We start from the raw sequence: 40523 nt of genomic DNA on the forward strand, positions 1-40523 counted from the left end.
GGAGATAGGGTGATGGGGAGTGGGGGTGATAGTAATTTATTATCAGTTTTCAATTTTCAATGATTCTCTTAACTATTCTTAATAATTTTTAGAAAAATTTAATAAAATGGTGACTATAAAGATATAAATTTGCCCGTCAAGGGAAAGTAAGAATGTCATCAAATTATTGAAAATTAAGTAAGAGGGTAAGAAAAATTGATTAAACAGATAGTGAGAGAAAAAGAAGGGTACTTTTTCATTGGGCATATATTGGCGATGTTTTTTGGTTTGGCGGGGTTGTTGTTGGTGTTACCCCATCCTGAATTTGTGGCTAGTTTACCGCCTATCGGGCAGTCGGCTTTTAGTTGGTCGATGATTGGTGGTGGTGTGGTATATATGATTTTGGGTTGGGCAACGATCGCCCTTTTCGCTTACCGTAAACTAGGACTATGGCATTGGTTAGGGTTTATGATTCCCGCCCTAGGAATTTCCTTAATAAGCGAATTACTAGGCACTAGCACAGGATTTCCTTTCGGAGATTATCACTACTTGTCTGGTTTAGGATACAAAATTTCGGGATTAGTTCCCTTTACCATTCCTTTATCTTGGTTTTATCTTGGTTTTTGTGGTTATATCATCACAAGGGTGGGTTTAGAAAAACTCTCCTTACCTAATTTTGTGAAAGATTTAGGGGCGATCGTCTTTGGTTCATTATTACTAACCTCTTGGGATTTTGTCCTCGATCCAGCCATGAGCCAAACTTCTATGCCCTTTTGGTTATGGGATCAACCCGGAGCCTTTTTTGGAATGCCCTACCAAAACTTTGTCGGTTGGTTCGGCACAGGGGTAGTATTTATGAGTGTTGCCACCATCATTTGGCGTTTTAAACCCCTAGACTTCAACAACATTCCCCTAACCATTCCCGTGGGCGTATATATAGGCAATTTCACCTTTGCCATGGTAATGAGTATTGGTGCAAACTTCTACATTCCCGTATTGTTAGGAATTGTAACAGGGATTTTACCCCTAGTAATTTTCGTCAACCTTGCCCACAAATCAGAATCAGGTAATTCCATCGCTTTACCATTTTTATCTCAATAAAATGTAAGGTCAATCGTTAATTTCAAAACATCTCCCTCTTTTGGGGGATTTTTTACGTTTTTTACGACTTTTTTTCACAAGAAAAGAATTATTGGCATTGCTGATTTTAGATATGATTTCTCGTTAAGGCAGGGAACAGGGAATGGGCAACGGTAGCAATGTATTCACGTCTCGATTTCTAATGTTATTCAACTATATTTCATACAATGATTAAGCAATGCCAGATTATTGAAAATAATTAAATCCGTTTGAAACACCCTAGATAATCAATAAAATTATTAATTGTCCATTGTTTTAAACCTTTTCTTATTCCTCTAAGTCTAAAGCCATGAGGCATTGCAATCAATCCTCAAATCAGTGTGTTACATTGATGTTAAGTTTTATGAACTTTATCCCCTCAAACAATGAAATCAGATCTAAATAATTCCCATCAAGGCTTTAGCATAAGCGGTGTAGCCATTCGCCGTCACATTGGTACGATTATGTTGACATTGGCATTAATGGTTATCGGCGTATTTTTTATTAATAATATTGCTGTGGACTTGTTACCTTCTATCACTTATCCCCGCATTGGAGTTAGGGTAAGCACCAACGGTATTGCCCCAGAAGTGGCGGTAGAAGAAATTACTCGTCCCTTGGAAGAAGCCTTATCTGCCACGGAAGGATTAGAACAAATTTATTCCCGCACTAGGGAAGATAGTGTAAGTCTTGATTTGTTTTTTCGGGTAGGGGGAAACATTGATCAAGCCCTCAATGATGCTACGGCTTCTTTTAACCGTGCAAGGGGAAGATTACCTGATAATTTAGATAATACTAGGCTATTTAAGTTTGATCCGTCTCAATTACCCGTTTATGAGTTTGCCATGACATCGAAAAATTTGGATGTTTTGGACTTGAGAATTTTGGCGGAAGATGAAATCGCCCGAGAATTAACCATTGTGCCGGGAGTGGCATCGGTGGATGTGTCTGGGGGTGTTAATGAGGAGGTAAGAATCGACATTGATTTAAATCGTCTTCAGGCTTTAGGAGTAAATTTGAACACGGTTTTAAGTGAGTTGGATTCTGCCAACCAAGATATTACGGGGGGAAGATTGTTGGGGGAAAATAATGAGCCTTTAACTAGGGTTGCGGGAAAGTTTTCCTCAGCGGACATTTTAGATGATCTTTCTTTTAGTAGTGGAGAAAATGGGCGACGGGTTTATTTACGGGAGTTTGCTCAAGTGGTGGATGGTAGCGAGGAACAACGAGTTTTTGTTACCCTTAATGGTGTTCCTGCGGTGAAAGTGAGTGTACAAAAACAGCCTGATGCTAATACTATTGAGGTGATTGAAAATGTTAAACAACGCCTTGAGGATTTGCAAAGGGGAACGGTTTTACCTGATGGTATTGAGTTTTTGCCTACCCTCGATGAGTCGATTTTTATTGAAAATGCCATTGATAATGTGATTATGGCAGGTTTGACGGGTTCAGGGTTAGCGGCGATCGCCGTTTTACTCTTTTTAGGCTCTCTGCGTCAAACTTTTATTATCGTAGTCTCCATTCCCCTAGCTACCCTAGCAGCCATCATCATGATGCGTCTATCAGGCTTTTCCCTTAATGTCTTCAGCCTTGGAGGTTTAGCCCTGGGGGTGGGTATCGTCGTAGATAACTCCATTGTCATGCTCGAAACCCTTGTGGGAGGTACAGAGGAAATAACCAAAGTACCTGCCAATAAACGAATTAAAAAATCAAGTTTTTGGCGTAATCAAATTATAGATAAATCTATTCAAAGTGCTTCTAGTGTAGAATCTGCCCTCATCGCCTCCACTAGCACCAACTTAGTGGCGGTATTACCGTTTCTTTTAATAGGCGGATTACTGTCTTTATTATTCAGTGAGTTAGTATTAACCATCAGCTTTGCGATCGCAGCTTCCATCGTAGTCGCCCTAACCATCGTACCCATGCTCACCTCCCGACTCCTTGCAGTGCCATGGAGTAGCAACATTCGTAAATTTTTTATCATCTATTGGTTTAACAAAACCTTTGACAAAATCAATCAACGTTACCAATCAACCCTTGGCTTTCTTGTCAATATCCGTTGGATATTCGTTATAGTTATATTCCTAAGTTTAGGGGGAATTAGCTTCAACCTTGCCCAACAACTACCCCAAGAAATTTTACCTTCCATCAACACAGGGCAAGTTAACGTTAGAGTCGGTTTCCCCACCGAAACCACCCTAGCCACCAACCGCAGGGTTATGGGTTTAGTAGATGAAATCATCCAAGCCCAACCAGAAACAGAATATGTTTTCACCACTGCAGGGGGAGGCTTATTTGCAGGAAATACCAGCGAAAATGTTTTAAGGGGTTCTAGTGATATTACCCTCAAACCTGGTACTGATGTAGAAGAATTTGCAGGGAGAATTAACCGTGAATTTGCCCAGATGAATCTAGTTGACATTCGTATTCGAGCTTTCCCAGGTAGGGTAAGGGGTTTAAACCTGAATAATTCCCCCGTCAGAGCCGATGTGGATGTGGTTTTACAAGGAAATGATCAAAATATTCTCGAAACCGCTGGGGCAAGAATCGTGGAAGTGTTGGATCAAGAAGCTAATTTATCTGACTTTACCCCCGACAGTGACCCCCGTCAACCTGAAGTAATTATTCGCCCCAATTTAGCAAGATTGGCAGACTTCGATTTAACTATCCAAGACTTTACCGACTCCTTACGCACTTCCGTTAGTGGTGTGATACCCACGCAACTACAGAGAGGAACTAGGTTAGTGGATATAAATGTACAATTAGATTCAGATCAAGTCAATAGTGCCGATGATTTGCAAGACATTCCCATCTTTACGGGTGATAATCGTCTGATTCGTTTAGGAGAGGTAGCCACCATCGAAACAGGCTCGGCCCCCAGTGAAATTAGACGTATTAACCAAAGACAGGTATATATTATCACGGGTGATTTGGCCGAAGGTGCTAATTTAGGACCGGCCTTAGATGAAATTGATACCATTGTCGATAATATTGATTTACCCCAAGGAATTAGAATTTTACCTAGTTATGCCAGACAAAGTAATGATGAGCTACAGTCTTCTTTACCAATTTTAGCTGGTTTGGCTGGTTTCCTCGTCTTTGTGGTGATGGCAGTGCAATATAATTCTTTAATTGATCCTTTAGTTATTATGTTTACCTTACCCTTAGCTTTATCGGGAGGTATTTATGGATTATATTTCACTCAAACCCCTGTAGGTGCAACGGTGATTGTCGGTGCTGTGTTATTGGTGGGTATTGTGGTTAATAATGCCATTGTCATGGTAGAGTTGGCAAATCAACTATATGAAGAACAAAAAGCCGATCCTGCCATTTCCCAACCCAGTCGCCGTGACTGTATGATTCAGGCCGCCTCGCAACGGTTACGCCCAATTATGATGACTACCATCACCACCGTATTAGGGATGTATCCTTTGGCTTTAGGGGCAGGGGATGGGGGGGAATTTTTACAACCCTTGGGTATTGTGGTTTTTTGGGGTTTATCTTTGGCAACTTTGTTAACTTTATTCTTGATTCCCTGTTTATATATGTTGTTACATGAACCCCTTAACTTCTCTTTTGTGGGTTCTAAATCGCAATCTACACCGCAGGAGGAAGAGTCTAGGGCTTCTGAAGAAACTGTTTTAACTTAACCTGAGTTGGGAATTTGTCCGTATGGTGGGGCGTAGTATGCTATGTCCCTGTATGTTATAGGTTAAAGGTTTAATATCAAGTTCGGATAATTAGTTATAAATAACCTCAGTTCAGGATAATTAAATAATTGTCAATTATCCATTGTTAATTGTCCATTGCTTAGGGCGATCATATTTTGCCCGAACATAATTCCTTGTTGGGGTATATTGCGAAAAGTGCTGAGGGTTTTTAAAGGTTCATTGAGAGGGTTTACAGTGCCTGTTGTTTGATTTGTGGTGGTTATTTTACAACGGCTACAGGGTTTTACTATCTTAAATTTTATCTCACCAAGGGTAATGTTTTCCCATGTGTCTTCGATGAATGGGGTATCGGTTTCCATGACAATATTAGGGCGAAATCTATCCATGGATATTTGTTGCTGTTGGTGGGGGTATTTTTCTTCTAGTTTTTGATTGAGATAGGCTAATGAGGCGGTATTGGTGAGGAGATAGGGGAAGCCATCGGCAAAGCTGACGGGTTGATTTGATTGGGTGCTATGTTGGGGGTTAATGGCTCGAATGTTGTAGTCGTCTTGTTTGACTAGGCGACATCCTTTCATGGACAGAATTTCTTGAAACCACTGGGCGACTGCTTTTCCTTGATCAATGGCTAGGGTGCGATCGCCCCATACTTGTACTTCAACCATATTACCCTGATTTTGAGGAGTAAAAGTAATAGAATCCATGGATGAGTTATCAAAACTGAGGGTAATTTTTTCCCCGTCAATGGTTACTATAACTCTGGCTAGTTGGGGGTGTTGTCTTTGGGTGATAAATTTACCTGATTCATCAACGATCATGAAGGTGCGATCGTAATATAAACTATTGTTATAATCTGATAACCCCTTGTCGCCCACTTTTGCATGGGAAAGATGAATCCCTCGGCAAGATTTGATAGGATAAAAAATAAGTTCTTTTATCTTCATTTGTTACCCTCTTTTCATGTTCAAAAACTGGGTTAATTCAGGACGAAAAAGGAGTTTTACTAATCCCGTGGGGCCATTACGATGTTTTGCCACAATTACCTCCGCTACTCCTTGATCAACACTATCAGGGTGATAATATTCGTCACGATATAACATTAACACTAAATCCGCATCTTGTTCTATTGATCCCGACTCTCTCAAATCCGATAACATGGGGCGTTTGTTTGTGCGTTGCTCCACTGCCCTACTCAACTGAGATAGAGCAATTACAGGAGCGTTAATTTCCCTTGCTAAACCTTTGAGCGCCCTTGTCATTTTTGACAATTCCTGCACACGGTTATCACCCCCTCCCTGCATTAATTGCAGATAGTCTAATAATACCAGTCCTAATTGTCCTTTTTTTTCCGCTTGTAAACGTCTAACTTGCGATCGCATTTGCATCACCGTTAAATTAGCAGTATCATCAATATAGATGGGCAACTCCGCCAAAGTACCCATGGCACTCATCAAAGGCTCCATCTCTTGTTCCGTAATCCTGCCAGACTTGAGGCGGTTACTCTCTACCCTTGCTTCTCCCGACAACAGACGCATCGCCAATTGCTCCCTTGACATCTCCAAACTAAAGATTGCCACCGCTAAATTAGAATGTTTTGCCACATTAGAAGCGATATTAAGAGCAAAACTTGTATTATGAACACAAATATCATTGGCAACAAAATTATGGGTTTCGGGAATCGTTAAATCATAAACCTGTTTTTCACCCATGTATGTAATGGAAACAATTTCATCCCAATAAATATCGCTAGTAGCAAGATTTTGTAAAGGTAAATTATTCAAGGCAAAAGCAAGTTTAAATAATCTTTCTCTCGATAAACATCGTTTTCCTTGATGAATATTTTTATAACCTTTAATTCCAGCCCTTTTAGCTAAACTTGACCAACTTTCATCCCCTTTATGAAATTCGATTTCTTTCCATATTTCCAAAGGGATTAAATCGCAATTAGTTCTATAAATTTTCTTATTTACTAATGCTTTTTTTGCTCGATTTATAGCCCCTTCTTTGCCAAAAATACCTATATCATCAATAAAAGTCTTAATAGAATTGACATCGGTAATATTCAATTGCCATAGTTTATTTGTACCATCTTTATACTTAACAGAACGTTGTTTTAAATGAGCTATAACACCAAACCTTAATAACAAATGCTGTACTTGACGAGCTAATTTTTCGCTCACCGTAGCATATCCCAATTGTACCTGATTACTTTTTAAAACCGTTAACCAACCATCCGTAGAGAAAAGACGATTTAAAAATAAACTTACTAAATATTTAGATAACTTAAAGATAGAATCAGGAATAAATTTATCATGGGCATTTTTCCCCCATAATTCTATACTTTCTAACCATAAAGTAACTATATTTTTTTGATTTTTATTAATTAAATTTATCTCGGAATCTAATAATTGATGTTGCTCTATATTCAAGATAGAACATAACTTATTTAATTGCTCCTTATTCGGTGCATAAATCCCTTTTTTCCAACTAGAAATTACTGAAGGACGTACTCCTATTAAATCAGCTATTTTTGCAGAAGTTAATTGGCAATTATTAATAATTATTGTTAAATTTTGAGCAAATAATAACCTTTTTTCTTTGATAAAATCCAAATTTTTGCTAACAATAAAGCTAGTAATCCGAGTATCTTGTGATGTTTCCCGTTTAACCTTTATCCCTTCAAAATAACTAATAGATTCAATAAAATCCTGTTGTAAAAGAGGATTAGAATTAGTAAATTGAGGACAACTACGAGTTAAACAACCATCACCGATAAAATATGCCAACAGTTTTACCTGATACTCTGGCATGGTTTCCTCACCAAAAATGGGCAACTTACGAGGCGCGGCAATTTTATCCCCTTCCTGTAGCTGTGATAATTTTTGCCATCCCTGAATAGTTAGATAAGGATGAGTTAAAGTCGTTTCAATACAACGCCCTAATTTGGTTTTTACCCTAAAAACTGGCTTAATGCCATCATCCACAAAATTAGACGGTTGAGTTAGTCCAAATCGCCAATTATCGGTGAGGGTTAAAACCTTTCCTTGACGACGATGATATATTTCCTCAATGGTGGCAATGCTACCATCATCAAGCACAATTTCTGCATCACTACTTAAACATTTTCCCATGGACGGGCGCGCGGCAATAATAATTAAATCCGAGCGCTGAAATCCCCCTGTCATGCCATCTAAATCATAAAACTCTGAACTAATACCGGGTAAAGCGGTTTTTTCTTGGAAGGCTTGAATTTCGGTAAAAGTATCTAATAATGTACTAGAAATGGGTACTAAACCTTCTTGGATTCTTGCTTGGGTAAGGCTAAATATTTTTTGTTCAGATTCATCTAAAACATTATCTAAATCTTTGGTGGTATCAAAGCCTAATTCACCGATTTCTTTGGCGGTGGAAATTAATAAACGTCTGATATATTTTTCAGTAATTAAAGGTACATATCTTTCAATATTAGCCGCCGAAACAGTACGATCTAATAGACTAATTATCTTCGTATTTCCACCTACTTTTTCTAGTAAATTTTGGTCATTTAACCAAGTAGAAATAGTCATTAAATCGATAGGTTGACCTTGAAAATAAAGATGTCTGGCGGCTTCATAAATTTGACGATGGGCTTGAACATAAAAAGCCTCTGGTTGTAGTATATCAACTACTTTACCCATGGCATTGGGATCAAATAATATACCTCCTAATATAATTTCTTCTGCTTCTATATTTTGGGGTGGTAATGATGATCCTGCTAAATCTGGGGTAAAATCGTCCATTATATCTATAATACTGAAAAAGTTTAATTAGGGTTGGATAATAAAATTGGCAATGGGCAATAGGCAATGGTAATAATAGTTTTAATATTAAACATTTAGTGTAATTCAACAATATTTCATCCCCAAGATAAGGAATGCCCCATTAACTATTCCTGCTATAAATTACACAAATCGGGTTAAGGCGATGCGATAACGCTCTTTTTTAGTAATACTAATATCGCCGATTTCCAATCTCCCTTTACCTCGAAAAGAGACTAAATCACCTGTTTTGAGATTGTAACTAGATTGGGTAACTTCTTTCCAATTTACCCTTACATCACCATTGTTAATGGCATCGACCATTTTTGAGCGGGATAAACCGAACCCGTAAGATGCGATCGCATCTAGGCGTAAAGAAGCCTCTACGGTAGTCATTTCCTTCTTTTTGGGTTCTCTTACCTTCAAATCTGAAAGCTCAATTCTCTTGGTTTTCACAGGCACAGAGCGCACTTGCACCAAAGAAGACTCAAAAAAATCCACCATTTCAGGAGTTACCACCACTTGGGCGCCCCTTTCTCCCAAAACGATAATATCACCTACCTTTTCCCTAACTACCCCAGCACCCAAAATCGCCCCCAAAAAGTCTCGATGGGTAGCCGTATCAAACAAAAAGTTACCAGCAATATCCAAAGCCACCACAGGCATCTGGGAAACATCACAGGGAATCTCCTCCCGATGAATACCCACCCTTTTCCTTTCCGCTTGAGGAAAACCACCCCAAGGGATAATTTGCACCTCAGTTAACTGGGCAAAAATTTCGTTCACTTCCGCTAATACAGGGGGCGATAAAAAATCAGTAACCACCAATTCCCATGTTTTTATTGCTTGTTCAGCTTTATCCAAAACTTTAGCAATTTCGGCTCGATTTTCAACTCTATTTAAAATATCTTCTCTCGGTAACATCTAATAATGGATAATTGATAATTGATAATAATTGAACTTAGGAAAAGATTTTAAATTTATAACACTAAAAATAATTGCTTTTTATTCTTATATATTTCTGACAATCCCAAAAAATAATTTAACAAGATAATGTTTATATAACAAATGTAAAATAAGTTAGACAAATTGACCATGAAATTAAGTGTCAATTGTCCATTGTTAATTGTCAATTCTCCACATAACCTTGTAAATTTTCAGGCTTCAAGGATTGTAAAATAAGAGTGGCTTTATTTTTAATAAAATCATCCCCTTGCACCACAATCAGATACTTTCCAGCATTTAAGCGATTGCGATAGGGTAAATCATCACTAGCCCCCTGTAATAAAGTACCACTACCACCGACAAAAAAACTACCCATCGCACCACCGATCGCCCCTAAAAAACCACCTATAATATGGTTAAAAGGCTCACCAGCCCATGCAAAAGTATCTAAACCAGTAATAGCATCAAAAGTATAACCCCCAAAGAAACCAAAAGGAATCAACCAATATGCCATCCTAATAGCATTTTCGCGCCCTTGTTTATTAGGATCAAGAAATCCAAACTCATCGGCGGTTTTATAACCCTTACCCAAAATAGATACCTGCTTGAGGGGAATATCAGCCTTTTCCAAAGCCGTGTAAGCCTCCTCCGCTTTAATTCTATCGGATAATACTGCGATTAAATAATTCATTTGTATATATTAAAAATTATCTGAATTTTTTTCTTTCCTTTAAATCTTTACCCCTCTGTCTTCGACATCTCCAATAATAGGCATTTTAAAGGCTAAAGCCTTTACTACAAGCCAACGAAAAATTATTTATGGAGAAGTCTAAGAAAGATTTACTTGATAGTAAAAAACGAATATTGTGATGCTTCAGTAACTGTCAATTGTCAATTGTTAATTAACTTGCCACCATCCAAAAGCAGGGCCAATAAAACGAATAATAGCCCAAGTGACACCAAGGGAAATGATGCCCACCCATGCGCCTCTAGTGGTTAACTTATAAGCATCAGAAGCCTGAGTTTTGGTAAGAGGAAACCAAGAAACAACCCTTTCTTCCTTGCCATAGTCTTCCCCTAAATTCTTTTGTCTGCGTTTAGCTTCTCCCATAATTAAACCCTCCGAAAATAAAATCTGATTAAAATAAACCTAACACTTACCCAGCGCCCCTTAAAACACATTCTCAAAAACTTGTAACAAAAACGAGAGTTTAAAATGTTTAGATTATCAATTTATAACCATAAACCATTGAAAACTATTGCCTATTGCCTACTTAACCCAATACCCAATTAACAAGGGTGCGCACAGCAAAACCCGTACCCCCTTCATTGTTGATAGAATTAGCCTTTTCTGCCCAAACCGGCCCTGCCACATCCAGATGCACCCAGGGGGTATTTTCCACAAACTGTTCTAGGAAAAGGGCTGCGGTGATTGAGCCTCCAGCGCGACTACCCGTGTTTTTCATATCGGCGATCGCACTTTTCATAATATCAAAATAATCGGTTTCCATGGGCATTTGCCAGAATTTTTCCCCAGCGCCCTCAGAAGCAACGCTCAAATCTTGGGCAAGTTTATCATCCCTAGTCCATAAACCCGCAATGTCGTTACCCAAAGCCACGATACAAGCGCCCGTGAGGGTAGCTAAATCCACCATGGCATCAACTCCCAACTTATCCGCATATACAAGGGCATCAGCGAGGGTTAAACGCCCTTCTGCATCGGTGTTATTTACCTCGATGGTTTTACCATTGGAAGCGGTGAGAATGTCACCAGGGTGCATTGCCTTACCACTAATCATGTTTTCGGTGATGGCGCTGATAAAATGCACCTCCACATCGGGTTTTAGTTGGGCGATGGCTTTTGCAGCCCCAAAGGTAGCCGCTGCGCCTCCCATATCCATTTTCATGGTTTCGATACCACTACCCGACACCTTGAGATTTAAACCACCAGAATCGAAGGTTAAACCCTTACCGATGATAGCTACTTTACGTTTTGCTGTGCCTTGGGGTTTGTAGGTGAGATGGACAAATTTGGGGGGAATATCGGAGGCTTGGGCAACTCCTAAAAATGCTCCCATGCCTAATTTTTCGCATTCTTCTTTCTCAAGGATAGTTAATTCTAGGCTGTAATCCTTGGCTAAATCTTGGGCGATTTGGGCGAGGGTAATGGGGTTGATGTCGTTGGGGGGAGAGTTTACCAATTCCCTAGCTAAAATTACCCCATCGCTGATTTGTTTGCCTTTAGTGATGGCGTTGTCGGAAGCCTGTAAACCTAATATATCCACATTGGTTAGTTTTACTTCGTTTTTGGCATCGGATTTGAAACGGTTATCTTTGTGGAGGGCTAAAATTACTCCTTCGGTAATCATTTGGGCGATGGTATCTGCTTCATATTCATTGATATTTAAAGCAATACCTAGGGTTTTACCATTTTCTTTGGCTGTGCTACGGGCGATCGCCCCTGCGGCTAATCTGATACCATTAGAAGTAATATCTTCCTGTTTGCCTAAACCCACCAACATCACTTTACGAATAGGAGATTTAGCACCAACCCTTGCAGTGAGGGTAGAGTTAGCCTTACCCTTAAAATCATTCTCCTCGATTAACTCCGTAATTACCCCATCTAACTTGTCATTTAAACTAGCTATATCCCCTGTTAACTCAGTATCATCCTCAAAAAAACCAAGGGCAAGAATATCTCCATTCCAATCTAAAAACGAACTAGAATTAACTTTAAAATCCATTGTTTAAGTTATATATAAATTAATCAAAAAATAACATCTTCCATTGTATTATCCCCTTTCTCACCTTTCAACGCCAGAAATAAAATCTAGTAATTTTTCTGCCTCCAAGGGGCGACTAAATAAATAACCTTGCCCAGCGGCACAATTTTCCGATTTTAAAAAATCCAATTGATTAGGGGTTTCAATCCCTTCAGCAATTATCGATAAATTGAGATTATGAGCCATGGAAATCATAGTTTTTATTAAAGCCTTATTTTTATCACTTTCTTCTATATCCAAAACAAAACTACGGTCAATTTTTATTAGTGTAAAAGGATATTTTCTTAGATAACTCAAAGAAGAATAGCCCGTACCAAAATCATCTAAATAAAGTTCAAATCCAAGGGAATTAAGCTGAAATAATAATTGTTTAACAATGGGAATATCTTCTACCAATACTTGCTCAGTTATTTCTAATTTTAAATTTTTAGGGTTAATTTGATACTTTTTAGTTGTCTCTAAAATACTTTCTACCAAATGACTATCTCTAAATTGTCGAGGAGATAAATTCATGGAAATATAAATATCAATACCTTCTTTTTGCCAAATAAATAACTGTTGACAAATCTTTTCTAATAACCATTTTCCCAAATCAATTATCAAGCCAGTTTCTTCTGCTATGTTAATAAATTCTACGGGGGAAACATCTCCCAAAATATCATTATGCCAACGGGTTAAAGACTCAAACCCAATAATTTTTTTTGTTTTTAATTCAAAAATAGGTTGATAAACTAAGAATAATTCATCATTTCTTAATGCTTGACGTAAATAGGTTTCCTGTAGCATTTTCTTTTGGGCAACCTGATTCATTTTATCGTCAAAAAACTTGAAATTATTTTTCCCTTTCTTTTTAGCTTCATACATAGCTAAATCAGCATTTTTAATTAAGTTTTGAATATCATCACCATCTTGAGGATAAAAAGTAATACCAATACTAGCGGAAACAAATCTTTTTTCCCCCGCAATGATAAAAGGTTTTCTCATGGCATTAAGAAGTTTAGAGGCGATTATCTCTCCCTGAGAAACGGATGTTAGGGAGGATATGATAATTAAAAATTCATCGCCCCCTAGTCGGGCAACGGTATCGCTTTCCCTCAAACAATTACGCAGTCTTTGGGCAACAACTATTAATAATTCATCTCCGTATTGATGCCCTAGGGTATCGTTAATATTTTTAAAGTTATCTAAGTCAAGAAAAATAAGGGCTACTGAAAGTTTATTGCGTTGCGCTTTACTGATTTCTTGTTTTAATCTTTCCATACCCAAAAGGCGATTGGGTAATTCTGTTAAATAATCATAGTTGGCTTGGTGGGAGAGTAATTCTTCTTGTTGTTTTTTGTCGGTAATGTCTTCTTTGACGGCTACATAGTGGGTGATGATGCCGTATTCATCTTTGATGGGTGAGATAGAGGCGATTTCCCAAAAAAGTTCGCCATTTTTTTTTCGATTATGAAATTCTCCATGCCATTCTTTTCCACTGGAGATGGTTTGCCATATTTTTTTATATTCTTCTTTACTGGTTTCCCCTGATTTGAGGATACGAGGATTTTTACCGATGACTTCTTCTCTGGTGTAGCCTGTTACCCTTTCAAATTTTGAGTTAACGTATTGAATTATGCCACTGTTATCGGTAATAATAATGGATGCTGGACTTTGTTCTGATGCTTGATGTAAAAATTTTAATTGTTCTTCTATTTTTTTGCTATGGGTAATGTCAACGAAGGTAATTAGATAGGCTTTTTTATCTTCCCATTGAATCGGTTTGACATTCATATTAATGGTTAACATTTTGTCTTTTTGACGGGGAATGATAATTTCTGTGGATTTTGAGGAGGCTAAGGGAATGCCGAATAATTCACCAAACATTTTGTTGGCTTTCCCTTCAAACATTTTTTTCCCAATGGAGTTGATAAATAATATTTTTCCTTCTTTATCTGTTACCATTAATCCGTTAAGGTTGTAAAGTGCGATCGCCTTTAGCTTTTCTTTGGTGTAAATTAACTTTGTTATGTCTGTAAAAGTAACTAAGATTCTTGGTATTTTTTGAGGAATTTTGCTAATATTAATTATTTTTATATTTAACCAGACTAAACCTATATTAGAGTTAACTTTTTTGGTAAGTTGAATTGCTTGTTTTTCTGATTTAATAATTTTGTTTAACTCTGATTCTAACCATTGAATTTTAATGAATCGTGAGCTATTTTCAGATAAAATATGATCATCTTTTGAAGAATCTATAAATAATTCTTGAACCTTTTTGTTAGAATAAATAACCTGATTATTGTGATTTAATAATAATATGCCATCACTGATATTTTCAATGATTGTTAAATATTCGTTGTCCCCAAAATTTAGAGGGAAAGAAGGGTTCATTTTTATTTTTATCTAATCAACTGTTTATGGTTTAATTCTGAATTTTAGCCACTAGATATTTTTAATTTTTGTTAGTATAATTGAATAGTTTTATTAGATTTTTTAATCTAATTTTCAGCAAAATAATATGGTTACTTTTCCATTCACCAAGACAAAATTATATAGTAGCTATTGTTACAAATTATCAAAATTGGTAATAGTAAAAAATATTGACCAACTTTAGGCGGTAATTGTTTGTATGATGTAGATTAAATAACTGACTAATTACCGTTTTTCCCTAATTCAGAATTGTTAACCAAAGTAACCCTAACATCTTCAATAGCGTGGTTTAATTGATTTATCTTCTCTTCTAAACTTAATCTTGCTGTTTCAATATTTTCTGTATTGTTTAAAAAATTATGATCACGATAATTTAAATCAGAATCGGCATTATTTTGCCCCATTTCATTAACTTTTTTAGATGCGATCGCACCTATGACACCACCCACAACACCACCAATAATTGTACCCAACAAAAAACCACTCCCAAAATTATCTTTCTCACTCATAATATGGTTATCCAATAATTAACTTGCAAATCTCAATATTTGTTCCCCTTCCATTATCCAATATTTTAAGATTTGTTGACTATGGTGATTAACAAAAATTAAGCAACTGACACCAAATCAGAATGTAATAACATCAATTGATTACCTTTTAAAGTTTCCATGGCATAGGTTTGCCCATAACTATCACTAAATTCAACCTCATAAACAAAATCATCATATTCCATTACCACCGTACCAACTTGTCCTTGATAAAGAATAATTTGCTCTCCTGTTTCATAATGGCTGGTAGTAATATCTTCCAATAGTGCGACTAAATCCAAGTCCTTAATTTTTTTCATAGCTTTTTGTTATTTTTTGACAGGGTAGCAATTAGTCAATCGGGGAAAAGTTTCTCCCCTTCGAATAATCCAACCGACAAGAATTAGTGACTCACCAACATTCGTTTGTAAGATAAATTTCATATTGTAGTGGATACCATAGTCATTTTCCTTAACTATTTTAACTTTTTCTCTAATGGCTGCTGATAGTAATGCCTCTTTCAGAATATAAGCATTATCAATTGTGATACCTAACTTTGCGTCAAATAAAATGGCTTTATGTTTGCCCTTTTCGTGATAAATATTTAAACAATAACTCTCGATTTTATTGCCCAATATTGCTTTATTTCCATGGGGTAACTGCATTTATTTACATTAACAAAAATTAAGCATTATTAAAAGAGCGATCGCCCGCATCCCCCAAACCAGGTACAATAAAACCAGCATCATTAACCTCCTCATCAATCATGGCGCTGTAGATAGTTAACGATGGGTAGGCCGTGCCTAACTCCTTCAGGGCAGGGGGCGCCCCCACCACAGAGATAATACGGGTTAAATCGATATTTCCGCCCCGTTTAGACACTTCCTCCAAAGCATACATCATCGAACCACCAGTAGCCAACATCGGATCTAAAATAAGAATACGGGTATCAAGGGCAAACTTTTCAGGTAGTTTATTCAAATAACAAGAAGGCTTAAGGGTTTTCTCATCCCTCACCAAACCAAGATGATAGGTAGAAGCAAGGGGAATAACAGTTTGAGCGCCTTCGGCCAAAGTTAAACCCGCCCTTAGAATGGGAATAGTGGCGATCGCACTTTGAGGATTAATAAAACTAGCATCAGCCACACCTACAGGGGTTTCCACCTGAGTATCGATAGTGGGTAACCAATCTCGAATAGCCTCATAAGTCAACCAACGCCCCAACTCAACCATCGCAGTTTTAAACAAAGTAGAAGGAGTATTCTTATCCCGTGCCACCGCCAACCAATGCCTAACCAAAGGATGGGGGGGGACATATATTTTCATTTGCATCGCCATAAAACTACTTCCTTCTTCTGTTAACTCATCAAAATCTTATTGTCCATTGTCCATCGTCCATTGTCAATTGTTGACCTCTTAATAAAACTTAAAACGAAAAATGGTGCGATCAGGGCTAACAAGTAGTAATCTGTTATCTAAAGATAATATTTTTGGAAAAATAATTTAATTATGGCAATTGAACGTGGAGCAAAAGTAAGAATCTTACGCAAGGAATCCTACTGGTACAAAGACGTAGGCACCGTTGCAACAGTTGATAAAAGCGGTATTATTTACCCTGTAATTGTTCGTTTTGATAAAGTTAACTACAACGGTTTTAGTGGTAGTGCAGGGGGTGTAAATACCAACAACTTCGCCGAAAGCGAATTAGAAGTTGTCACCCCAGCCCCTGCTAAGAAAAAATAAATATCAAGGTATTTCGGCAATGGATAATTGATTGAAGGATAATCAATCCGCTATTATCTTGTTTATCAATTATCTTTTGAATTTATGCCAGAATTACCCGAAGTAGAAACAGTGTGTCGAGGTTTAAACAAAACGACTTCGGCACTTACCATTAAATCTGCTAAAGTATTATTACCCCGTACCCTAGCCTACCCTGATTCTGTCGCCTCCTTTGAACAGGGCATCACCACAAAAAAGATTATTCAATGGCATCGTCGAGGTAAATATCTATTGGCCCAACTGTCGGAGGGATGGTTAGGGGTACATCTACGTATGACAGGGCAGTTATTATGGATAAATCAAGATAGTGAGTTACAAAAACATACAAGGGTAAGATTATTTTTTGACGGAGGCAAGGAATTACGTTTTGTGGATACTCGCACCTTTGGTAAGTTTTGGTGGTTAGAAAACGATAATCCCCCCGAAACGGTGGTAACGGGTTTACAAAAATTAGGAGTTGAGCCTTTTTCCCCTCAGTTTACCGTGGAATATTTCCAAGAAAAATTAAGCAAAAGCCGTCGTAATATCAAAACCCTACTACTCGATCAAACTGTGGTGGCAGGAATTGGTAATATATATGCCGATGAGGCTTTATTTAAGAGTGGCATCATGCCTAATACTATCAGCTGTAACCTCACATCACCACAAATTGAAAAATTAAGAATCGCCATCATTGAGGTATTAAACGATTCTATCAAGGCAGGGGGAACAAGTTTTAGTGACTTTCTCCATATCACGGGGGTTAATGGTAACTATGGGGGTAAGGCTTGGGTATATGGCAGAAAAGGGCAACCCTGTAGGGTATGTAATACACCTATCGACAAAATGAAGTTATCAGGGCGATCGACCCATTTTTGTCCTAACTGTCAAAGTTGAGACAGGAAATGGGTAACAACTCTAATGGTTAAAATGGTATCTGATACCAAATCCACTCAAAAGGATAAACCAATAAAATTAGTAAAAAAAGATATTAAAATAATCAATTTTAGTTCAATTTATTGAACATTCACTGTTAGCCGTGTAATGAATTACACAGTGGGGCAAAGAAAGGCGAAGATACAATCTATTTATAACGAATTTTCCGAATTTGATATAATTCATTGCACGATGGATGATAGTAAACTTTATCTAGTAATTATTAACTAAGGGTTGTTAATTGCGAAGGGAAGGAGTGAAAAACATTAACCTTTATGAGTAATTAATAAAAATCGGGGGAAGGATAGATATATTAGAGTAAAGAAATCATCAGGAGAAAAAGTCCATGGATTTAATGATAGAAGACTTGATGGAACAATTGGTAGAAATGGGTGGCTCAGATATGCACATCCAAGCAGGGGCGCCCGTTTACTTTCGTATCAGTGGTAAATTAACCCCCATCGGCGATGAGCCTTTAAGCCCCCAAGAATGCCAAAAGCTGATTTTCAGTATGTTAAACAATACCCAGCGCAAAACCCTTGAGCAAAACTGGGAGTTAGATTGTTCTTATGGCGTGAAAGGTTTAGCTCGTTTTCGGGTCAATGTTTATAAGGAAAGGGGTTGTTATGCGGCTTGTTTAAGGGCATTATCTTCTAAAATTCCTAACTTTGATCAACTAGGACTCCCTGATATTATCAAAGAAATGACCGATCGCCCCAGGGGTTTAATATTGGTAACAGGGCAAACAGGTTCAGGAAAAACCACCACCCTAGCCGCCATGCTAGATTTAATTAATCGTACCCGCGCTGAACATATCTTAACCGTAGAAGATCCCATCGAGTACGTTTTTCCCAACGTTAACAGTCTTTTTCACCAAAGACAAAAAGGGGAAGATACCAAAAGTTTCGCCAACGCCCTAAAAGCTGCATTACGGGAAGATCCTGATATTATCCTAGTAGGTGAGATGCGGGATTTAGAAACCATCTCCCTAGCCATCAGTGCGGCGGAAACAGGACACCTCGTCTTTGGTACTTTACACACTAGCTCGGCAGCGGGTACTATTGACCGTATTATCGATGTATTTCCAGCGGCCGAACAAGGTCAAATTAGGGCCATGTTGTCTAACTCTTTGTTAGCGGTATTTGCCCAGTGTTTAGCGAAAAAACATAATCCTAAACCTGGAGAATTTGGACGGGCTATGGCTCAAGAAATTATGATTGTCACCCCTGCGATCGCCAACTTAATCCGAGAAGCAAAAGCACCTCAAATTTATTCCGCTATCCAAACGGGAGTAAAATTGGGTATGCAAACCATGGAACAAGCCTTGGCAAACTTGGTTAAAACTGGGGTGATTAGCATGGAGGAAGGGTTAGCCAAAAGCAGTAAGCCTGATGAATTACAACGTCTCTTGGCGGGAGCTAACGTCAGTGGTATAAAAACTGTCCGAAAACGCTAATTTTAGAGTAGTTAGGGCGATCTATCGCCCATTATTAAATATTTTAGACTAATATAACCTTAGTTCGGGATTTGTCATTATGGTTAGGTTGCAGGTTACGGGTGTTAGGTTAATGATTACCCAAGGGTAAACAATGGACAATTATTATTTTTTGCCTTTTACCTGTTGCCTATTGCTCTTCATCCATCAAACTTTATCCCGAACTCAGATAAAATAGCATTTGTTAAAAAGCCAAAATAAGCTATAGTAATAACTTAAAGAATAAAATAGCACTGTAAACATCGTAAACATCAACCATAATTATTTTAAAACCGTTGTTTAAAGACAATAAATTAATCTTTTCGCAGTATGGTTAATATGATGTAGATGTTTGACTGGTCAAAGTTAGTTTATCAAAGGAGTTTTATTTCAGAAAAAATCCCAACGACTGTTATGTTTTATCTAATAATTGGTTAAAAGTTTTTTTGTCAAAAAAAATCCTCATGGCTCAATAGTTTTTGACCAAAAAATAACTAATTAAGATATATTTTTCTGGGTGAATATGCTACGCCTGAGATAAAACTTTGACTTTTAGATCGTAGTAAATATTTATTATGATTGAAGAAAACCTTTAAATAAAAGGATTAAGCGATTTTTATTCTTCTGAGTTGTGTTAAATTATTTTTAATTTTTTATCTATTCTTATTAATTGAAAATAGTTTTTTAAACGCTAATTAACTCAGTTAAATTGACTGTAAAAGAACACTATTTAGACATTGACAGGATTATAATAAATGGAATTTTCAATCGCTACAATTCTTTCTCACCTAAGTCAAGATAAACTGGTGGCAGGGAAGATGTTAGAAAAAAAATTGGGTTGTGAAGAACCTGAAGAAATCGAAAAACTGCAAATTGCCCTTGATGTATTGGAAAAGGTGGGAGTAGTAACCAAAGAATTTGGGAAGTATCGTCGAGTATCGGAAGCAGATGTAGTAGAAGCGAAGCTACGTTGTTCGAGTAAAGGCTTTTGCTTTGCTATCCAAGATGAAGAAGATGCCGATGACATTTATATTAGGGAAAGTCACCTTAGTAATGCGTGGAATAGCGATCGCGTCTTAGTCAAAATCATTAAAGAAGGGACGAGAAGAAGATCTCCTGAAGGGGAAGTAAAATTGATTACAGAAAGGGCTAATCCTTCAGTATTAGCTAGGGTTGTGGAGGATAATTCGGAATATCATGCCGTGCCCTTAGACGATCGCCTCTTATTCGAGGTAAAATTAAAAGATGAACCCGAATCCATCTCAGAAGCAGTTAATCACCTCGTCCATGTGAATGTGTTGAGGTATCCTATCGGACAACATCCCCCCATGGGTAAAGTAATGAGGGTTTTGGGCAGTGACGCAGAGGAGGCCGCCGACACTGATATTGTTTCCTCTAAACATGATTTACCCCATGAGTTTTCCGAGAAGATTTTTAGAAAAGCCGATGAAATTTCCCCAGATTTTGGAGAAGAAGAAATCAGCAAACGTCTTGACTTGCGTGATAAATTAACCATCACCCTCGAGCAAGATAATGTGACAGAATTAGATTTGTTGGTGGAAAATGCCTTCACCCTTGAGCAAAATGACGATGGAAACTGGTGTTTAGGGGTGCATATTGCCGATGTCGCTCACTTTGTACAGCCCGATACCCACATTGATCGGGAAGCCCGTAAAAGAGCCACTACGGTACATCTAGGAGATAAAATTATCCCCATGTTACCCCCCAAGGTGGAAAAATGTTGTTCTTTAGTGGCCAATGAGGATCGTTTAACGATTTCTGTATTTATTACTTTTGACGATAAAGGGCAGGTGGTAGAATACAATGTCCATCCCAGTGTGATTCGGGTTGACCACAGTTTAACCTATAAAGAAGTACAAAATATTATCGGTTTGGGTAGTGCCAAGGCAGAATTAAAGGATGTTTTTCCCCTCCTCAATGAGATGTTTTTCACCCTTAGCCCTCTGGTTAAGGCACAACGGTTACAAAGGGGCGGTTTTGATATTGCTCTCGATGATATTACCTCCTATTTTAAGGATGAAGGCAGAATAGGGGCGATCGCCTCTTACTCCCAACTACCCGTATTATCATTGATGACAGAATTAATGGTACTCGTCGGAAAATTAGTGGCCGAACATCTCCACGAATTGGGCTTACCAGCCATCTACTGCACCCAAGCCAAACCCGATTGGGACGAATTAGAAGACTTACTAAAGCTCGTAGCTAACCTTAAACTAGACTTCAAACTAGAATCAGAAGAAGACTTATTTCCCCTCGACTACTACCACCTTACCCAAGAATTTAGTAAATCCGACTACGAAAAAGTCCTTAACTACCTCCTCCTATGCTCCCTCAAAGCCGATAAATATATCCAACATCCCGCCCCCCATTTCGGGTTAGCCTATCCCATCTATACCCACTGTGTATCCCCCGGACAACGTTACATCGACTTACACATTCAACGAGTCTTAAAAGCCCTATTTGAAAACGGCCGTGACAGAAGACACAGCAACGCTAAAAAAGGAGTAAATCTGCATAGCAACTCCTGCCATGGTGACATTAACTGGAATGTATTACCCCCAGCCATCCAAAGTAACCTAGAAGCCGACTTACATTCCCTCGTTACCCACCTTAACGAACGCGAAAAAATTGCCCATGATGCCGAAAAAGACTTGGCAGGGCTAAAGAAAGCCGAAAAAATGAAAGACTGCACTGGTAAAGTATTCAGTGGCTTAATTACTGGGGTACAATCCTACGGCTTCTTTGTGCAAATCGAAGATTCCTTGGTAGAAGGGTTAGTCCATGTTAGCTCCCTTAAAGATGATTGGTACGAATATCGAGCCCGTCATACCTGCTTGGTGGGTAGAAAAAACCGTACTGCTTACCGTTTGGGCGATCGGGTTGAAGTGGAAATCAAGAGCGTTGACTACTATCGCCAACAAATTGACCTCGTCACCGTGCGCGGCGGTAGTGATGCCGTAGATGCCGACTTTGAGGAGTAATATCAAGTCCCCCTAATCACTTACAAATTAGTAATATCAATTATCTTAATCTCAGTTCGGGATTTGTCAGTATGGATAGGTTGCAGGAGATGGGGAGTATGGGGGCTGGGGAGTACGGGTAAAATAGTTCAATTTATTGAACGAATCACCGTTAGCCGTGTAATTTATTACACGGTGGAGCAACGGCTAAGATACTGAATTTGTAAATTACTTAACCTGATACCCGATACCTTTACAAGACTATAAATTTTATCCCGAACTCATGTTATCTTTGTTCAATTTATTGAACGAACCACCGTTAGCCGTGTAATTCATTACACGGTGGGGCAACGGCTAAGATACTGAATTTGTGCAAAATAAAACCCCTTTTGTAATACAAGAGGGGCAACAAATAAAGGTAAACAAAATGATAATTACTTTACTTCACTATTACGTTTTTTACTAACTAATCCTAACGCTCCCACACCCAATAAACCTAATATTAAAGTAGGCTCAGGGGTACTTTGTGGGTCATACATCATAATTTGAAATCCTGCCGCCTGATTACCTGGAGTATTTGCTGTTCCACTCCAAGACATGGTGTATGTACCTTTTAAATTAATTATATCTAAGCCATTTTCCAGTGACTTATCATCAAGAATAAAAAATGATTTATTAAATCCTGAGCTTGACGTTACGGTATTGTTTGTAAATGATGTTTGAATTGTTGTAGGATTGTCGCTGAAAGTTGCTTCTAATAAAGTTAACGTTGATGTTGGGCTTAAGGTTGTATCTTTAACAAAACTAATTAAAGCGAGAGAGTTAAATGTATCAAAGGGATTAGTTCCATAAGAATAAGAAAGATTGGTTGATGAACCAGAAGTATAGCTTATAGTAAAACTTGCTACATTAGTATCTGGATTCCAATCTAATTTCCAGTTGGCTGTTTCTTCGTTTTTCCACACAAAAATTTTGTCTTGAAATGTTGTACCAGGTACCAAACTAATTAAACTATTAGAACCATCTTTCCCAAAGCTAACACTTGCTAATCCGCTTAAATTCGTACTACCTTGAGAAAGTCCTTGAACTTCACCTATTTTCAATTTAGTCTTTATATTTGCTTCGGAATTACACTCTTGACTACCTTCACCAAAACTTATTTCACAAATTTCTAGTAAAAAAGCACTCTCATCATTCCCAAAAAAATCTAAAGTTGCCGAAAAAGCGGGGACGGACATGAGAGCAAGTGAACCAAGGGCAGTACCCAAGCCCACCCCGAAAAGTTGAGCTTTTGATTTAATTTTCATATTAGTTTATCTCGTTGAGTAAATATAACAAAAATATTTAGATACCTATATCATATATCTCTTTTTCTAATACGAAATAATTTTTATCAAAAGTTTATAAAAAAAAACACCCCTACGCGCATGGACGAGGGGTGAATTAGATTTTTAAAAATCAATTAAACGTCACTGAGTTTAAGATCTCTGAGGGAGTTAATATCAACTTCGATGGAGGGCCCCATGGAAGAAGATACAAACACACTACGCCAATAACGACCTTTTGCCCCAGAAGGACGGTTACGATCAACGGTTTCCTGTAATGCCTTGAGGTTAGCGAGTAAATCCTCTGCACTGAAAGAAGACTTACCGAACATTACATGGACAATCCCGGTGCGATCGGCTCTGAATTCTAATTTACCTGCTTTAAATTCATTAATAGCCGAAGGTAAATCGGTGGTTACAGTACCACCCTTAGGAGAGGGCATCAAACCCTTAGGACCTAAGACACGACCCAATTTAGCGATTTTAGGCATCATGTCAGGGGTAGCGATTAATACATCAAAATCCATCATTCCTTTTTGGATTTCATCAATTAAATCTTCTTCACCGCAAATGTCAGCCCCTGCTTCGGTAGCTTCTTTGACCTTTTCCCCTCTGGTGATGACGGCAACCTTAACGGTTAAACCTGTACCTTTAGGAAGGCTTACTGTGGTTCTTAATTGTTGGTCGGTATATTTAGGATCAATACCTAAACGGATATGAACTTCCGCACTTTCATCAAATTTGGCGGTGGCAGTTTCTTTTAATAGGTTGAGGGCTTCTAAAGGTTCATAGGTTTTAGGCTCAACCTTTGCCAATGCCTCTTTATATCTACGACTTAATTTTTTACTCATTTATGTGTCTCCTTTGGGTCAATTAACGAAGTTAGCACTTCTCCCCTTAATAAATTTTTCTAGTTTTGAGGACTAAGGGTCATCAAAATAATTAGCTTATGGTTTGGGATAATTTGCTTTAATAATCTGATACTGGGTAAAAAAATCTTACTCAGCAACGGTAACGCCCATGTTACGAGCTGTTCCTTCAATAATTTTCATAGCCGCTTCAATGTCGTTGGCATTCAAGTCAGGCATTTTGGTTTGAGCAATTTCTCTCAATTGATCTTGAGTGATTTGAGCTACTTTGTCACGGTTAGGCTCTTTAGAACCTTTATCAATACCTACTGCTTTTTTGATTAATACAGAAGCAGGAGGGGTTTTGAGGATGAAGGTAAAACTACGATCCTCGTAAACGGAAATCTCCACAGGAATAATCATCCCTGCTTGATTGGAGGTTTGGGCATTGTATTCTTTACAAAACGCCATGATGTTTACCCCATGTTGACCGAGGGCAGGACCTACGGGGGGAGCGGGGTTTGCTTTACCTGCTGGTAAAGCGAGTTTGATTAGTGCAACGACTTTTTTTGCCATCGTTTATTCCTTTCTATTTTTATCCTTGTTTTTCTACTTGATTAAATTCGAGTTCTACGGGTGTATCTCTACCAAAGATGGAAAGTAAGGCTTTAAGTTTGTTCTTATCACCGCTTACCTCGATTACTTCCCCTGCAAAGTCTTTGAATGGTCCACTGAGTACCAAAATTTGATCCCCAATTTCCATGTCAATTTTGACTACGGGTTCGGCATCGTCCATTTGTTTGAAGATACGATTTACCTCGGAGGGTGATAGGGGTAAGGGTTTTACATGGCCTCTACCTCTGCCCACAGGCCGCCTTTGCTCTGCCCCCACAAAGTTAATCACGTTGGGAGTATTTTTGACCATTTGCCAAGCATGATCGTCTAAGATCATTTGTACTAAGACATACCCTGGTAATACTTTTTCTTCACTTTGGTAGCGACTGCCATCCTTACGGACTTTGACGCTGGGGGTTTGGGGTATTCTCACCTCGAGAACTCTATCAGCTAGGTCGAAGCCGTTGATTCTTTGTTCAATGTCGGTTTTAACTTTTTTTTCGCAACCTGCAGAGACTTGAACTACGTACCAGCGGGGTTTGCCCACGGCGACGGTTTTATTCTGCTCGGTATCGTTTTCGGAGTATAAACCCATTAAAACACCTTCCCAGCTGACCAGCTAAATATGTTATCCACTAAATAGATGACGGTGGCTACTACAGTTACCATAAGAATTACGGCTACAGATTCGCTCACGAGTTGTTGACGGGAGGGCCAGACAACTTTTGCTAGTTCTTGTTTAGTTTCATCAATGAAGGTTGATCTGTCGGTTTTTTGTGCTTGATCCTCTTTGCTTTTTTGCTTGATAGTTTCCTTGTTGGTCATGATGACTCCTTATATTTATATATGATGATTACCTGAGTGAGTTTTACTTCACCCTTGAATCTTTATTATAAGGTCACTTAAGCACAACATCATTAACCTTTCTTACCAACACGTCCTAGAGGACTTGAACCCCTGACATTCGGTTTTGGAGACCGACGTTCTACCAACTGAACTAAGGACGTATATTTAGATACTATAACTAATTTTGGTTTTGTTTGTCAAGTATCAATGGGGTCCAAATGGCTTCAGTTAACGTTGGTATGTTTGGTTAACTCTGGTGTTTAAGATGACAAAATGAAACTATTTTGCTTTGCTTTTAGCTTTAGGAGCTTTTTCGATGGGGCGATCGAAACGTTGTTTGATTCTAGTAGCTTTACCTACTCTATCTCTGAGATAGTATAGTTTAGCTCGTCTAACTTTACCTCTACGGATAACTTGAATGTCCGCAATTTTAGGAGAGTGTAAAAGGAATACTCTTTCTACTCCTACCCCTTGGAAAATTTTACGAACGGTGATGGTTTCATTGATTCCACCATTGCGCATGGCGATAATAGTTCCCTCGAAGGGCTGGACTCTTTCTTTACCACCTTCTTGGATACGAACACCTACTTTTACGGTGTCGCCGACGTTAAGGGATGGTAATGAGCCTTTTTCTTTCATATAATCGGACTCGATGGACTCGATTATGGCTTTTGCATTTATAGACATTGACTTTTTATTTGTCCAAAACTCACAATTCATCATCATAGCTTTTTTGGGGAGTGCTTGTCAATGCTTCGTTGGTCTTATTTTGAATATGCTTAATTATGGGGCTTGATGAATTATTTATAGTAGGAAATGGGAAAACTCAGTTAAAGTAGAGATGTGTTTATTTTAGTTAATGAGGAAAATCTATCGCAATGCAGCCAGAAGGGGCAACGGAAAATACTATTCAATCCCTCAAAGATGCCCTTAATCGTTGTCAGGAATTGGGCATGAGAGTATCTAGGCAAAGAAGATTTATTTTGGAGTTGTTGTGGTCACGGCAGGATCATTTAAGTGCTAAACAAGTATATGATCTTCTCAGTCAACAGGGTAAACATATTGCACCTACGTCGGTTTATCAAAATTTGGAAGCTCTTTCTCACCATGGCATCATTGAGTGTGTGGATAGACACGATGGCAGATTATACGGTAATGTTACGGATGGACATAGTCATGTCAATATCATTGATACCAATAAAATTATTAATGTCAATGTGGAGTTACCTCCTGAGTTGATTGAGCAAATAGAACAACAGACGGGGGTAAAGGTTGTAAATTATCGTGTGGACTTTTTTGGCTATCGTAATCAAAATTAATCATGAAAAATGATGCTAATGTCAACATTTTGTTGATAGATGATGATCCTGTTTTTCGTCTTGGTTTAATTGCTTTAATTCAGGGGGAGAGTAATTCTAATATTAGAATTTTGGCGCAGGGTAAAATGGCGGATACTTTACCTTTGTTGAAGGAAAATCCTGCGGATTTGTTGTTGGTGTCTTTGGATTTGGCGGTTGAACCTGGGAGGATGAAAAGTTTGCTCGGTTTGAGCCGTAAGTTAGCAGATTCTTATCCTAATGTGCCTATTTTTTTGATTACTCCTTGGGGGAGTGATGAAAATATCAAAACTATTGCTAATGTTAGGGGTTGTTGTCCTCGAAATATTGCAATTCCTGAGCTAATTAAGGGTATTAAAATATGTGCTAGGGGTAAGAGTTATTTTGTTAATATTAAAAATAAAAATCGTCGCTTTATTGGTGGTTGGCTTTATCGTCAATGTGAGCTGGGTTTGAGGGAAATTGAAAGGGGTATTAGGGAAGTTAATTTTCATTTAAGGAATAGTAGTTTATCTCCTCTTGATGTACTTTTTTGGCAGGGCAGAAGGAGGGAGTTAAGGTTTGTAAGGTGGTTGGTGAGTCAGTTTGTGGCGACTCCTGATGGGATGTTAAATAGTTCTATGGACGATGAGGAGTTGTTGGGAGAGTCTGATTCTGTGGTTAGTTTACCTGCGTCACGGGTTGATTCTGCGATGGTTGTGGGTGGAGATGATGAGGTAGATTATGAAGATTTAATTATTAAAAAAATTGGCGGTTCTTTGAGTAACAAAACTGGATTATTTTTAGAGATTGATGTTTTAAGGGGGGATAAAAAAAAGGAACTTTTTTTGTTAATATTTAAGGAGTTTAAGCAGTTAGTTTTAGAGTTAAAAACTTTGGGTTTAAGGGAGAGTGAAGTTATTGAGAGAGAGTTATCTATTCTTCGGGAGTTGTGGCAGGGGGTTGTTACGAAGTTTTTGGGGCGATATGTGGCGTTAGATAGTGGTGATAGTAGGTTGGTGGATTTTAAGGAGACTGTTTTGAAGGAGGGACAATTTTTGGTGGCAAATAGTTTTATTAGTGTCCCTTTTTTTGATCAATTATTGTTATATTCTGTGTTAGGGAAGGACTTTTTTATTGATGGTCAAGTTTATGATTATCAGGGTAAGTCAGCTTGTGAAATTGAACAAATTTTGATGGAAAATGTGTTAGTGGCGATCGCCTGTAGCACCATGCAATTTACCTTAAATAATTTATCAGAATCCCAACCGATTAAACATAATCTTTTCAAACAAGAATGGAAATCATCCCGTAAGATAGCTATGTTTCGGAACAATTTAGCATGGAAATATAAAAGGGAAAAATATTGGCAAATCCCTCGTAACATTTTTGAAGACGAATATCAAATCTTAAAACTAGGTTATCAAGGTATTATCAAAACAAAAATCAGTCATCCACGACACCAAGAATTAAACTCCCTAACTGGTGTTCCTTGGTTAATTACCATGATGATTGAATTTGTAGATAGTATTACAAGGGGATTACAGGCGATCGCCGATATACTTGGAAAAGCAGTAGTCTTTATTCTCACAGAAATTATAGGTAGGGGAATAGGCTTAATCGGCAAAGGGATAATACAAGGAATCGGCAACAAAATCAAACCCTAAAACAACTTCCACCAACGGCGCCCCCCATCGGGAAACACCGTAGCCCAATTAACCCTAGCATCCTTCAACTGATTTTGACTAACCTTGACATTCTTTAAATTAGCCCCGCAAAAATTAGCATCCGCTAGATTTGCATTAGTAAAATCAGCCCCCTGTAGATTAGCCCCTCGAAAATCAGCATCCCGTAACTCACTCTTAGCAAAATAAGCCTGAGCTAAATTAGCATTAGAAAAATTAGCCCCCTGTAAATTAGAACTATAAAAATTACTCTGGGCCAAATTACTCTCAATAAAAATCGCCCCTTCCAATTGAGCATAGCGAAAAACAAACTTACTCAACTTAACCCCCGTCAAATTAATATTATTCAACTCCTGCTCACTAAAATCCTTCTTGCCCCCATTGTAGGCAGCCCTAAAACTCTCATCATCCCACTTAATAACAATATTATTAGTCTTTTTCTTTCTTTTTTGAATTGCCTGTCGTAGTTGTTGGGTAGGAGACATCGTCACATCCCCCGTCTGAGTGGCAGATAAATCAGTAGTCGAAACATCATCCGAACCCTTATCCGCAGATTGAATAACCGTTATAAAACTTTGGTTCAAACTCTGCTCAAAAGGTGCAACATCTAAACCCTTTAACAACTCCTCAGCAGTCTTGTAGCGCTCCTTCACATTGGGCATCAACATTTTACCCAGCACCTTCTTAAAACTAGGACTAATATTAACCTCATTTTCCCAAACAAGATCTCCGGTTTCCGAATCCCGTTCAAACTTTTTGGGAGACTTGCCCGTCAACAGATAGAGACAAGTAGCCCCAAGGGCATATATATCACTGGCATAAATGGGGCGCATCGCCATTTGTTCAGGGGGAGCATAACCCATGGTACCCACCGCAAATTGAGTGAGGGCAGTTTGTCCATAGGTTTGAGCTAATTGGGTATTAACCTGATCCTTTACTGCTCCAAAATCAATTAAAATCAATTTACCATCCTTTTTACGGCGCAGGATATTAGCGGGTTTAATATCTCGATGGATTACTTTTTCTGAATGTAAATATTGTAAAATCGGTACGATTTCCGCTAAAAATCTTTTAACCCCCAACTCTCCATATACCCCTTTTTCCTTAACTTCCTTTTGCAGATTATCACCATTAATCAACTCTTGAATAACATAAAACTTCTCATCGTCCACAAAATGATTAAGTAACTTAGGTATCTGAGGATGATTAATTTTAGCTAAGGTTTTGGCTTCCCTCTTAAATAAACTAAGAGCCATTTTAAAGGCTTGAGGATCATCTACAATGGGTCGTAACTGTTTTACTACACAAAGGGGATCATCTTTTTTAATTAAATCCACCCCCACAAAGGTAGCCCCGAAGCCTCCCTTACCCAATCTTTTGATGACTCGATAGCGTTTATTGAGAATTAAACTACAACCACAAGTATTACAGTTTTTGAGCTTAGGATGGTTTTTGGGGTTAGGACATTCAGGGTTGACACAATAACTAATAATCATCTGCTTTGCTTCATTTAGGGAAGATTTTTAACATTAGAATAAAAGATTAAAAACATATTCACTACCACCAACGTCGTTTACCATTGGGTAAGATAGTTCTCCAGTTAGTTTTGGCAAGGCGTAATTGCTCATCATCAACCTTTGCTTCCGTGAGATTAGCCCCACAGAGATTGGCATCTTTGAGACTAGCTTCTGTGAGATTGGCCTTTTGTAAATCAGCGCCTTGTAAGTCAGCATTTTTCAGGTTAGCTTTATATAGTTCGGCTCGTTTTAAAACAGCTTCCCGTAGGTTTGCTTGGGCAAAATTTGCCCCCATGAGATTAGTACGATAGAGGTTGGCTTTTTGTAAGTTTACCCCAATTAATTTACTTTGAGAAAAACTAGAGCCTGGTAATTTTAAACCTTCTAAATCAAAACCATTTAAGGTTTGTTGGCTAAAGTTACGATTACCCCGTTGATATTCTTGGATAATCATTTCTGGGGAGGTTATTTGTAGTTTTTGAACTTGAACTCTGGGGGTAGATATTTTTTGTTTAAGGGGTTGATTTTGTTTTTCCCTTCTCTTACGAATGGCATCGGCTAGGTTTTGGGTGGTTAAATTGGAACTAGAATCGCTGTCTTGTGGTTCATCGGGTTTATTTTCTTCTTTGGGGGTAGTGGTAGTAAAGAACATACTTTCTGCCAATTCTTGTTCGTAGGGTACTAAGTCTAGGGCTTCGATGACTTCCTTAGCGGAGTTAAATCTTTTCTTAACATCAATTTCGAGCATTTTATTTAAGACTTTGGCAAAGGTACTACTGACGGTGGTATGGTTTTCCCATGCTAGTTCCCCTGTTTCGGCGTCGCATAAGTCTTTGGGGGCTTTCCCTGTGAGTAGGAAAATGCAGGTTGCTCCAAGGGCATAAACATCGCTGGAGTAAACGGGGCGCATGGCTAGTTGTTCGGGGGGTGCAAAGCCCATAGTCCCGACAGAAATTTTAGTAAAGGCACTCTGGGGGTTGGCGTTCATGAGTTTGGTGTTAACTTCTTCTTTGACGGCCCCGAAGTCGATGAGAAAAAGTTTTTTGCTTTCTTTTTCCCTCAGGATATTACCCGGTTTGATGTCTCGGTGGATAACTTTACGGGAGTGGATATATTCTAGTACGGGGAGCATACTACGGAGGAAGTTTTTGGCGGAGGATTCTTGATAGATTCTGCCTTTTTTAACTTCTCTTTCTAAGTCTCGTCCTAGGATAAAGTCTTGAATGAGGTAGAATTGTTCTTTTTCTTCAAAGTAATCGATAAGTTTGGGAATTTGGGCATGTTCTAGTTTTGCCATGGTTTTGGCTTCCCGATTGAATAAGTCAAGAGCGGTGCTGTAGGAGTCGGGGTTGGCGGAGGCTGGGTCTAGTTGTTTGATGACGCAGTATTGATTTTTATTGCCCATGTCCACGGCAAGATAGGTGGTGCCGAATCCTCCTTTACCGATTTTTTTGATGGCGACGTATCTTTTATGGAGAATTAGATGAGATCCACAACTTCTGCATTTCCTTGTTTTGGTGTCGTTTTGGGGGTTTTCGCAATGGGGATTAAGGCAATAAATAACACTCATTCACTCTAGTTCTCTTCTGAGCTAATTTTGATTATTCATCAGAAAGTTTAATTTCAGTGTATCTTAATTTTTGATGATCGAGACTTTATGGTTAATAAAAAGTTGTGTTATGGGTGATTAGGTCGAGATTTTCTGATTAAAGGTGATAACATTTGATTCTAAGGCTATATTTTTTTATTATTAGTTTCTAATTAATATTTTCCTATGAAAGCAATGATTTTGGCGGCGGGGAAAGGTACTCGTATTCGTCCTATTACCCATACTATTCCTAAACCTTTGATTCCTATTTTACAAAAACCTGTGATGGAGTTTTTGTTGGAGTTGTTGAGGCAACATGGTTTTGATGAGGTTATGGTTAATGTGAGCCATTTGGCCGAGCAGATTGAGAGTTATTTTCGTGATGGGCAAAGGTTTGGGGTGCAGATTGGTTATTCTTTTGAAGGGAGTATTGTGGATGGTGAGTTGGTGGGTAATGCGTTAGGTTCGGCTGGGGGGATTAAGCGGATTCAAGAGTTTAATCCTTTTTTTGATGATACTTTTGTGGTGTTGTGTGGGGATGCTTTGATTGATCTTGATTTGACTGAGGTGGTGCGACGGCATAAGGAAAAAGGGGCGATCGCAACGGTGGTAACTAAGTCAGTGCCTAGGGAGGCAGTGCCGAGTTATGGGGTGGTGGTAACGGATGATGATGGCAAAATTTTAACGTTTCAGGAAAAGCCATCGGTGGAAGAAGCGCTGAGCACGGAAATTAATACGGGTATTTATATTTTTGAACCGGAGGTTATTGATTATATTCCTCCGAATCAGGAATATGATATTGGGGGTGATTTATTCCCTCGTTTGGTGGAGTTGGGTTTGCCTTTTTATGGGGTAAATATGGATTTTGAGTGGGTGGATATTGGTAAGGTGCCGGATTATTGGCAGGCGATTCGCTCGGTGTTATCTGGGGAAATTAAAAATGTGGATATTCCGGGTAAGGAGATTAAACCGGGGGTTTATACGGGGGTTAATGTGTCCATTAACTGGGATAAGGTGGATATTACTGGCCCTGTTTATATTGGGGGGATGACTCACATTGAGGATGGGGCAAAAATTGTTGGCCCGGCGATGATTGGCCCTAATTGTTGGATTTGTGAGGGGGCTACGGTGGATAATAGTGTTATTTTTGAGTATTCCCGTTTGGGTAGGGGGGTTCGTTTGGTGGACAAACTTGTTTTCGGTCGTTATTGTGTGGATAAGACGGGAAGTGCGATCGATGTTAAGGAGGCGGCGTTGGATTGGTTGATTACTGATTCTCGCCAAAATTGTCCCACTCATTTGGAAAGGGTGAAGGCGATTTCTGAGTTGATTAATTTTAGGTATTAAATTAATTGATAATGGATAATTGGGAGTTGATAATAAAAAAAATCAATTCTTTCTTGTTGGGTTTTAATATAAAGCCCAACCCACTGTAATGAGGTAATATTTTAGTGACGAATGAGTTAGAAAACAATCCGCAGTTTCGAGATTTTGTGGTGGATACTGGCAAAGTCAGGATTGATGTTTGGTTAGCGGAAAGTTTGGCGGATTTATCACGCTCTCGGGTACAAAGGTTGATTGAGGATGGGCAGGTATATGTTAACGATCGCATTTGTACCCAAAAAAAGCAAGTGTTAAGGGATGGAGATAAAATCCATGTCCACATTCCCCCTGCTGTGCCGTCGCACATTGAAGCGCAAGATATTCCCCTTGATATTCTCTATGAGGATGAGTTTTTAATTATTATCAACAAACCTGCTAATTTTGTGGTACATCCTGCCCCTGGCCATAGTCAAGGTACTCTGGTTAATGCTTTGTTGGCTCATTGTCCCGATTTGAAGGGCATCGGTGGGGTGGAGCGCCCTGGTATTGTCCATCGTCTTGATAAGGATACCACAGGGGCGATCGTGGTGGCAAAAACTGAGCCTGTGTTACATGATTTACAAGCCCAAATTAAGGCTAAAACTGCCCGTCGGGAATATTTGGCCGTGGTATATGGTTCTACCCATCAAGATAGTGGTACAATTGATCTGCCCATCGGTCGTCATCCTACCCAACGGAAAAAGATGGCGGTAGTATCTTTGGAAGATGGGGGCAAAAGGGCCATTACCCATTGGCAGGTGAAGGAGAGGTTGGGTAATTATTCTTGGTTACATTTTCGCTTAGAAACGGGGCGCACCCACCAAATTCGAGTCCATAGCACCCATATGGGCCATCCTATTATCGGCGATCAATTATACGGCTCTGGGCATTCGGTGGGGGTAAATCTTACCGGACAAGCATTACACGCTTTTTGTCTTACCCTTGTTCACCCTATTTTTAAGGAGGAAATAAGGGCGATCGCACCTATCCCCCCAGAAATGGAAAAATTGGTTAAAGTTTTGAAGAATAGACGTTAACAATTATTATCTTTTGCCCATTGCCTGTTGCCTATTGCCTCCTACTAACTTAACTTAACAGTTTCATAGGGCTTCGGCTCAATTACCTGAGTAGATAGATTAGCCCCTGTCAACATAGAGCGAAAATTATCCAAACTACCCTCCTCCTTAAGTAGATTAATCAAAAACCCTTTAAACTCAATGTCACCCCCCGCCGCAGTGGGTAAAATATATTCTGGTTTAAGCCACTGGCACACTTCTAAAGCATTTTTCTGCCCTTTAATCACTGGACCGATAAGGGGTATCTTAATACTGGTTAGAGGGGTAATAATGGCTTTAATACCCGTCTCAGTTTGCAAATTTTGCGAGTGGAAGCCGTGGGGCTCATAATAGATAGAATCACCGTTGGTTAAATCCTTGATAATATAACCATTTTCCACCAAAGTAGGCCCCACAGGAGAGCCTTTTACCGCCTTAATTTCTATGGTGTCATCAATGATATGACTTTCTCCATGGTTGAGGGTGATTATTGTTTGATAACCCAATTCCTGACAAACTTTACTGGCATTGGGAGAAGCAATAACTTTAATATTATGGTCTAATTCTTTTAAGGTAGGTGGATGGGCATGATCTTCTAACCCTTGGGAGAGTAAAATAAAATCTATGTTGCTGGGTATGGGTTGGGGATTACGTTTTTTTCCCTCAAATAACCAATCTAAATTACCAAAGGTTAAACTACCTACTAGCCAAGGATCTAGTAAAATTCTTTTATCTCCAATCTCAATTAACCATGAGTTACTGTCAAACCACGTTAGTTGCATAATATATTTTTCTTATAAAAAATAGCTTTTGTAATAAATTGTAACAATTATTCCGGAGAACGATGGAGGTTGTGTTGAATCATCATCACATGGGAGGCACATTGTTTGGCTTGTTTTTTACTTTTGCCATAACCTGTGGATTTGATGGTTTTATTACGATAATTAAGGGTAATAAGGCATTGGAAAAAGTTATCTATTTTGATGAATTTATATTCGGGATAATCCATTTGATTTGTTTGACAAAGATCATGAATTAGGGATATATAATCTTTTTCAACGGTGGATTTTATGGGGGGGGAAGATGGGTGGTTTTCCTCTGTTTTAATATCTTCTATGGTAGGATTTTGAGGACTGTTGGTTAAATTATTTTCTAAGAAGGCTTTAATATAGTTGAGAGCTGACTTTTGTTTGGCTTTACTCTTTTTTTTATCGATGGCAGGGTGCATAGTGGTTAAACCATCTACATAGCAAAAACTATAGTATCCCTCCTGTTGAGGATACTTATCTATTTTATATTCTACTTTGACATGGTCTAATTGCGATCGCACTAACAACACTGATACAGCGTCAATCTGTTGACCAAAAAAACTATTTATCTTAGCCACAAACCATAACTTATAAAAGTCTTTTGGTTGTAAATAATCAATCTTCTTTTCTACCTCCATTAAAAAATCATTAGTTAAAGAATTACTATCGATTTTTTCATGTAATAAAGCTGAAAAATTTTCTTCAGCCGTCACATTTTTATCTTCCCCCCGATGAGCATTATTAACTAAAACCTTAGATTTATTATCTTTAACTAACTGATTATTAACATATGCCTTAATAGCCATGAGGGCAGAAGTTTGTTTAGCCTTAACTTTTTTGACATCTTCTGCAAAATCAGCGGTAGTTAAACCATTTATAAAACATTTTGCCCGATAGGTTTTATGTTTTTGATTATATTTAACCTCATAATTAACAGTAATATTTTTGATTTGAGAGGCAATTAATAATATAGATATAGTATCGAGATTATCTAAATAAAAAAAGTCATCAATTCTAGCCACAAACCAGATAAAATAAAAATCCTTTAGAGATAAAGTATTAAGCCTTTCTTGGATATAAATTCTTAGTTCAGGTAAACGTTTTTTAGAAGTAAAGTATTCTAATAATTCAGAAAAATCATCCCTAGATAAACTTCTAATCTCTTGCTCCTTAATATGGTCATATTTATTAGCTATATCTACTTTTCTCTTAATACTTAGATAAAGAGATTTATCTTCCTTAAATTGACAGTGAAAATCATTAATATAATCAGCAATAACTTGTAACTCATCAAGATTATAGGGAGAAGATTTTTTATTAATATATGCTTTAATAATGCGATGATTAACCAAATCAACAAAACGTCGAAGGGGGCTAGTAAAATGAGAATAAGTTTCTAGGGCTAAACCCACGTGTTGTAAAGGACAGGGGCTATAAATAGCCGGAACTAGACAATGTCCCATTTCTTTGATAGCCTGATCTAAGTCTTGAATACCGACATCTTGAGTACGGAAAAGAGCAGGAATTTTTTCTTGAGCTAATAAACGGGCAATGGTAGTATTAGTTAAGATCATTAATTCAGCAATTAACTGATGGGTATTCACATTTTCAGCAATTAAATTACCATCTTCATCAATGTAACCATCATCGGTTAAGATACCTGATTTACCTTTTCTTTGACTAGCTAATACTTGGGTAATTTTTTGAATTGTGACTAATAATTGATCATGTTTTTTGGTAGTGGGATTTTTTAAAATATTTTCGACTTCTTCATAACTAAAAGCCCTTAAGTTTTTAAAAATAGTTTCTTGTATCTCAAATTTTATAATGTTGCCTTGACTATCAAGGGTAAAAAAAATTGTCAGGGCTAGTCTTTCTTTTCCTTCCTCCAATGATCCTAAATTGGTACTAATATGAACAGGTAACATAGGAGTATTAGGGTTAGTATGATAGAGGGTAATTACTCTTTTTAATGCCTCTTGATCGATGGGAGAATTTTTAGGAATTAAAGCACCTACGTCAGTGATACTAATCTGTAATTCAAACTGATTATTATCCAATTCAATTAACCAAATAGCATCATCTCTATCAACGGTGGTGGCATCATCAATGGTAATTCCAAAAACACAGGGGCGCTGTTGTCGTGCGAGGTTGATTTTTTCTACTAAATTGACATTAGAAGCCTGATTAACTTGTTCATAGCTAAATTTTCTGGGGGTAATGGATGATTTCATGGGTGAATAATTAGACTAGGGAATGGGGAGAATAACACAAAAGTAAGAAGCCGATTAGACATCTCCCATAATAGGAATTTTAAAGGCTGAAGTCCTTATTACAAATAAACGAAAAGAATTAATGGGCAAATTAAAGGATTTAGATTAAAGGTTCTTTTTTTGTTCTTTTAGCTTTTATTATTAATTATTCGTTATCAATTATCAATTGTTTTTTGTACTATGATGAATAAAAATTCAATATAATAAGCATCTGAGATGAAGCGTAACCTCTGGCAACAATTACTCTCAATCCCTTTTACTCTCCTTGTTTTCAATTCTGCGATCGCCATGAATAACCCCCCTAGAAACCCTGAAAAAATAGAAGAATGTGACATTTTAGTAATTGGCGGAGGTTTAGCAGGGGCAGGGGCGGCTTACGAAGGCTTATTGATGGGTAAAACCGTTTGTTTAACAGAGATTACCGACTGGGTGGGGGGACAAATTTCCTCCCAAGGCACATCAGCGCTAGATGAGAGAAACACCCAAAGACAAGAATTATTTTTCCCTCAGGGTTATTTAGAATTTCGAGATCGCATTGGGGATTTTTACGGTAAATTAAATTTGGGAGAATGCTGGGTAAGCGCTTCTTGTTTTTTACCCAAAGATGCCCATACTATTCTCTATCAACAATTGATAGATGCAGCTAGGAAGGGTAACGGTACATTAAAATGGTTTCCCAATACCGTCATTAAAGATGTGCAAGTAGAGGCAGTGGCCAATGGTGGCACAGGAGAACAAATTGTAAGTGCGATCGCCCTTAGCCATCAACCCCAACCCAACACCCCTCCCCTCAATAGCGAACCCCTTTCCAAAATTATCGAAGACGCTTATAGCTACGAAGATTCCTCCAGACTCAAGAAAACAGTCATTAAATTCGTCCCGCCCCAAAACGACAAATCAGAAGTAAAAGCCCCTTGGATGGTCATAGAAGCCACAGAAACAGGGGAAATCATCGGTTTAACAGACATACCCTATCGCCTTGGTATCGATCCCCTTTCTCCCTACGAGCCATCCTCCTCCAGTAGAACAACAGATCCCTACTGTACCCAAGGTTTTACCTACACCTTCGCCATGGAAAAAACTGCAACCCCTCAACCCCAACCAGAGCCAGAATTTTATCAACAATACGCCCCCTACTACAGCTACGAACTAGAAAGACTAGCCGACTTTGATCTTGTTTTTACCTACCGTCGCATCTATAAAGCCCAACCCAGCGAAAGAGTTACCTTTGGGGGTATTGGCTTCACCAAACCCACCCCTGGAGATATTTCCATGCAGAATTGGACTTGGGGTAACGACTACCGCCCCGGCACCTCCGTGGACAACCTTATTTATACCAGAGAGCAACTCCAAGCCACAGGACAATTACAGCCCCACGGTTGGATGGGAGGATTACGCACCGAAACCCTCTTTAAAGGGGAACAAAATGCCATCGGTTTTTATCATTGGCTAGTGGCAGGGACAACAGATTCTCAACTAGGAGAAGGAGTAAAACAACCTCATCCTGATCATATTTTCCTCCAAGGATTTGATTCCCCCATGGGTACAGCCCACGGACTTTCTAAATATCCCTACATTCGTGAGGGAAGAAGAATTATTGGTCGCCCTAACTATGCCCATCCCGATGGTTTTACGGTCAATGAAGTGGACATTTCCAGAATAAACTATGATGATGACTATTACAAAGAAACCCTCACCCCCCAAGAATATCGTCAACTTAGAGCCATCATTGCAGGATTAGAAGGATTTGCGGTCATCAGCGGGGAAATTTCCCCCGAACAAGCTCCCAAAAGAAGTCGTTCCACCATTTATGCTGATTCTGTGGGCATTGGACATTATGCCATCGATTTTCACCCCTGTATGAGTGAAAGTCCCCATGAAAAACCAGGTAATACGGAAAGAGAAGGAGAAAGACGGGGTCAAGGACAGGCTTACCCCTTTCAAATTCCTCTTTCGGCGATGATTCCCCAAAAAATAGATAATATGATTGTGGCAGGAAAAAGCATCGCTACAAGTCACATCGCAGCGGCTGCCTATCGTGTACATTCCTTTGAGTGGTCTTCTGGGGCGGCAGCGGGTACGACGGCGGCCATGGCTTTGGATAAAAATATTTTGCCCTATGAGTTTACGGAAGGTTTTGCTTTTCGTAATTCCCATTTACAGGCATTGAAGCAGGTATTAGAAAGGAATGGTAATCCTACGGCTTTTCCTAATACTTCTATTTTTAATCAAGATTGGGATGATTGGCGATAGGTAGATTGGCTTTAAGGCTCGTTTGAGAGAATATTTTTGTTAAAATAAAGTGGTTAATTTTAGTTAGTAAAACACTAGATATAATTTTTTATTTCTGAGTGGAAAAAAATTAAGATAACCTTCACCATAACAAGGAAAATGAGTAATGGTCATGATCAACAAAATATTGTCCATGGGATCTTTGGCCGCAATTTTGGCGGTTTCGTTATCTCCTAAAATGGCAGAGGCTAAGGAGGCTAATTGTGTTATCAGTTCTAATAATCAAGTAGTTTTTCGTGATAAATGTAATTTTAATCAGTTTGGGGGTAATGGTAGTTTTTGGATTGAATCAAAGTCGGGTTTGATCGCAGGACGAGAATCCATTAGTGTTTATATTATTAGCCCAGGGGTAGCGGAGGTTTCTGGTTTAACTACGGCAGGAATTAATTCCCGTTGGGGGACGGCGAGGCGATCGCCCTCAGATAGAGCCTGTTGGGTGGGTAGTGATTTTAGGATTTGTGCTTATTAGCAAAAGAAACCTTGACACTCACACCATCAAATCAAAGATTGTGATGGGTGATTCTTACATCATTGACACTTAACTAGATTAAGCAAGTTACCTTGACTAATCCCCGTCAGTACGTCTCCGTAAGCATTTTTATTCACG

33 protein-coding genes and 1 tRNA gene are annotated in these 40523 nt (G+C 38.4%); 12 read left to right on the top strand and 22 right to left on the bottom strand.

Annotated elements, in window-relative coordinates:
• Positions 1-198 precede the first annotated feature (198 nt).
• Positions 199-1080: a gamma-carotene 1'-hydroxylase CruF gene (gene cruF / locus IQ215_RS11800; RefSeq protein WP_347239033.1), complete on the top strand. Its 882-nt coding sequence runs from the start codon at positions 199-201 to the stop codon at positions 1078-1080.
• 404 nt (positions 1081-1484) lie between these two features.
• On the top strand, positions 1485-4748 hold the full coding sequence (locus IQ215_RS11805; protein ID WP_193801617.1) for an efflux RND transporter permease subunit: 3264 nt from the start codon (positions 1485-1487) through the stop codon (positions 4746-4748).
• Between the two features lie 131 nt (positions 4749-4879).
• Here IQ215_RS11805 and IQ215_RS11810 read toward each other — a convergent pair whose 3' ends face one another.
• The 11 genes from IQ215_RS11810 to upp form a co-directional block, all read right to left on the bottom strand.
• Positions 4880-5713, bottom strand: a complete 834-nt coding sequence (locus IQ215_RS11810) for an MOSC domain-containing protein (protein WP_193801618.1) — start codon at positions 5711-5713, stop codon at positions 4880-4882.
• A gap of 3 nt (positions 5714-5716) precedes the next feature.
• Entirely contained in the window at positions 5717-8548 is a 2832-nt protein-coding gene (gene dnaB / locus IQ215_RS11815; protein ID WP_193801619.1) for a replicative DNA helicase, read from the bottom strand.
• Between the two features lie 162 nt (positions 8549-8710).
• Positions 8711-9490, bottom strand: a complete 780-nt coding sequence (locus IQ215_RS11820) for a photosystem II S4 domain protein (protein ID WP_193801620.1) — start codon at positions 9488-9490, stop codon at positions 8711-8713.
• A 205-nt stretch (positions 9491-9695) separates the two neighbouring features.
• Positions 9696-10202, bottom strand: a complete 507-nt coding sequence (locus tag IQ215_RS11825; protein WP_193801621.1) for a hypothetical protein — start codon at positions 10200-10202, stop codon at positions 9696-9698.
• A 207-nt stretch (positions 10203-10409) separates the two neighbouring features.
• Positions 10410-10622 (bottom strand): DUF2839 domain-containing protein, encoded by a 213-nt coding sequence (locus IQ215_RS11830; protein WP_193801622.1) that lies wholly within the window; start codon positions 10620-10622, stop codon positions 10410-10412.
• Between the two features lie 163 nt (positions 10623-10785).
• Positions 10786-12255 carry a leucyl aminopeptidase gene (locus IQ215_RS11835; protein ID WP_193801623.1) on the bottom strand — a complete coding sequence of 490 codons (1470 nt, stop codon included), beginning with the start codon at positions 12253-12255 and terminating at the stop codon, positions 10786-10788.
• Between the two features lie 60 nt (positions 12256-12315).
• Positions 12316-14667: a sensor domain-containing protein gene (locus tag IQ215_RS11840; protein ID WP_193801624.1), complete on the bottom strand. Its 2352-nt coding sequence runs from the start codon at positions 14665-14667 to the stop codon at positions 12316-12318.
• A 260-nt stretch (positions 14668-14927) separates the two neighbouring features.
• Positions 14928-15215: a hypothetical protein gene (locus IQ215_RS11845; RefSeq protein WP_193801625.1), complete on the bottom strand. Its 288-nt coding sequence runs from the start codon at positions 15213-15215 to the stop codon at positions 14928-14930.
• A gap of 98 nt (positions 15216-15313) precedes the next feature.
• Positions 15314-15553 carry a DUF4926 domain-containing protein gene (locus IQ215_RS11850; protein WP_193801626.1) on the bottom strand — a complete coding sequence of 80 codons (240 nt, stop codon included), beginning with the start codon at positions 15551-15553 and terminating at the stop codon, positions 15314-15316.
• A gap of 9 nt (positions 15554-15562) precedes the next feature.
• Positions 15563-15898: a DUF6883 domain-containing protein gene (locus IQ215_RS11855; RefSeq protein ID WP_193801627.1), complete on the bottom strand. Its 336-nt coding sequence runs from the start codon at positions 15896-15898 to the stop codon at positions 15563-15565.
• Between the two features lie 19 nt (positions 15899-15917).
• Positions 15918-16571, bottom strand: coding sequence for a uracil phosphoribosyltransferase (gene upp / locus IQ215_RS11860; RefSeq protein WP_193801628.1), 654 nt, complete (start codon positions 16569-16571; stop codon positions 15918-15920).
• Between the two features lie 171 nt (positions 16572-16742).
• On the opposite strand from upp, the gene IQ215_RS11865 reads away from it, so the two are divergent.
• From IQ215_RS11865 to IQ215_RS11880, 4 genes are all read left to right on the top strand, one after another.
• Positions 16743-16976 carry a photosystem I reaction center subunit IV gene (locus IQ215_RS11865; protein WP_193801629.1) on the top strand — a complete coding sequence of 78 codons (234 nt, stop codon included), beginning with the start codon at positions 16743-16745 and terminating at the stop codon, positions 16974-16976.
• An 84-nt stretch (positions 16977-17060) separates the two neighbouring features.
• A complete protein-coding gene (locus IQ215_RS11870) occupies positions 17061-17891 on the top strand; it encodes a DNA-formamidopyrimidine glycosylase (protein WP_193801630.1) in 831 nt (276 codons plus the stop codon).
• Between the two features lie 385 nt (positions 17892-18276).
• Positions 18277-19386, top strand: a complete 1110-nt coding sequence (locus IQ215_RS11875) for a type IV pilus twitching motility protein PilT (protein ID WP_193801631.1) — start codon at positions 18277-18279, stop codon at positions 19384-19386.
• A gap of 773 nt (positions 19387-20159) precedes the next feature.
• A complete protein-coding gene (locus tag IQ215_RS11880; RefSeq protein ID WP_193801632.1) occupies positions 20160-22406 on the top strand; it encodes a ribonuclease R family protein in 2247 nt (748 codons plus the stop codon).
• A gap of 413 nt (positions 22407-22819) precedes the next feature.
• Here IQ215_RS11880 and IQ215_RS11885 read toward each other — a convergent pair whose 3' ends face one another.
• The 7 genes from IQ215_RS11885 to rplS form a co-directional block, all read right to left on the bottom strand.
• On the bottom strand, positions 22820-23692 hold the full coding sequence (locus IQ215_RS11885) for a PEP-CTERM sorting domain-containing protein (RefSeq protein ID WP_193801633.1): 873 nt from the start codon (positions 23690-23692) through the stop codon (positions 22820-22822).
• A gap of 155 nt (positions 23693-23847) precedes the next feature.
• Entirely contained in the window at positions 23848-24561 is a 714-nt protein-coding gene (gene rplA / locus IQ215_RS11890; protein WP_193801634.1) for a 50S ribosomal protein L1, read from the bottom strand.
• A 147-nt stretch (positions 24562-24708) separates the two neighbouring features.
• Positions 24709-25134 carry a 50S ribosomal protein L11 gene (gene rplK, locus IQ215_RS11895; protein WP_193801635.1) on the bottom strand — a complete coding sequence of 142 codons (426 nt, stop codon included), beginning with the start codon at positions 25132-25134 and terminating at the stop codon, positions 24709-24711.
• 19 nt (positions 25135-25153) lie between these two features.
• The gene (nusG, locus tag IQ215_RS11900) at positions 25154-25768 is read right to left on the bottom strand and encodes a transcription termination/antitermination protein NusG (RefSeq protein ID WP_193801636.1); all 615 of its coding nucleotides are present in this window, start codon (positions 25766-25768) and stop codon (positions 25154-25156) included.
• Positions 25768-25998: a preprotein translocase subunit SecE gene (gene secE, locus IQ215_RS11905; RefSeq protein WP_193801637.1), complete on the bottom strand. Its 231-nt coding sequence runs from the start codon at positions 25996-25998 to the stop codon at positions 25768-25770. Before secE ends, nusG begins: the two co-directional genes overlap by 1 nt.
• 109 nt (positions 25999-26107) lie before the next feature.
• Positions 26108-26180, bottom strand: a tRNA-Trp gene (locus IQ215_RS11910).
• 118 nt (positions 26181-26298) lie between these two features.
• Positions 26299-26700: a 50S ribosomal protein L19 gene (gene rplS, locus IQ215_RS11915; RefSeq protein WP_347239034.1), complete on the bottom strand. Its 402-nt coding sequence runs from the start codon at positions 26698-26700 to the stop codon at positions 26299-26301.
• Positions 26701-26897: 197 nt separating this feature from the next.
• On the opposite strand from rplS, the gene IQ215_RS11920 reads away from it, so the two are divergent.
• Together IQ215_RS11920 and IQ215_RS11925 are read left to right on the top strand one after the other, a co-directional pair.
• Positions 26898-27338, top strand: a complete 441-nt coding sequence (locus tag IQ215_RS11920) for a Fur family transcriptional regulator (RefSeq protein ID WP_193801639.1) — start codon at positions 26898-26900, stop codon at positions 27336-27338.
• Between the two features lie 2 nt (positions 27339-27340).
• Positions 27341-29002: a DUF3685 domain-containing protein gene (locus IQ215_RS11925; RefSeq protein WP_193801640.1), complete on the top strand. Its 1662-nt coding sequence runs from the start codon at positions 27341-27343 to the stop codon at positions 29000-29002.
• Here the strand turns inward: IQ215_RS11925 and IQ215_RS11930 are convergent.
• Positions 28999-30516, bottom strand: a complete 1518-nt coding sequence (locus IQ215_RS11930; RefSeq protein ID WP_193801641.1) for a serine/threonine-protein kinase — start codon at positions 30514-30516, stop codon at positions 28999-29001. The genes IQ215_RS11925 and IQ215_RS11930 overlap by 4 nt on opposite strands.
• Positions 30517-30577: 61 nt before the next feature.
• Positions 30578-32107: a serine/threonine-protein kinase gene (locus tag IQ215_RS11935; RefSeq protein WP_193801642.1), complete on the bottom strand. Its 1530-nt coding sequence runs from the start codon at positions 32105-32107 to the stop codon at positions 30578-30580.
• Between the two features lie 204 nt (positions 32108-32311).
• Here IQ215_RS11935 and IQ215_RS11940 point away from each other — a divergent pair, with 204 nt between their 5' ends.
• Positions 32312-33472, top strand: a complete 1161-nt coding sequence (locus IQ215_RS11940) for a sugar phosphate nucleotidyltransferase (RefSeq protein WP_193801643.1) — start codon at positions 32312-32314, stop codon at positions 33470-33472.
• 104 nt (positions 33473-33576) lie between these two features.
• Positions 33577-34524, top strand: coding sequence for an RluA family pseudouridine synthase (locus IQ215_RS11945; protein WP_193801644.1), 948 nt, complete (start codon positions 33577-33579; stop codon positions 34522-34524).
• 44 nt (positions 34525-34568) lie between these two features.
• On the opposite strand, the gene IQ215_RS11950 is transcribed toward IQ215_RS11945, so the two are convergent.
• Entirely contained in the window at positions 34569-35324 is a 756-nt protein-coding gene (locus tag IQ215_RS11950; protein WP_193801645.1) for an MBL fold metallo-hydrolase, read from the bottom strand.
• Between the two features lie 47 nt (positions 35325-35371).
• On the bottom strand, positions 35372-37585 hold the full coding sequence (locus IQ215_RS11955) for an RNB domain-containing ribonuclease (protein WP_193801646.1): 2214 nt from the start codon (positions 37583-37585) through the stop codon (positions 35372-35374).
• 255 nt (positions 37586-37840) lie between these two features.
• Here IQ215_RS11955 and IQ215_RS11960 point away from each other — a divergent pair, with 255 nt between their 5' ends.
• Both IQ215_RS11960 and IQ215_RS11965 read left to right on the top strand, forming a co-directional pair.
• Entirely contained in the window at positions 37841-39877 is a 2037-nt protein-coding gene (locus IQ215_RS11960) for an FAD-dependent oxidoreductase (protein WP_193801647.1), read from the top strand.
• Between the two features lie 151 nt (positions 39878-40028).
• Complete coding sequence (locus IQ215_RS11965) at positions 40029-40385, top strand: hypothetical protein (RefSeq protein ID WP_241735312.1); 357 nt, start codon at positions 40029-40031, stop codon at positions 40383-40385.
• Positions 40386-40523: the final 138 nt, after the last annotated feature.

Source organism: Cyanobacterium stanieri LEGE 03274 (assembly GCF_015207825.1).
Classification (GTDB): domain Bacteria; phylum Cyanobacteriota; class Cyanobacteriia; order Cyanobacteriales; family Cyanobacteriaceae; genus Cyanobacterium; species Cyanobacterium stanieri_B.

Bases quoted from the DNA above. Each gene is read 5' to 3' on its own strand.
- IQ215_RS11805 (WP_193801617.1), top strand. From the start codon at position 1,485: ATGAAATCAGATCTAAATAATTCCCATCAAGGCTTTAGCATAAGCGGT.
- IQ215_RS11810 (WP_193801618.1), bottom strand. From the start codon at position 5,713: ATGAAGATAAAAGAACTTATTTTTTATCCTATCAAATCTTGCCGAGGG.
- dnaB (WP_193801619.1), bottom strand. From the start codon at position 8,548: ATGGACGATTTTACCCCAGATTTAGCAGGATCATCATTACCACCCCAA.
- IQ215_RS11820 (WP_193801620.1), bottom strand. From the start codon at position 9,490: ATGTTACCGAGAGAAGATATTTTAAATAGAGTTGAAAATCGAGCCGAA.
- IQ215_RS11825 (WP_193801621.1), bottom strand. From the start codon at position 10,202: ATGAATTATTTAATCGCAGTATTATCCGATAGAATTAAAGCGGAGGAG.
- IQ215_RS11830 (WP_193801622.1), bottom strand. From the start codon at position 10,622: ATGGGAGAAGCTAAACGCAGACAAAAGAATTTAGGGGAAGACTATGGC.
- IQ215_RS11835 (WP_193801623.1), bottom strand. From the start codon at position 12,255: ATGGATTTTAAAGTTAATTCTAGTTCGTTTTTAGATTGGAATGGAGAT.
- IQ215_RS11840 (WP_193801624.1), bottom strand. From the start codon at position 14,667: ATGAACCCTTCTTTCCCTCTAAATTTTGGGGACAACGAATATTTAACA.
- IQ215_RS11845 (WP_193801625.1), bottom strand. From the start codon at position 15,215: ATGAGTGAGAAAGATAATTTTGGGAGTGGTTTTTTGTTGGGTACAATT.
- IQ215_RS11850 (WP_193801626.1), bottom strand. From the start codon at position 15,553: ATGAAAAAAATTAAGGACTTGGATTTAGTCGCACTATTGGAAGATATT.
- IQ215_RS11855 (WP_193801627.1), bottom strand. From the start codon at position 15,898: ATGCAGTTACCCCATGGAAATAAAGCAATATTGGGCAATAAAATCGAG.
- upp (WP_193801628.1), bottom strand. From the start codon at position 16,571: ATGGCGATGCAAATGAAAATATATGTCCCCCCCCATCCTTTGGTTAGG.
- IQ215_RS11865 (WP_193801629.1), top strand. From the start codon at position 16,743: ATGGCAATTGAACGTGGAGCAAAAGTAAGAATCTTACGCAAGGAATCC.
- IQ215_RS11870 (WP_193801630.1), top strand. From the start codon at position 17,061: ATGCCAGAATTACCCGAAGTAGAAACAGTGTGTCGAGGTTTAAACAAA.
- IQ215_RS11875 (WP_193801631.1), top strand. From the start codon at position 18,277: ATGGATTTAATGATAGAAGACTTGATGGAACAATTGGTAGAAATGGGT.
- IQ215_RS11880 (WP_193801632.1), top strand. From the start codon at position 20,160: ATGGAATTTTCAATCGCTACAATTCTTTCTCACCTAAGTCAAGATAAA.
- IQ215_RS11885 (WP_193801633.1), bottom strand. From the start codon at position 23,692: ATGAAAATTAAATCAAAAGCTCAACTTTTCGGGGTGGGCTTGGGTACT.
- rplA (WP_193801634.1), bottom strand. From the start codon at position 24,561: ATGAGTAAAAAATTAAGTCGTAGATATAAAGAGGCATTGGCAAAGGTT.
- rplK (WP_193801635.1), bottom strand. From the start codon at position 25,134: ATGGCAAAAAAAGTCGTTGCACTAATCAAACTCGCTTTACCAGCAGGT.
- nusG (WP_193801636.1), bottom strand. From the start codon at position 25,768: ATGGGTTTATACTCCGAAAACGATACCGAGCAGAATAAAACCGTCGCC.
- secE (WP_193801637.1), bottom strand. From the start codon at position 25,998: ATGACCAACAAGGAAACTATCAAGCAAAAAAGCAAAGAGGATCAAGCA.
- IQ215_RS11920 (WP_193801639.1), top strand. From the start codon at position 26,898: ATGCAGCCAGAAGGGGCAACGGAAAATACTATTCAATCCCTCAAAGAT.
- IQ215_RS11925 (WP_193801640.1), top strand. From the start codon at position 27,341: ATGAAAAATGATGCTAATGTCAACATTTTGTTGATAGATGATGATCCT.
- IQ215_RS11930 (WP_193801641.1), bottom strand. From the start codon at position 30,516: ATGATTATTAGTTATTGTGTCAACCCTGAATGTCCTAACCCCAAAAAC.
- IQ215_RS11935 (WP_193801642.1), bottom strand. From the start codon at position 32,107: ATGAGTGTTATTTATTGCCTTAATCCCCATTGCGAAAACCCCCAAAAC.
- IQ215_RS11940 (WP_193801643.1), top strand. From the start codon at position 32,312: ATGAAAGCAATGATTTTGGCGGCGGGGAAAGGTACTCGTATTCGTCCT.
- IQ215_RS11950 (WP_193801645.1), bottom strand. From the start codon at position 35,324: ATGCAACTAACGTGGTTTGACAGTAACTCATGGTTAATTGAGATTGGA.
- IQ215_RS11955 (WP_193801646.1), bottom strand. From the start codon at position 37,585: ATGAAATCATCCATTACCCCCAGAAAATTTAGCTATGAACAAGTTAAT.
- IQ215_RS11960 (WP_193801647.1), top strand. From the start codon at position 37,841: ATGAAGCGTAACCTCTGGCAACAATTACTCTCAATCCCTTTTACTCTC.
- IQ215_RS11965 (WP_241735312.1), top strand. From the start codon at position 40,029: ATGATCAACAAAATATTGTCCATGGGATCTTTGGCCGCAATTTTGGCG.